The organism is Collinsella aerofaciens, assembly GCF_040926185.1.
Classification (GTDB): domain Bacteria; phylum Actinomycetota; class Coriobacteriia; order Coriobacteriales; family Coriobacteriaceae; genus Collinsella; species Collinsella aerofaciens_BC.
Map to the genome: position 1 here is coordinate 1 of NZ_JBCOIQ010000007.1, position 57,671 is coordinate 57,671.

General features: G+C 58.9%; 51 protein-coding genes and 1 riboswitch (1 of these 52 running past the window's edge). Of the genes, 21 read left to right on the top strand and 30 right to left on the bottom strand.

Annotated elements, in window-relative coordinates; all coding sequences use genetic code 11:
• The first annotated feature begins 347 nt into the window (after positions 1-347).
• On the top strand, positions 348-3,029 hold the full coding sequence (locus AB5750_RS04535; protein WP_368145603.1) for a DEAD/DEAH box helicase: 2,682 nt from the start codon (positions 348-350) through the stop codon (positions 3,027-3,029).
• A gap of 79 nt (positions 3,030-3,108) precedes the next feature.
• On the opposite strand, the gene AB5750_RS04540 is transcribed toward AB5750_RS04535, so the two are convergent.
• The 6 genes from AB5750_RS04540 to AB5750_RS04565 all read right to left on the bottom strand — a co-directional run bounded on the left by AB5750_RS04540 (position 3,109) and on the right by AB5750_RS04565 (position 9,018).
• The gene (locus tag AB5750_RS04540; RefSeq protein WP_368145602.1) at positions 3,109-4,866 is read right to left on the bottom strand and encodes a DUF2130 domain-containing protein; all 1,758 of its coding nucleotides are present in this window, start codon (positions 4,864-4,866) and stop codon (positions 3,109-3,111) included.
• A gap of 138 nt (positions 4,867-5,004) precedes the next feature.
• Positions 5,005-5,550 carry a metallophosphoesterase gene (locus AB5750_RS04545; RefSeq protein ID WP_368145601.1) on the bottom strand — a complete coding sequence of 182 codons (546 nt, stop codon included), beginning with the start codon at positions 5,548-5,550 and terminating at the stop codon, positions 5,005-5,007.
• Between the two features lie 66 nt (positions 5,551-5,616).
• A complete protein-coding gene (locus tag AB5750_RS04550; protein ID WP_368145600.1) occupies positions 5,617-5,796 on the bottom strand; it encodes a hypothetical protein in 180 nt (59 codons plus the stop codon).
• A gap of 18 nt (positions 5,797-5,814) precedes the next feature.
• Complete coding sequence (locus AB5750_RS04555) at positions 5,815-6,141, bottom strand: HIRAN domain-containing protein (protein WP_117655201.1); 327 nt, start codon at positions 6,139-6,141, stop codon at positions 5,815-5,817.
• A gap of 268 nt (positions 6,142-6,409) precedes the next feature.
• Entirely contained in the window at positions 6,410-7,789 is a 1,380-nt protein-coding gene (locus tag AB5750_RS04560; protein WP_368145599.1) for an aldehyde dehydrogenase, read from the bottom strand.
• A gap of 8 nt (positions 7,790-7,797) precedes the next feature.
• Positions 7,798-9,018: an iron-containing alcohol dehydrogenase gene (locus tag AB5750_RS04565; protein WP_368145598.1), complete on the bottom strand. Its 1,221-nt coding sequence runs from the start codon at positions 9,016-9,018 to the stop codon at positions 7,798-7,800.
• 256 nt (positions 9,019-9,274) lie between these two features.
• On the opposite strand from AB5750_RS04565, the gene AB5750_RS04570 reads away from it, so the two are divergent.
• Complete coding sequence (locus tag AB5750_RS04570) at positions 9,275-9,835, top strand: ferritin family protein (RefSeq protein WP_022094328.1); 561 nt, start codon at positions 9,275-9,277, stop codon at positions 9,833-9,835.
• A 241-nt stretch (positions 9,836-10,076) separates the two neighbouring features.
• Here the strand turns inward: AB5750_RS04570 and AB5750_RS04575 are convergent, their stop codons facing one another.
• Both AB5750_RS04575 and pdxR read right to left on the bottom strand, forming a co-directional pair.
• Positions 10,077-10,958, bottom strand: coding sequence for a hypothetical protein (locus AB5750_RS04575; protein ID WP_368145597.1), 882 nt, complete (start codon positions 10,956-10,958; stop codon positions 10,077-10,079).
• Between the two features lie 537 nt (positions 10,959-11,495).
• On the bottom strand, positions 11,496-12,935 hold the full coding sequence (gene pdxR, locus AB5750_RS04580; RefSeq protein ID WP_368145596.1) for a MocR-like pyridoxine biosynthesis transcription factor PdxR: 1,440 nt from the start codon (positions 12,933-12,935) through the stop codon (positions 11,496-11,498).
• A gap of 145 nt (positions 12,936-13,080) precedes the next feature.
• Between pdxR and pdxS the strand changes: the two genes are divergently transcribed.
• Both pdxS and pdxT read left to right on the top strand, forming a co-directional pair.
• Complete coding sequence (pdxS, locus tag AB5750_RS04585) at positions 13,081-13,971, top strand: pyridoxal 5'-phosphate synthase lyase subunit PdxS (protein WP_022094325.1); 891 nt, start codon at positions 13,081-13,083, stop codon at positions 13,969-13,971.
• A 20-nt stretch (positions 13,972-13,991) separates the two neighbouring features.
• Positions 13,992-14,579 (top strand): pyridoxal 5'-phosphate synthase glutaminase subunit PdxT, encoded by a 588-nt coding sequence (pdxT, locus tag AB5750_RS04590; protein ID WP_368145595.1) that lies wholly within the window; start codon positions 13,992-13,994, stop codon positions 14,577-14,579.
• Between the two features lie 373 nt (positions 14,580-14,952).
• Here the strand turns inward: pdxT and AB5750_RS04595 are convergent, their stop codons facing one another.
• Together AB5750_RS04595 and AB5750_RS04600 are read right to left on the bottom strand one after the other, a co-directional pair.
• Positions 14,953-15,864: a hypothetical protein gene (locus tag AB5750_RS04595; RefSeq protein ID WP_368145594.1), complete on the bottom strand. Its 912-nt coding sequence runs from the start codon at positions 15,862-15,864 to the stop codon at positions 14,953-14,955.
• A 152-nt stretch (positions 15,865-16,016) separates the two neighbouring features.
• On the bottom strand, positions 16,017-17,432 hold the full coding sequence (locus AB5750_RS04600) for an MFS transporter (RefSeq protein ID WP_368145593.1): 1,416 nt from the start codon (positions 17,430-17,432) through the stop codon (positions 16,017-16,019).
• Between the two features lie 205 nt (positions 17,433-17,637).
• On the opposite strand from AB5750_RS04600, the gene AB5750_RS04605 reads away from it, so the two are divergent.
• A complete protein-coding gene (locus AB5750_RS04605) occupies positions 17,638-18,048 on the top strand; it encodes a peptide deformylase (RefSeq protein WP_368145592.1) in 411 nt (136 codons plus the stop codon).
• Between the two features lie 75 nt (positions 18,049-18,123).
• Here AB5750_RS04605 and AB5750_RS04610 read toward each other — a convergent pair whose 3' ends face one another.
• Complete coding sequence (locus AB5750_RS04610) at positions 18,124-19,605, bottom strand: aminotransferase class I/II-fold pyridoxal phosphate-dependent enzyme (RefSeq protein ID WP_368145605.1); 1,482 nt, start codon at positions 19,603-19,605, stop codon at positions 18,124-18,126.
• 201 nt (positions 19,606-19,806) lie between these two features.
• The gene (locus tag AB5750_RS04615; protein WP_368145591.1) at positions 19,807-20,664 is read right to left on the bottom strand and encodes a LysR family transcriptional regulator; all 858 of its coding nucleotides are present in this window, start codon (positions 20,662-20,664) and stop codon (positions 19,807-19,809) included.
• Positions 20,665-20,782: 118 nt separating this feature from the next.
• Here AB5750_RS04615 and AB5750_RS04620 point away from each other — a divergent pair, with 118 nt between their 5' ends.
• Complete coding sequence (locus AB5750_RS04620) at positions 20,783-21,694, top strand: DMT family transporter (protein WP_368145590.1); 912 nt, start codon at positions 20,783-20,785, stop codon at positions 21,692-21,694.
• A gap of 140 nt (positions 21,695-21,834) precedes the next feature.
• Entirely contained in the window at positions 21,835-24,084 is a 2,250-nt protein-coding gene (locus AB5750_RS04625) for a KUP/HAK/KT family potassium transporter (protein ID WP_368145589.1), read from the top strand.
• Between the two features lie 79 nt (positions 24,085-24,163).
• On the opposite strand, the gene bsh is transcribed toward AB5750_RS04625, so the two are convergent.
• Both bsh and AB5750_RS04635 read right to left on the bottom strand, forming a co-directional pair.
• The gene (bsh, locus tag AB5750_RS04630) at positions 24,164-25,129 is read right to left on the bottom strand and encodes a choloylglycine hydrolase (protein ID WP_368145588.1); all 966 of its coding nucleotides are present in this window, start codon (positions 25,127-25,129) and stop codon (positions 24,164-24,166) included.
• 131 nt (positions 25,130-25,260) lie between these two features.
• A complete protein-coding gene (locus AB5750_RS04635; protein WP_117746174.1) occupies positions 25,261-25,680 on the bottom strand; it encodes a peptide deformylase in 420 nt (139 codons plus the stop codon).
• Between the two features lie 193 nt (positions 25,681-25,873).
• On the opposite strand from AB5750_RS04635, the gene AB5750_RS04640 reads away from it, so the two are divergent.
• Together AB5750_RS04640 and AB5750_RS04645 are read left to right on the top strand one after the other, a co-directional pair.
• The gene (locus AB5750_RS04640; protein WP_117769832.1) at positions 25,874-27,184 is read left to right on the top strand and encodes an NCS2 family permease; all 1,311 of its coding nucleotides are present in this window, start codon (positions 25,874-25,876) and stop codon (positions 27,182-27,184) included.
• A gap of 137 nt (positions 27,185-27,321) precedes the next feature.
• Positions 27,322-27,987, top strand: a complete 666-nt coding sequence (locus tag AB5750_RS04645) for an alpha/beta hydrolase (protein WP_368145587.1) — start codon at positions 27,322-27,324, stop codon at positions 27,985-27,987.
• A 60-nt stretch (positions 27,988-28,047) separates the two neighbouring features.
• Here the strand turns inward: AB5750_RS04645 and AB5750_RS04650 are convergent, their stop codons facing one another.
• From AB5750_RS04650 to AB5750_RS04665, 4 genes are all read right to left on the bottom strand, one after another.
• A complete protein-coding gene (locus tag AB5750_RS04650) occupies positions 28,048-29,382 on the bottom strand; it encodes a uracil-xanthine permease family protein (protein WP_368145586.1) in 1,335 nt (444 codons plus the stop codon).
• Positions 29,383-29,505: 123 nt separating this feature from the next.
• Complete coding sequence (locus tag AB5750_RS04655) at positions 29,506-30,639, bottom strand: 5-methyltetrahydropteroyltriglutamate--homocysteine S-methyltransferase (RefSeq protein ID WP_368145585.1); 1,134 nt, start codon at positions 30,637-30,639, stop codon at positions 29,506-29,508.
• A gap of 155 nt (positions 30,640-30,794) precedes the next feature.
• Positions 30,795-31,691: a LysR family transcriptional regulator gene (locus AB5750_RS04660; protein WP_055286633.1), complete on the bottom strand. Its 897-nt coding sequence runs from the start codon at positions 31,689-31,691 to the stop codon at positions 30,795-30,797.
• A gap of 10 nt (positions 31,692-31,701) precedes the next feature.
• Positions 31,702-32,610: an HAD-IIB family hydrolase gene (locus AB5750_RS04665; protein WP_040358674.1), complete on the bottom strand. Its 909-nt coding sequence runs from the start codon at positions 32,608-32,610 to the stop codon at positions 31,702-31,704.
• Positions 32,611-32,770: 160 nt separating this feature from the next.
• Positions 32,771-32,881, top strand: a riboswitch (TPP riboswitch).
• A gap of 51 nt (positions 32,882-32,932) precedes the next feature.
• Between AB5750_RS04665 and thiM the strand changes: the two genes are divergently transcribed.
• Genes thiM through AB5750_RS04680 form a run of 3 tightly spaced genes read left to right on the top strand, consistent with a single transcriptional unit; the run spans position 32,933 to position 34,809 of the window.
• Positions 32,933-33,772 carry a hydroxyethylthiazole kinase gene (gene thiM / locus AB5750_RS04670; RefSeq protein WP_368145584.1) on the top strand — a complete coding sequence of 280 codons (840 nt, stop codon included), beginning with the start codon at positions 32,933-32,935 and terminating at the stop codon, positions 33,770-33,772.
• A gap of 3 nt (positions 33,773-33,775) precedes the next feature.
• Entirely contained in the window at positions 33,776-34,117 is a 342-nt protein-coding gene (locus AB5750_RS04675; protein ID WP_368143411.1) for a thiamine-binding protein, read from the top strand.
• Positions 34,114-34,809, top strand: a complete 696-nt coding sequence (locus tag AB5750_RS04680) for a thiamine phosphate synthase (protein WP_006234517.1) — start codon at positions 34,114-34,116, stop codon at positions 34,807-34,809. The genes AB5750_RS04675 and AB5750_RS04680 overlap by 4 nt, the downstream gene beginning before the upstream one ends.
• Before the next feature lie 112 nt (positions 34,810-34,921).
• Here AB5750_RS04680 and AB5750_RS04685 read toward each other — a convergent pair whose 3' ends face one another.
• Positions 34,922-35,791: a patatin-like phospholipase family protein gene (locus AB5750_RS04685; RefSeq protein WP_368145583.1), complete on the bottom strand. Its 870-nt coding sequence runs from the start codon at positions 35,789-35,791 to the stop codon at positions 34,922-34,924.
• A gap of 324 nt (positions 35,792-36,115) precedes the next feature.
• Between AB5750_RS04685 and AB5750_RS04690 the strand changes: the two genes are divergently transcribed.
• The 6 genes from AB5750_RS04690 (at position 36,116) to AB5750_RS04715 (ending at position 43,453) form a co-directional block, all read left to right on the top strand.
• Positions 36,116-38,833: a bifunctional diguanylate cyclase/phosphodiesterase gene (locus AB5750_RS04690; protein WP_368145582.1), complete on the top strand. Its 2,718-nt coding sequence runs from the start codon at positions 36,116-36,118 to the stop codon at positions 38,831-38,833.
• A 127-nt stretch (positions 38,834-38,960) separates the two neighbouring features.
• The gene (locus AB5750_RS04695; protein WP_368145581.1) at positions 38,961-40,490 is read left to right on the top strand and encodes a diguanylate cyclase domain-containing protein; all 1,530 of its coding nucleotides are present in this window, start codon (positions 38,961-38,963) and stop codon (positions 40,488-40,490) included.
• 74 nt (positions 40,491-40,564) lie between these two features.
• The gene (locus tag AB5750_RS04700; protein WP_117820872.1) at positions 40,565-41,188 is read left to right on the top strand and encodes a flavodoxin family protein; all 624 of its coding nucleotides are present in this window, start codon (positions 40,565-40,567) and stop codon (positions 41,186-41,188) included.
• 11 nt (positions 41,189-41,199) lie between these two features.
• A complete protein-coding gene (locus AB5750_RS04705; protein WP_117769844.1) occupies positions 41,200-41,541 on the top strand; it encodes an arsenate reductase family protein in 342 nt (113 codons plus the stop codon).
• An 86-nt stretch (positions 41,542-41,627) separates the two neighbouring features.
• Positions 41,628-42,758, top strand: a complete 1,131-nt coding sequence (locus AB5750_RS04710; protein ID WP_117635529.1) for a GTP-binding protein — start codon at positions 41,628-41,630, stop codon at positions 42,756-42,758.
• Between the two features lie 95 nt (positions 42,759-42,853).
• The gene (locus AB5750_RS04715; protein WP_117820871.1) at positions 42,854-43,453 is read left to right on the top strand and encodes a tRNA (cytidine(34)-2'-O)-methyltransferase; all 600 of its coding nucleotides are present in this window, start codon (positions 42,854-42,856) and stop codon (positions 43,451-43,453) included.
• Between the two features lie 129 nt (positions 43,454-43,582).
• On the opposite strand, the gene AB5750_RS04720 is transcribed toward AB5750_RS04715, so the two are convergent.
• From AB5750_RS04720 to AB5750_RS04735, 4 genes are all read right to left on the bottom strand, one after another.
• Positions 43,583-44,644 carry a hypothetical protein gene (locus AB5750_RS04720; RefSeq protein ID WP_368145580.1) on the bottom strand — a complete coding sequence of 354 codons (1,062 nt, stop codon included), beginning with the start codon at positions 44,642-44,644 and terminating at the stop codon, positions 43,583-43,585.
• 9 nt (positions 44,645-44,653) lie between these two features.
• Positions 44,654-45,325, bottom strand: a complete 672-nt coding sequence (locus AB5750_RS04725; protein WP_368145579.1) for a DUF4230 domain-containing protein — start codon at positions 45,323-45,325, stop codon at positions 44,654-44,656.
• A 214-nt stretch (positions 45,326-45,539) separates the two neighbouring features.
• Positions 45,540-46,355 (bottom strand): FxLYD domain-containing protein, encoded by an 816-nt coding sequence (locus AB5750_RS04730; RefSeq protein WP_368145578.1) that lies wholly within the window; start codon positions 46,353-46,355, stop codon positions 45,540-45,542.
• Between the two features lie 161 nt (positions 46,356-46,516).
• Positions 46,517-47,152: a recombinase family protein gene (locus AB5750_RS04735; RefSeq protein ID WP_368145577.1), complete on the bottom strand. Its 636-nt coding sequence runs from the start codon at positions 47,150-47,152 to the stop codon at positions 46,517-46,519.
• 237 nt (positions 47,153-47,389) lie between these two features.
• Between AB5750_RS04735 and AB5750_RS04740 the strand changes: the two genes are divergently transcribed.
• A complete protein-coding gene (locus AB5750_RS04740) occupies positions 47,390-48,490 on the top strand; it encodes a DUF8462 domain-containing protein (RefSeq protein WP_368145576.1) in 1,101 nt (366 codons plus the stop codon).
• A 40-nt stretch (positions 48,491-48,530) separates the two neighbouring features.
• Here AB5750_RS04740 and AB5750_RS04745 read toward each other — a convergent pair whose 3' ends face one another.
• From AB5750_RS04745 to AB5750_RS04760, 4 genes are all read right to left on the bottom strand, one after another.
• Positions 48,531-51,044 (bottom strand): excinuclease ABC subunit UvrA, encoded by a 2,514-nt coding sequence (locus tag AB5750_RS04745; protein ID WP_438266014.1) that lies wholly within the window; start codon positions 51,042-51,044, stop codon positions 48,531-48,533.
• A complete protein-coding gene (locus AB5750_RS04750) occupies positions 51,037-52,155 on the bottom strand; it encodes a DUF8462 domain-containing protein (protein ID WP_368145574.1) in 1,119 nt (372 codons plus the stop codon). The genes AB5750_RS04745 and AB5750_RS04750 overlap by 8 nt, the downstream gene beginning before the upstream one ends.
• A gap of 93 nt (positions 52,156-52,248) precedes the next feature.
• Positions 52,249-54,252 carry a GTP-binding protein gene (locus AB5750_RS04755; protein WP_368145573.1) on the bottom strand — a complete coding sequence of 668 codons (2,004 nt, stop codon included), beginning with the start codon at positions 54,250-54,252 and terminating at the stop codon, positions 52,249-52,251.
• A gap of 253 nt (positions 54,253-54,505) precedes the next feature.
• Positions 54,506-54,994: a GNAT family N-acetyltransferase gene (locus tag AB5750_RS04760; protein ID WP_368145572.1), complete on the bottom strand. Its 489-nt coding sequence runs from the start codon at positions 54,992-54,994 to the stop codon at positions 54,506-54,508.
• A 77-nt stretch (positions 54,995-55,071) separates the two neighbouring features.
• Here AB5750_RS04760 and AB5750_RS04765 point away from each other — a divergent pair, with 77 nt between their 5' ends.
• Positions 55,072-55,368 (top strand): hypothetical protein, encoded by a 297-nt coding sequence (locus tag AB5750_RS04765; RefSeq protein WP_138341087.1) that lies wholly within the window; start codon positions 55,072-55,074, stop codon positions 55,366-55,368.
• 48 nt (positions 55,369-55,416) lie between these two features.
• On the opposite strand, the gene AB5750_RS04770 is transcribed toward AB5750_RS04765, so the two are convergent.
• The gene (locus tag AB5750_RS04770) at positions 55,417-56,121 is read right to left on the bottom strand and encodes a class I SAM-dependent methyltransferase (RefSeq protein WP_368145571.1); all 705 of its coding nucleotides are present in this window, start codon (positions 56,119-56,121) and stop codon (positions 55,417-55,419) included.
• 63 nt (positions 56,122-56,184) lie between these two features.
• Positions 56,185-56,328, bottom strand: coding sequence for a hypothetical protein (locus tag AB5750_RS04775; protein WP_368145570.1), 144 nt, complete (start codon positions 56,326-56,328; stop codon positions 56,185-56,187).
• A 232-nt stretch (positions 56,329-56,560) separates the two neighbouring features.
• Here AB5750_RS04775 and AB5750_RS04780 point away from each other — a divergent pair, with 232 nt between their 5' ends.
• Positions 56,561-56,962 carry a hypothetical protein gene (locus AB5750_RS04780; RefSeq protein WP_368145569.1) on the top strand — a complete coding sequence of 134 codons (402 nt, stop codon included), beginning with the start codon at positions 56,561-56,563 and terminating at the stop codon, positions 56,960-56,962.
• A 128-nt stretch (positions 56,963-57,090) separates the two neighbouring features.
• Here AB5750_RS04780 and AB5750_RS04785 read toward each other — a convergent pair whose 3' ends face one another.
• Positions 57,091-57,671 carry the 3' portion of a putative RNA methyltransferase gene (locus AB5750_RS04785; protein ID WP_368145568.1) on the bottom strand. Its footprint extends 235 nt past the window's final position, so 581 of the gene's 816 nt are visible here — the last part of the coding sequence; the start codon falls outside the window, past its right edge; the stop codon is at positions 57,091-57,093.

Below are 57,671 nucleotides of genomic sequence, written 5' to 3' on the forward strand. Positions count from 1 at the left end.
AGCCGGGGCGAGACAGGTCGGATTTGAGGACGGCCGAAGAGGCGTCAGCAGGTCGGTGGGTCATCGTCCCGGCGTTCGGCATCAGGGTAGCGCTGCGACGCGGAAATCGCGCGCTGTTGACGCGCCCCCGCAGTGCCCGCTTCCCCCAAGGACAATTATCAGTGCAGGTAGAGCCCTTGCGCAAAAGCCATGTGCTCGCGATATTGCAAAAAGTCTACTCACTTAGCTGGCAACTGCACCAAACGGCTGGGCAGAACGCCCATTTCCTGCATTTTCTTGCCTGCGAACGCATCGATGCGACGCTACGCCATAATAGTTGGCGGACAATCGCGAGAGAAAGCAAACACATGGCACAGACCACGACAGATACCGCCGTCAGCACCGTCTCCGGCGCCGGGGCCGCCAGCTCATTCTCGGGCGGCACGGGAACCGAAGCCGAGTTCGGCTCGCTCGGCGCGCTCTCCCCCACCTGGTGGGAGCCCGAGGACGGCAGCGAGCCCGAACCATGGCTCACGCCCGACCAGGCCTTCGAACGCTTCTTTGAATGGACGAGCGATCGCGGCATTGAGCTGTGGGATCACCAAGAAGAGGCCCTCATGGACCTGGCAGCCGGCGATCACGTCATTCTGGGCACTCCGACCGGATCGGGTAAATCGCTCGTCGCGCTGGGCATGCTCTTTATGGGCATGGCGCAGGGCAAGCGCTGTTATTACACGGCCCCCATCAAGGCTCTGGTCAGTGAAAAGTTTTTCGATCTGGTACAGGTGCTCGGCCGCGATAACGTCGGTATGATCACCGGCGACACGCATATCAACACCAAGGCACCCGTCATCTGCTGCACGGCAGAGATCCTTGCCAACGACGCGCTGCGCGAGGGCGAAGATGCCGATGTTGGCTGCGTCGCCATGGACGAGTTCCACTACTTTGCCGACCCCGATCGCGGCTGGGCCTGGCAGGTACCGCTGCTCACCCTGCCTCACACGCAATTCATGCTCATGAGCGCCACGCTCGGCGATGTCACTGCCATCGCCGCCTCACTCGAGGAACACACCGGCGCTACCTGCGACTTGGTCGTCGATGCCCCGCGCCCCGTGCCGCTGAGCTACGACTATGTGACGACCTCCCTCGAGGGCACGGTCGAGCTCGCCATGCGCCGCGGCGAGGCCCCGCTCTATATCGTGCACTTTAGCCAGGATGCCGCCCTTGCGACGGCGCAGTCGCTCGCCAATTTTGGCATCGCCAGCAAGGAGCAGCGCGAGGCCATTAAGGAAGCCGCCAAGGGCACGAGCTTCTCCACGGCCTTTGGCAAGATTCTCAAGCGCTTGCTCGGATGCGGCGTCGGCGTGCACCATGCTGGCATGTTGCCGCGCTATCGCCTGCTGGTCGAGCGTTTGGCGCAGCAGGGTCTGCTGCCCGTCATCTGCGGTACCGATACGCTCGGCGTCGGCATCAACGTACCCATCCACACCGTGGTGCTCACCGCGCTCACCAAGTTTGACGGCTACAAGATGCGTCGTCTGCGCGCCCGCGAGTTCCATCAGATTGCCGGTCGCGCCGGCCGCTCGGGCTTCGATACCGAGGGCATGGTGATTGCCGAGGCGCCCGAGCACGAGATCGAGAATGCCAAGCTTATGGCCAAGGCGGGCGACGACCCCAAAAAGCTCCGCAAGATTAAAAAGAAAAAGGCCCCCGAGGGCTTTGTCTCCTGGAACAAGCAGACCTTTGAGCGCCTGATCGAGACGCAGCCCGAGACACTCAAGCCGCGCCTGCGCATCACGCACTCCATGGTGATTAGCGTGGTCGAGCAGGGCGGCGATGCCCGTGCCCGCGTGCACGACCTCATCGAGACAAGCCTGCAAACGCCCGAGGAAAAGGCAAAGCTCGAGGTTCGTGCCGACGAGATCTTCGCCACGCTCATCGACTCCGGCGTCGTCGTGCGCACCGAGGTGCCGCCCGCACCCGATGCTCCGGCTGACACCGTGCCGGACATCGACTATGCGCTGACGGTCGACCTGCCCGAGGACTTTGCGCTCGACCAGCCGCTCTCGCCGTTTTTGCTTGCCGCGCTGGAGTTGCTCGATCCCGAGAGCGAGACCTATACCATGGACCTCATCTCGATGGTCGAGGCTACGCTCGAGGACCCCAAGCAGGTATTGCGCGCACAGGAGCGCGCCGCACGCGATCGCGCTATGGCCGAGATGAAGGCCGACGGCATCGAATATGAGGAGCGCTTGGAGCGCATTCAAGACGTCACGTACGAAAAGCCGCTCGAGGATTTGCTCGACGCCGCCTTTGACAAGTACTGCCAGGAAGTACCCTGGGCAAACGACTACCAGCTCTCTCCCAAGAGCGTCCTGCGCGATATGCTGGAAAGCGCGAGCGATTTTAAGGGCTACATTCAAAAGCTCGGCATCGCCCGCTCCGAGGGCATTTTGCTGCGCTACCTGGCAGAAGCCTATCGTTCACTCGACCGCACCGTGCCCATCGAGAAGCGCGACGAGCGCCTGCGCGACATTATCTCGTGGCTGGGCTTTGTGGTGCGCTCGGTCGACTCGAGTCTGGTGGACGAGTGGGAGAACGCCGGCAACCCGGCAGCCCTCGACGCCGCGCCGCCGCAGGGCATCGACGAGGTCGTGGCGGACCGCCGCGGCTGCACGCTGTTGGTGCGCAACGCGCTCTTCCGCCGCGTGACCCTTGCCGCCCGCGAGCACGTGCGCGACCTGGGCGAGCTCGACGACGACTGGGGCATGAGCGAGATCCGCTGGCAAAAGGCGCTCGATGCCTACCATGATCAGCACGAGGAAATCCTCACCGACGGAGACGCCCGCAGCGCCGCGATGTTTTCCATCGATGAGTCCGACGAGAAGACGCTGCACGTATGGCACGTGCACCAGATTTTTGCCGACGAGGACGGCGACCACGATTTTGGCATCATGGGCGATGTCGATCTGGACGCCACACAAGACGGCGGCGAGGTCATTTTCAAAAACTACCGCGTCGGCTTTATCGAGGACCTGCTCGAGGACTAGCCGAACAGAATGGGACGAAACGAAGCGGGGCCGCTGGCAACATCGCCAGCGGCCCCGCTTTTGCACTATCCGCTATACCCTATTCGGCATCCTCGACCTCATACGAATCCGCCTCGGCTGGCGCATCGCTTGTCTCCGGCGCAGCCTCGCGCGCCTCGTCAAACGCCGCCTTCATGGTCTTGTTGCCCCACGTGAGCTTGCGAATGGTAAGATCGTCGGCCTTCTTGTTGGCTAGGCGCAGATTGTTCTCGGAGGACAGCAACGCCTCCTTGGTTTTCTGCAGATGGCTAATCGTCTTGTCGATCTCATCGATTGCCGTTTGGAACTTGCGGCTCGCGATCTCGTAGTTGCGGCCGAAATCGTTCTTGAACTTCTCCATCTTGGCTTCGAAGTTCGTGACATCGATATTCTGCTGCTTGTACTCCGCCAGCTCCTGCTTATAGCGAAGCGAACCCATGGCGGCATTGCGCAGCAGCGTAATGATGGGAATGAAGAACTGCGGGCGGATCACATACATCTTCTCGAAGCGATAGCTCACGTCCACGATTCCCGCGTTGTAAAGCTCGCTCTCGGGCTCGAGCAGCGTGCAGAGCACCGCGTACTCACAGCCTTTCTGGCGACGATCGTGGTCGAGTTTCTTAAAGAAATCCTCGTTTTTATGCTTGGTCGCGGTTTCGTCGTTCTCGTTTTTCATCTCGAACATAATCGAAATGACCTCGTTGCCGCTCGCGTCGCACTCGCGGAAGATAAAGTCGCCCTTGGTACCCTCGGACGCATCGTTATCCTTCTCGAAGTACGCGTTGGGAAATGCCGTCATGCGCAAACGGTTAAACTCGGTCTCGCAGTGCTGCTCGAGCGACTCGCCCACCATCTTGGTGGACAGGCGAACCTTCATGTCCTTAAGACGCTCGATCTCTTCATCCTTGTAGCGAATCAGGTCATCGCTCGCGCGCTTGGCCTGCGCAAGCTCGAGCTCATGTGCCGCCTTGGCCTGCTCTTCGCGCGAATCGCGCACCGCCAGCTCGCTCGTCAGTCTGGCACGCGCCTCATCGCGCTCTCGCTCCGCCGCGGCGACTGCCTTCGACAGCTCCATTTTTGCAGAAAGTTCTTGCTCACGAAGCTGTGCACGAAGGCCCTCGGCCTCGCGCTCGGACTGAGTCTTAGCATTCGAGAACTTCTCACGCACTTCTGTCTGGTAATCGGAAAGCTTACGATTCGCTTCGTTTTGCGCAGCCTCGAGCTTACGCTGCGCCTCGGCCGCAGCAGTTGCGAGCGCCATTTCTTGAGCCTTATCTGCGGCGGCAAGCTTTGCCTGTAACTCCGCAATCTGAGCATCGCGCACGGCGAGGTCATTTTGAGTCGCATTGCGTACCGCGGCTTCGGCAAGCTTTGCTTCGTCATCTTTGCGCCCCAACTGCGCACGCAAATTGTCGATCTCGTGCTGAAGCTCGGCGTTCTCCTTTTGAGCGTCGGCACGGGCTTCAACCGCCGCGCGCTGGCTTGCGTTCTCGCGCTCTGCGGCAGCGCCCTCGAGCTTGGCGCGCAGTTCGGCAAGCTCAGCATCGCGCTTGGCGACCTCTTGTGCCAGCTGTTGAGCCGCAGCGTTCTTCTGCTCGACAAGCTGAGCGTTGCGCTGAGACTCCGCCTCCTGCAAAGCAGCCGTCGAACGCGAGCGCTCAAGCTCCAGCGCCTGCTCGCCCTCGCGCTGGACTGCCTTCACACGCTCATCCAGATCGCGCGAAAACTCGGCATCGCGCACTTGCTTGACGATGTCCGCATAGCCGGACGCATCGACCTTAAATACTTCGCCGCAATGCGGGCACTTAATCTCGTTCATAGCAGCTCCTCGATGGACGCAAATTTCGACCGCCTACACTCTACCGCGTCGCACGGACAAAAAAGGCGCCGCTGCCATAATGGCAACGGCGCCAGAACCACCACAAAGGTGCCTGTCCCCTTTGTGGTGGTTCGAGCATTACAGTCCAAAGAAGCCGAGAATCTCGTCGCGGCTTACGGGCTTGTAGTCATTGGCGTCGAGGCCCACATCGTAGCGGTAAATGGGGCGCTCGCGATCGCGGTTGCGTGCGTTGGTGCGGTCACCCCTGCTGTGGATATGCCCATGCAGCATAATGGCGCCACGCGCCTTACCATTCCAGCTGAGCATGGGGTAGTGGCTCATAACCAGACGATGGCCCTTGGCATAGCCGGGAGCAATCTCCAGGTAATCGCGCACGTCTTCCCAAATCTGCGGTACGTCGGAATCTTCCCAGTCGCCGTCATGGTTACCGCGGATGAGCGTCACGTTCTGGCATTCGATACGCTCGCGCAGGCGCACCGCCTCCGCCAGGGGCAAACGATAGGTAAAGTCACCCAGAATATAGAGGCGGTCATCCGCAGCCACGCACTCATTGATGGCATCGATGACCTTGCGGTTCATCTCCTCGACCGAGCCAAACGGTCGATCCATATCGTGCAGGATATTCGTATCGCCCAGGTGCAGGTCGGCGGTAAACCACATCATCGTCTATACCCTCATTTCGCAACGCGTTCAACTCGTGCTAAGTATACAGACGCAGCGATGCGACGGTTACCCAAAGAGACCGCTAAACAGTCCGCGGCGGCGTTTGTCTTGCTTTTTCGAAGCGTCACCCTGAGCGCTCTTGTCCTGCCGCTTCTTACGGTCCTGCTCAAGCTCATCATCGTCGAGCAGCATATCCCACTCAAACGGGTCATCCGTCAGATCGAACAGGTCGTCGTCATCAAACATGGCAGCCTCCATTGCCGACTAGCGAGCATCCACCACGTAGAGGCCAACGCGCACCTGATGCCACGGACTGCGCTCGGGAGCAACCTGTTGCACGCGAGCCTCAAAAACGTCCTCATGGCCGTAATACATCATCAAGGACAGCGGGCCGACCTCGTTTCCCGGAACATAGCCAAGCTTGGTGTTGCCGTAATAGATCGCAACCGCCTCGGGGTCATGGGGATTATCGCGCTCGGCACACAGCGTCAACTTATCGCCCGCTTTAAGATCGCCCAGAACCAAGGCACCGTCGGCATATTGAAATCCTGCGATGTGAAACGACAGAAGAACACGCGAAGGCTCGTACATGGCAACTCCCCTAACGGCCGGAATACCCGGCGTTTAACCTTACAGAGAAGTCTACGAACTCGTGCGGACGCAAATTCATCCTGCCTGCGTCTTTCAAGCGCTCTGTCTCGCAACGCTTGCGAGACAGAGCGCTTGCAGATAAGATAGGAGTACGGATGGCACCCGTTGCAGCGGGTCTTGCCAACTCCGATACACGTTTTCATCGTGAGAAGTGGCCGTCTTCGCTTACGCGGGGGCGGCCATTTTGTTTGCCCTATGCCATCTGATTCTAATGTACAAACATGCGCACGAACTTGTGCTTCCAGCTTGCGTAGGGCGCATACCGAAACGGCACGTCCAGCCACGTTGCCTTGTTCACGATGCTCTTCTTGTGGCTAAACGTATCGAAGCTCTCGCGGCCATGGTACTGCCCCATACCGCTTGCACCCATGCCGCCAAAGCCCATATGGCTCGTAGCCAGATGCATGATGGTGTCGTTAACACAGCCGCCGCCAAAGGGCACATAGCGCACAAAGCGCTGTTGCACCGCTCGGTCCTGGCTAAAGATATACAGGGCCAGCGGCGTCGGACGATCCGTGATAAACGTCTCGACCTCATCCAGACTCTCGAACGTCAGCACCGGCAAGATGGGACCGAAGATCTCCTCTTGCATTACGGCATCCTCGGGCGTCACGCCGTCCAAGATCGTCGGTTCAATCTTGAGCGAGGTCTCGCGCGCCGCACCTCCCAGCACAACCTTGTCGGAGTCGATCAACCCGCGCACGCGCGCGAAATGCTTGGCGTTGACGATATGGCCGTAGTCCTCGTTGTCGAGCGGGTGCTCGCCAAACATGCGGCGGGCTTCCTCCTTGATGAGGCCCAACAGCTCGTCGTGCACGCGCGCGTCAACCAGCAGATAGTCGGGCGCCACGCAGGTCTGCCCCACGTTGAGCCATTTGCCAAAGGCGATACGCCGTGCCGCCACCTTCAAGTTTGCCGTGGCATCCACGATGCAGGGACTCTTGCCGCCCAGCTCAAGCGTCACGGGTGTGAGGTTTTTGCTCGCGTGTTCCATGACAAGCTTGCCGACCGGAACGCTGCCGGTAAAGAAGATCTTGTCCCAGCACTCATCGAGCAGCGCCTCGTTCTCGGCACGTCCGCCCTCGACGACCGTCACCAGGCGCGGATCAAACGCTTCCTCGCAGATCTGTCTGAGCACCGCACTCGAAGCCGGCGCATAGGCACTCGGCTTGATAACAACGGTATTACCCGCAGCGAGCGCGCCGGCGAGCGGCTCGAGCGTCAACAAAAACGGGTAGTTCCAAGGCGCCATAATCAGCGTCACGCCATAGGGAACCGGCTGCGTTTTGCATACGCTAATAGCGTTGGCAAGGTCACACGGACGCAGGCGCGGACGGCTCCATCGGGCCACATGCGCAATCTGATGTCGAATCTCGGAAAGCGACGTGCCGATCTCGCACATATATGCCTCGTCATGCGACTTTCCCAAATCGGTCTTGAGCGCATGGGCGATATCGGCCTCGTGCGCCCGCACCGCATCGCGCAGGCGCACGAGGGCGCGACGTCGAGGATCGACATCAAACGTGGCGTGCGTCTTAAAATAGGCGCGCTGCTCGCCGACAATGCGCGCGATTTCCTCGGTATTCATGGGCCCTCCTAGTTCTCGCCCTCAAACATACCACCCGCAATGACCTCATACATACGCTCGAGTTCCAAACGGTCCATCAAAAGTGGAACAGGGTATAGCGGATTGGCCTCGGCATCGGCATGGGACGCCATTTGCGGAATATCGGAGCGGCGAATACCCGAGACATATTTGGGGATTCCCAGGGCCTCGTTCATGCGGTCGACCCAATCGATAAAGGCCTCGGACGCAAGACTGTCCTGCGCGGTAGCCGGCGCAATGCCCGCCATGCGAGCAAGATCGGCGAGCTTAGGAGCAGCAGTTTCGCCATAGGCGCGAAGCATATGCGGCAGGATGATGGCGTTGGCCAAACCGTGCGGAATTCCGTATCGGCCGCCCAGACTGTGCGCGATGGCATGAACATATCCGACATAGGAGCGGGTAAACGCAACGCCCGCCTTATACGCCGCCGAAAGCATATTGCGGCGCGCACGCATGTCGTCGCCATGCTCATAGGCCTCGAGCAAATTGTTGCGGATGAGCTGGACCGCCTGACGCGCCATCTTGCGCGTGTAGGGCGTGGTGCTACGGCCGATAAAGGCCTCGACAGCATGCGTCAGGGCGTCCATGCCCGTCTGCCCCGTAATGGAGGCAGGCAACCCGCGCGTAAACTCGGGGTCGTGCACCGCAAAACGCGGGATGAGCACAAAATCGTTAATGGGGTATTTATAGTGCGTCTCATCATCGGTGATAACCGCCGCAAGCGTGACCTCGCTTCCCGTACCGGCGGTAGTGGGAACCGCAATAAGCAGCGGCAGGAGACGGTGGACACGCAACAGGCCACGCATCTTGTTGATGGGCTTGTTTGGCTGCGCAATGCGCGCCCCCACACCCTTGGCGCAGTCCATGGCTGATCCTCCGCCAAAGCCGATAATGGCCTGGCAGGCGCTCTTTCGATACAGCGCCGCCGCTTCCTCCACGTTTGAGACCGTGGGGTTCGCACGCGTTTCGGCATAGACCGTAACGCCAATCCCCTGAGCCGTAAGCGCACGCTCGAGCGATGCCGTGAGCCCCAAACGTGCAATACCAGGGTCTGTCACGATAAGGACCTTCTGGATCGAGCGCTTTTGAAGCACCGCGGGCACATCCTCGGCATGCTCCAAAATGTGCGGCTCGGTATAGGGCAGGATCGGCAATGCAATGCGAAAAACCGTCTGATATGTTCGGCACCAGGCACGACGGGCTAGATGCATAAAGGAAACTCCTATATTTGTTGATAGGTCAACATTTGCTCGACCGATTGTACTCAGCGGCGGTCAAAGACGGCTTGCCAATCGTTAATCAATCAACATCTTCATATCTCAAAATTGTTTTATTAAAAATCATTCCTAATAGGCTTCACATTTGGTTGCATTTATGGATAATAGAACTCGTCAAGACGCACGTCCGGAGAGGGCCCCTACGGGACCGGACGAGCGCACAATCGCCATCGATCGAAAGGATCGAATCATGAAGTTTGTTTGCCCCGTTTGCGGTTATGTGGAAGAGTTCGACGGCGACCAGCTGCCCGAGGACTTCAAGTGCCCCCAGTGCGGCGTTCCCGGTTCTCGTTTCCTGAAGCAGGAGGAGGGCCAGCTCGAGTGGGCCGCCGAGCACGTCGTGGGCGTCGCCAAGATGGAAGGCGTCTCCGAGGACATCGTTGCCGACCTTCGCGCCAACTTTGAGGGCGAGTGCTCCGAGGTCGGTATGTACCTGGCCATGGCTCGCGTCGCTCATCGCGAGGGCTACCCCGAGATTGGCCTGTACTGGGAGAAGGCTGCCCACGAGGAGGCCGAGCACGCCGCTAAGTTCGCCGAGCTCCTGGGCGAGGTCGTGACCGACTCCACCAAGAAGAACCTCGAGATGCGCGTTGAGGCCGAGAACGGCGCCACCGCCGGCAAGACCGATCTTGCCAAGCGCGCCAAGGCCGCTGGCCTCGATGCCATCCACGATACCGTGCACGAGATGGCTCGCGACGAGGCCCGCCACGGCAAGGCTTTCGCCGGCCTGCTCAAGCGCTACTTTGGCTAAGACAGCCGCCTGAGAGACAATCTCTAGCTCGATGAGGCCCGGACCGCACGGTTCGGGCCTTTTTCGTGCCTCACGAACTTGTTAACTCCCTGAAATAAGACCACCTTAGGCATCGGTTTCTCGTCAAAAACTAAGTGAGTAGACTTTTTGGAACTTGCCGAGCACACCATCCATATTGCTTTATAAAGCCGCAGCTAAATGACTTGTTGCAAAACGGCCTGGTCGCCAAAGTGCCAAAAGTCTACTCACTTAGAACCGCAGCCGTCCACGATCGAGCTGTTTTGCGTCTAACGGTCATCTTTCCGTCGATTACTCCCAATTTTGTCCAGTCAACGAATAGTTCAGACCGGAGTAATGTCTCAGCCCTTTGCTCATCTGAGCTTTTATCACGATATTCAGCATCGAGCATCCTGCATACGGCCTTAACGATCGCGCGGAATCTATCCTCATCGGATATCTGTCTGTGTGTCAGGAGAAGTACATCGTAGCCCATGGCTTGAAGGGTTGTCATGCGGTCAGCGTCACGCAAGCCATCCCCTGCGCGTCCGTGCGAGGCCTTTCCCTGACATTCAATAGCCACCTGTCGCCTGCCGTCCGGCGAAGACAAAAGTAGATCGATATACACACGGGACTTTCCCACAATCACTCGAGCACTTGTGCTTAACGTCACTTCGACATTGAGCTCTATACCGCAAAACCCTTCGCCTCCCAAGGCTCGCGGCAGTCCAAGCAACAAATACGCCTCGACCTCAAAAGGCGACGCGGCACCCAATGGAACGAGTTGTGATACCGCCATAAATCTATTGCCGTAACGCATCCCGCAAACATCTGAACAAAAACGGTCAAGGTCTCCGCCCAAAACCAAAGCGTCTCGACGCCATAAATTTGAGGCAGTGCCGTCCTCGGACGGGCAGCGCACCCAACCGAACGTTGTCGAAATCGCACCTGAATCAATTGCACGCCTAAGCTCCGCCTCAAGTGCCGCCGGCAGAGCGCACACCGCAAACAAGCCACACATCTCCGCCAATACCAAAAGAAGCTGAAGATCCGTCAGATGCCGCGACATGATGAATGCCGTCAGCAGAGGAGACGTGATCAAAAATCCATGCTCCGTTTCCAGCACGGATTCCCTGGGGAGCTCACCAAGAAACAGCCGCTGCCTAATGCTGGCAGGGCAAGTCCGTTTGTTTCTCGTCCGAACCAATGTATACAACGGAAAGCCAAGTACAACCGCAGCCGTCGGGTTACGGACGAGGCCATATCGCTGCCGGTCTTCTTCCGGCCGTGGAAGCGGCGGACACAGAGCGCGGACCTGAGGGGGCAAACGCCAGTACCTAAAAGCCGATATGTCACAAAGTAGATCTTTCATAGGCACAGGAAAACACGAATTTCAACCCAGTCAGTCACGCAGTGGCGCGAACGCACCGAAAATGGCGCCGAACGGACTGTCAAGTTTTCAACAGCCCTCTCCAACTGGCCAAAAGCTTGCCAAAAGCTGGACGAAGCCCTGTTGAAAACCCCATTTTTTTACATGCAGAAGCTTTGCGCGGCAAGTGAGTAGACTTTTTTAAACATCCCGAGCAGGCCGGTCATTCTGCTTTTCAAAACCGCAGGTAGATAGCTTGTTACAAAACGGCCTGGTCACCAAAGTGCCAAAAGTCTACTCACTTAGATTGCAGAGTGCCCCCATGAGCTGCAATTCCAAGATATTTAGCACTTTTGGACTCAGATCGTCATACTGGACAAGAATTTGACTTGAGTTTTCAGGGGCAGATGCGCCATCGGCACACCAATAACAGTCGCTGATATCGACAAAAGGGATACTCGAGCGCGTGAGGGCCCGCACAAAAGAGCTTCCACCCGCTCCGCACTCCGCAACCACGGTGCAGTAAAGGCCCGCGTCCGCATGTTCGATTGAGACCTCCCCCGCCGGAAACGCCTTCCGCACAAGCGCCGTCAGGCCATCACGCGCCTCGCGAGCACGAACGCGTACGCGGTTCACATGCCGTTCGTAATCACCCGATTCCAGCAAACGCGCTAACGCTACCTGGTCAACAGAGCTCACCGACGAGGCGTAAAAACCAAGGTTGCGCCTAAACCGCTCCATTAGCCGGTCGGGCAACACCATGTACGCTAGACGCAACGCCGATGAAAGGCTCTTCGAAAACGTGTTGGTGTAGATAACCGACTGAGCAGCATCGATCGACGCGAGCGCGGGAATCGGCTTGCCGGCAAGGCGAAACTCACAATCAAAGTCATCTTCGATGAGATACCGACCTGGTCGCTCGGCGGCCCAGCTGAGCAGCGCGTAGCGACGCGCTATGCTCGTCACAAGGCCGGTCGGATACTGATGGGACGGCATCAGGTGAAGGACATCGGCCCCAGTTTTCTGCAGAGCGCCCAAGTCCACGCCCTCATCATCCAACGGGATATGTCGAACTTTGCAGCCCATAGCCTGATAGATGCGCGTCAGGCGCAAATAGCCCGGGTCCTCAACGGCATACACCTTGTCCGCGCCAAGCAACTGAACCAACATGGTATCGAGCAGCTGAGCGCCCGCACCGATAACGATGTTGTCGGGGTCGACATTCATGCCCCTTGTCCCGCGCAGATGGTGAGCAATTGCGCGTCGTAGCCGAGCGGTGCCCTGCGCCGGCGCGGTCGAAAAGATTTCTCGTTCGTCTTCGGATGCCAGCGTCGCCCGTAGCGCGCTTTGCCAAAGCCGCGCCGCCTCCAACGCGGAAGGAGAAAGTGCATCGAATCGCTCGGCCTGTCCATCGGCATCATGCGCGCTGGGGTCCACAGAGGCAGCATCGCGATCGATATCCCCCGTAACCAAAGGCAAAACCGGTGCATCCGGAAGCTCACAAGCGTAGTAGCCACGCCGCGGCATTGAGCAGATATAGCCCTCGGCAAGCAACTGGCTATATGCATTCTCGATAGTAATGACACTGATTCCCAGATGACTGGCAAAGGCGCGCTTGGACGGAAGATGCTCCCCCGCCGCAATACGTCCAGCAACGATATCATCTCGAATTTGCTGGTAAACATACTCATAAAGCGAGGCCTCGCCGCGTTTTTCAAAATTGTAGTCAAGCATGTGTTTGTCACCTGACCTTATCAAGTCATTCAATCTGGTATTAATCTGACCTTGTAATTATCTCGAAAACTGAGTATTTCGCCATACCCAGCTCCCCGATAGGATGTTCCGTCAAGCAATGCACATGCCAACCAAGGGAGCAACCATGGCAGAACAGACCAGCAAGGCCGATCGCGTCAAACTCAATCGCGAGCTCGCGCAGATGCTCAAGGGCGGCGTCATCATGGACGTCACCACGCCCGAGCAGGCACGCATCGCCGAAGAGGCAGGCGCCTGCGCCGTCATGGCACTCGAGCGCATCCCGGCCGATATTCGTGCCGCAGGCGGTGTGTCACGCATGAGCGACCCCAAGATGATCAAGGGCATCCAGGAGGCCGTCTCCATCCCCGTTATGGCCAAGTGCCGTATCGGCCACATCGTCGAGGCGCAGGTCCTGCAGGCCATCGAGATCGATTACATCGACGAGTCCGAGGTTCTCTCCCCTGCCGATGACGTCTATCACATCGACAAGACCCAGTTTGACGTGCCGTTTGTCTGCGGCGCCCGCGATCTGGGCGAGGCGTTGCGCCGTGTTGCCGAGGGCGCCACGATGATTCGCACCAAGGGCGAGCCGGGCACGGGCGACGTGGTCCAGGCCGTACGCCACATGCGCAAGATCCAAAAGCAGATCCGCGACGTTGTTGCCCTGCGCGACGACGAGCTCTTTGAGGCAGCCAAGCAACTGCAGGTTCCGGTCGAGCTGGTGCGCGAGGTCCACGCCACGGGCAAGCTTCCCGTCGTGAACTTTGCCGCCGGCGGTGTGGCAACCCCCGCCGACGCCGCGCTGATGATGCAGCTGGGCGCCGAGGGCGTCTTTGTGGGCTCGGGCATCTTTAAGAGCGGCGACCCGGCCAAGCGCGCCGCCGCCATCGTCAAGGCCGTGGCAAACTTCACCGATGCCAAGCTCATCGCCGAGCTTTCGGAGGACCTGGGCGAGGCCATGGTGGGCATCAACGCCGACGAGATCGAGATTATCATGGAAGAGCGCGGGCGCTAGTCCAGCAGAAAGGATCGCACATGAGCGATTATGCAGACCAGACGGTCGCCGTGCTGGCGGTCCAAGGCGCTTTTGCCGAGCACGAGGCAAGACTAGCTGAGCTTGGCGCACACTGTATTGAGCTGAGGCAGGCGGCTGATTTGAAGCAGGACTTTGACCGTCTGGTACTTCCCGGCGGCGAGTCCACCGTTCAGGGCAAGCTACTTGCCGAGCTCGGCATGCTCGATGAGCTTCGCACCCACATTGTTGAAGGCATGCCCGTCCTGGGCACCTGCGCCGGCCTGATTCTACTGGCTCACGACCTTGCCGCCCATGACGATAAGGGCACGCCGCGTTTGGCAACCATGGATGTACTTGTCGAGCGCAATGCCTACGGCAGGCAGCTCGGCAGCTTTCGAACCAAGGGGCAAATAGCCGGCATCGACGGTGAAGTGCCGCTGACGTTTATCCGCGCGCCCCGCATCGTCAAGGTCCACGGCGACGCCAAGGCCTTAGCGAAAGTCGACGGTCGTATTGTCGCCGCCCGTCAGGGCAACCAGCTCGGCGTAACCTTCCACCCCGAGCTCGACGACGATACCCGCCTCCACGAACTGTTCCTACAAATGTAGGCATCGAAATCAACAAACGAAACGAGAGTGGATGATCTCCCACTTTGAGCTTGAATGCAGGCTCAAACCGGGAGATTATCCACTCTCATGCTATGTAGTCGTTGGGGACGTTCTTAAACGACTAGTCAAACAAGAACGTCCCCAACGACTAGTCATTTAAGAACGTCCCCAATGACTACCTTTTGGCAAGTTTGAATCAAGGCAACGCTGATGTTTTGGTACCGACAGCGAGCGCCCGCCAGAGCGAATAAATTGGCATGAAAAGAGGACGGCATAGACCTTCTGGTCATGCCGTCCTCTTTGAATGACAAGTTGTCGCTCTGGTGGGCGCGCAGCGTCAACTAGTTACGCGGTTCGTAGAACCGCGTAACCCCTAGAAACGGTTGCCGCGGAAACCGCCACCGTTGCGGCCGCCACGGTCGCCACCGCGACCGCCACGGTCGTTACCACGGTTGCCGCCGAAGCCACCACGGTTGCCGCCGCGGTCGCCATAGCCACCACGGTTGCCACCAAAGCCGCCGCGACCGCCACGGTCACCGCCACGGTCACCAAAGCCGCCGCGGCCACCGCGATCGCCACCCCGACCGCCACGGTCACCGCCGCGAGGACCGCGGTCGCCAAAGCCACCGCGACCGCCACGATCGCCGCCACGGCTACCGCGATCGTCACGACCGCCGCGAGGACCGCGGTCCTCGTCCAGGCCCATGGCGACGAGCGGGGCGATAACCTTGTCGAGGGCAGCCATGAGCTCGGTGGCCTCCTCGTAAGAAAGCTCGGGCAGGAGCTTCTCCTTCTTGTTGGCAAGCTCGACCAGGCCCTCAGCGGCATCCTCGACAGCGAAGACGACGATCTTGCGCATATCGCCCTCGGCGTCGTCGATGCGGCCGACCAGATCGGCAGCCTCGGCCTCGGCCATCAGGCCATCGAGCTCACGAAGGCGCATGCCCAGCAGGTCGGACATTTCCTTCTGCTCCATCTTGGGCTTGAGGTCAAGAAGCTTGATGGCGCGCTCGATGTTCGCCATGCGCTCGGCCTTGGCCTCCTCCTCCTTGGAAATAGCAAAGCGACGGCTACGCAGCAGGCGGGCTGCCTTCTGCATCTTGTCCATCAGCTCTTCGTCATCGTAATCAACGGCGGCCTCGACAACCTCGGCCTCCTCCTCGGCGGAAACCTCGTCAGCAGCCTCAACCTCGGCAGCTTCGGTCTCCACGGTCTCGACTGCCTCAACCTCGGCAGCCATGGTCTCGTTCTCGGTCTCGTTCATGATCTCTTCGTTCTCAGACATGAGACTCCTTCTTGGCCCTCTCGGGCATCATCGCCCCATTCGCGGGGCCCGTCGCGCACTCTTTGCGCTTTAAACATTCATGCCTCTCGGCAAAACGTCCATTAGTTTATGGTGTCGTCCGTCAATCTAGCTGCAGAATCTATGTGCACACATTAATGCGACATGTGCGACTCGCGACGAGCGTACACCAGCGACACCGCGAACCCGACCACGGCAATTACAGCCGCCACACGCACGGCAGTTGCAAATCCAATCGCCTGGGCAACGTCCGTCGCAGCGCCAGCGGTGCCGGCAGTCGCCGCAGAACTCGAGAGCAGGCCGATAAACAGCGACGGGCCAAACGATGCGGCAATCATGTTCCACGTGTTGAGCAATGCCGTTCCGTGAGGATGCTCAGCGGCAGGAAGCGTCTCCAAGCCGGCCGTCTGCGAGGGGCTCAGCACCAGGCCGACTCCGGCATACACCACAACGGTCAGCGCCACGACGACGCCGATGTTCATGCTTGCCGCCGTCATCGAGATTGCAGTCTGCCCCACGGCAATCAGGGCAAAGCCGACCGGCAGCAGCGGCCATGCGCCACGGGCGTCCATCACGCGTCCGCCCACAATCGAGGTCACGGCGTTGCAGGCAATCGCCGGCAAAATGAGCAGGCCCGCAACAAGTGCGGTCATGCCGTAGGCACCTTCAAAATAGAGCGGCAACAAAACGCTCATCGAGAACGTCGTCATCATCGACACCACCACAAGCAGGCACGCAGGCCAAAAACGAACGCTCGCCATGGGACGCACGTTAAGCACCGGATGCTCGAGCTTGAGCTGACGGGCCGCAAACAGGCCGAGCAGCACAAGGGCGGCGAAGAGCGTCACGATGCCGGCAATCAGATTGGTCGAGAACTCGCCTACGGAATACACAAATGCCGTAATACCGGCAGCGAGCAAAACAACCGACAGAATATCAAGCGTGGCATTCGAACGCTCTCCGACATTCTGAACAAGCTTTACGCCCGCCGCAGCGACCACAATGCCGCCCACCAGCGGCACTACGAACACCGCCCTCCAGCCAAACAACGTGCGCATAAGACCGCTGATCACGGGTCCAAACGCCGGCCCCAGCGTAATGCAGGCACCGCCCAGGCTCAGATACAGACCGAGCTTCTCGCGCGGAGCGCAAGACAGCACCACGTTCATCATGAGCGGGAACAAGATGCCCGATCCCGCAGCCTGCAAAATACGGCTTGGCAGCAAAACGCTAAATGACGGAGCGAACAGGCACAGGACTTCGCCGGCGACCATGCATCCGCATGCGAAAAACAGCAGCTTGCGCGTCGAGAAACGGCCGGACAGGAAGGCCATGATGGCCGTAAAGATCGACGTCACGATCATGTAGCCCGAAACGAGCCACTGTGCCGTGGTGGCACTCACCGAAAAGGCTGCCATAATGTCGTGCAACGCCACGTTAATGATGTTCTCGTTAAACGCGGCAACAAAGGCTGCAATATACATTACGACGAGAATCGCCGCAGAGGCCGATGGCGTTACTTGAACTTGTTGCTGAGATTTGCTCCCCATGCATTTCCTTCCTCTTGGAACGACAGTCGCATCGCCCCAGAGGAACGGTCCAGGGCGAAAAATGAGCCCTAGACTTACGCCAGACGCCGTACACGACGAATCTGGCAACATGGTCCAACATCGAAAGATTGTAACGCGGACGCATGGCTTTCCTTCCGCGCTATTATTAAAAGTCCACGAAAGCATAAGACATGAGGAGCCCGCCATGATTAAACCCATCATGAAGTCCGAGTTCTTTTTACGCCTGCCCTCCGAAGACGCCGGCCTCGAAGACGCCGCGACCGGGCAGGATCTCCTAGATACACTCCACGAGCATGAGCGCGAGTGCGTGGGCCTCGCCGCCAACATGATCGGCGTGCGCAAACGCATCATCTGCGTAAAGGACGGCAACAGGACACTCCTGATGTACAACCCTCAAATTCTTGAGCAGGTCAATGCCTACCAGACGAGCGAAGGATGTCTTTCTCTCGTCGGCGAGCGTCCCTGCACCCGCTATCGCCGCATTAAGGTGGAGTATTTGGACGAGAACTTCGTCCACCGCATCAAAAACTTCTCGGGCTACACCGCCGAGATCATCCAACACGAAATCGACCACTGCCAAGGAATCGTTATATAGTTCCGACGATTCAAGAAAGCTCCCCGCAGCAAAACAACTGCAGGGAGCTTTTCATAGTGCGGAGCTTCTATCCCACTAGTTCTGGCGGTAGTGATCGAAGAAGTCGGCCAAATCTTCGAGGGACTCTTTGAGCACTTCCATGCGCGGCAGGTACACGATGCGGAAGTGGTCGGGCTCGGCCCAGTTAAAACCGCCGCCGCGCGTGATCAGGATCTTCTTCTCGTGCAGCAGGTCGAGGGCAAACTGCTCGTCATCGGTGATGTTGAACTTCTTAACATCCATCTTGGGGAAGATGTAGAACGCCGCACGCGGCTTAACCACCGAGATGCCGTCAATCTTGTTGAGCGCCTCATACACAAAGTTGCGCTGCTCGTAGACACGGCCGCCGGGACGGATGTAGTCGTTGACCGACTGATGTCCGCCGAGCGCCGTCTGGACGATCGACTGGGCCGGCACGTTGGAGCACAGGCGCATGTTAGAGAGCATGTTGACGCCCATGATGAAGTCGCTCATGCAGCGCTGGTTGCCCGAAAGCACCATCCAGCCAATGCGATAGCCCGCGATCATATGCGACTTGGAAAGGCCGCTAAAGGTGACGCAGGGCAGATCGGGAGCGAGCGAGGCAATCGAGACGTGCTCGTAGCCGTCCATGCACAGACGGTCGTAGATCTCATCGGCAAAGATCATGAGCTGGTGCCTGCGCGCAACCTCGACGATGCCCTCGAGCACCTCGCGCGGGTAAACGGAGCCCGTGGGGTTGTTGGGGTTGATGATGACGAGGGCCTTGGTCGCGCTCGTGATCTTGGACTCCATATCCTCCAGGTCGGGATACCAATCGGCCTGCTCGTCGCACAGATAGTGCACAGGATGGCCGCCGGCAAGGGTCGCGCACGCCGTCCAGAGCGGATAGTCGGGGCTGGGGATCAGAATCTCGTCGCCATTGTCGAGCAGCGCGTTCATCGAAAGCTGAATAAGTTCGGACACGCCGTTGCCCGTGTAGATGTGCTCCATCTGAACATTGGGCAGGCCCTTGATCTGCGAGTACTGCATAATCGCCTTGCGCGCAGAGAACAGGCCGCGCGAGTTGGAATAGCCTTCGCAGTCGGGCAGCTGCTGGCGCATGTCCTTGATGACCTCGTCGGGCGTGCGGAAACCGAAGGGCGCCGGATTGCCGATATTGAGCTTGAGGATGCGCTCACCCTCGTCCTCCATACGGGCAGCCTCGTCGACGACGGGACCGCGCACGTCATACAGGACGTTATCGAGCTTGGTGGATTTAGAAAAAGTACGCATGGTGGCGCTCCTTGGAATTTGAGCTGAGGGACTAGGTTCGGATTTGGCAACTTTACGGGACGGAGGGGTCTCACCTTGGTCGGCGTCACCGGCAAGCAGCCAGGTAACATCGACCTCCAAAATGCGGGCGAGCAGCTCTGCCACATCGCGCCGCGGAATCGTCTTGCCGCTCACATATTGGCTCATCTGACTCTTGCCGAGTTTTTTGCCGAGCATCTCCGATGCGCGGATTACGTCCGACTGGCGAACGTCGCGATCGGACATAGTCTGTCGCAGGCGATCGCTAAACGTCTCTTGGGCCACTAGAACCTCCTTGCTGGCAAAGTTCAATTTACTGAACACGAATTGAACCTGAGTTCAATTTAGGCAGCAGTATAGCGCGACGCATTATCCGAAAGTTCAATTTCATAAGAAAATGTACCGAGCCCCGAGAATTGTCCCAAAGTGGACAACAGGTACGCGCTTTTAGAGATATTCAAGGAAACGAGCCGCCGCAAGAGAAACGTCAGCCGTGCGATATATGGCATTAATCTGGCGATGAGGATGTCCCTCGAGCGGGCGCACGGCAATATCGAACTGGCAGCGGCGCAAGATGAGCGCCGGAAGAATGCTCACGCCCAGACCGTCCTCGACCATGGCCATAATCGCATAGTCATCCCAGGTCGACAGTTTTGAGCGCACCGTCAGGCCCGCGCGGCGAAACAGCGGCGTAATCTCGTCGTCGCCACCGCGTTCCAGCAGAATAAACTGCTCGTTGGCCAAATCGGCAAGGGAAACGACCTCCGCGGTGGCAAGCGAGGAGTCCGCTGGCACCACGGCCATCAGCTCGTCTTGCACCAACGGCCGCGACGCCATGCCGGCGCCGCGTGGCTCACGCGGAATAAAGCCCAGGTCGCAGCGGCCTTCCGCCACCCATTGCTCTATCTCGGAGTAATCACCCATCAACAGCTCGTAATCGACGTCCGGATGATCGGCGCGAAACCGCGCGATCACCGGCGGCAGCACATGGGTCGCCACACTCGAAAACGTACCGATACAGATCTTGCCTCGCATGAGCCCTCGCATCTCGTCCACGCGTCGCTGCAGGCGGCCAAACTCTTCGCATAACGCCTCGACCGCCGGCATGACCTGCCGCCCGTCGGCAGAAAGCACCACGCCCTCGCGGCTTCTATCGAGCACTTTAAAGCCCCAGTCGGCCTCGAGATCGGCCACCATACGGCTCACGCCCGACTGCGAATAGCTCAGCCGCTCGGCGGCGCGCGTAAAACTGCCGGCGCGTACCGTCTCGAGCAGCACTTGCATCTTTTGGATATTGGTCTCCACAGCACGTCCCCACCATTGCATGAGTATTTGTCATGTCATCCATGCATTATATTCGCTTTTCTTCTAAAGCCAGTTCACCCATAGTGAACATGCTCGGATATAGAGGAGATGTCAGCGCATGAACAACGGACTGTTTACGTACCTAGCAGCATTGCTATTGTTTGGCTCCAACGGCATCATCGCCGCTGCCATCGCGCTGCCGAGCTCCGAAATCGTGCTACTACGCACGTTTTTGGGCGCACTCTCGCTTGTCACCGTCCTCGCCATCACCCAACGCCATAAGTTGCAGGCGCCATCTCGCCCCCGCGAAGCCGCAGCCCTCCTCCTCTCGGGAGCCGCACTGGGCGCCAGCTGGATTTTTCTGTTCCGCGCCTACCAGACGATCGGCGTCGGCATATCCTCGCTGCTGTACTACTGCGGCCCTATCATTGTCATGGCGCTCTCCCCGCTCATCTTTGGCGAAAAGCTGACCGGTGGCAAAATCGCCGGGTTTATCGCCGTCGCCTGCGGCGCTTTTCTCATTGCAGCGCAAGGTTTAGGCGGCAACATGCCCATTGCGGGCATCGTCTGCGGCATCGCCTCGGCATTTTGCTATGCACTGATGGTCATCGCCAGCAAGGGTGCGCCGCACATCGAGGGTCTCGAGAACTCCGCGCTCCAGGTGAGCGCCGCCTTTGTAACCGCGTTGATCCTTACGCTCTTCACGCAGGGTGCCCCCTCGTTCCTCTCCCCCAGCATTGCCGCCGGCATCGATTGGCGCGCCGTTGCCATGCTCGGCATTGTCAACACCGGCATTGGCTGCCTGCTCTACTTTAGTGCTGTCGCCAAACTGCCCGTGCAGACCGTCGCCGTCGTCGGCTACCTCGAGCCGCTTTCGGCCGTCGTGTTCTCGGCCGTCCTTTTGGGCGAAACCATAACACCGGTCCGCCTGATGGGTGCCGCACTTATCATCGGCGGCGCGCTCTTTTGCGAACTCGCCGGCAAACGCGCAGACACCAAAGCAAGCATCGCCCAAGCGGCACGCGCTTAAAAGCCCCTGCTTTGAAATGCCACCTGCGTATATTAATAATCCCCAGCTGGGGATTATTGTCTAAAACACCCCGATGTGCCAAACTGCTCTTGTATGTATAAAGACGGCATAAAGATTGTCTGTCCTAGACAGATAACCGGATGTCCAAGGGAGTCCACGTGGCACACGACAAACTGGAGGCAAGCCCCCATGACCAGCGTGGTCAAGGCGGGCATGGAACCATTCCCCTCTCCGCTGGCATGCTGCTCGTAACGCTCGGCGTCGTCTATGGCGACATCGGCACGAGCCCCATGTATACCATGAAATCAATTGTCGCCAACAACGGCGGCATCGGTACCGTTAGCGAGGACATGATCTTGGGCGCGCTTTCGCTCGTTATCTGGACCATGACGCTCGTGACCACGGTCAAGTACGTGGTAATCGCCATGAAGGCCGACAACCACAACGAAGGCGGTATCTTCGCCCTGTTCAGCCTCGTACGCAAGGTGGCACCGTGGCTGATTCTGCCCGCCATGATCGGCGGTGCGGCACTGCTTGCCGACGGCATCCTCACCCCCGCCGTCACGGTCACCACAGCCATCGAGGGTCTGCGCACCATCGAATGGGGCCATGCGCTGCTGGGCGACGGCCAGACCAACGTCATCATCATTACCATCATCATTATCTGCGGTCTTTTTGCCATGCAGCGCGCCGGCACCTCGTCAATCGGCAAACTGTTCGGCCCGCTTATGACGCTATGGTTCCTGTTCCTGGCGGGCGCCGGCCTGTTCAACACGCTCGGCAACCTGTCCATCCTGCGCGCGCTCAACCCCATCCGCGGCATCATGTTCCTGTTCTCGCCCATCAACCATTCGGGCATCATGGTGCTCGGCTTTGTCTTCCTGTCGACGACCGGCGCCGAGGCGCTCTATTCGGACATGGGTCACGTGGGCAAGGCTAACATTTACGCATCCTGGCCGTTCGTAAAGGCAGCGCTCATCCTTAACTATCTGGGTCAGGGCGCTTGGCTGCTCGCCAACAACTCCAATCCCCAGATGCTCGCGATGGACATCGTCAACCCGTTCTACATGATGCTTCCCGAGCCCCTGCGCCCCTTTGCCATCGTGCTTTCGGCCGTGGCGGCCATCATCGCCTCGCAGGCGCTCATCACCGGCTCGTTCTCGCTGGTATCCGAGGCCACGCGCCTCAACCTCATGCCGCACCTGCGCATCCACTACCCCAGCGACACCAAGGGCCAGCTCTATATTCCGCTCGTCAACAACATCATGTGGGTCGGCTGTATCTTCATCGTGCTGCTGTTCCAAAACTCCGAGCGCATGGAGAGCGCCTACGGCCTCGCCATTACCGTGACCATGCTCATGACCACGACGCTTTTGACGAGCTACATCGCCGGCATCCTCAAGCACAAGCTGGGTGCCTGCGTCTTCGCCCTGCTCTTTGGTGCCATTGAGCTGTGCTTCTTCGCTTCGTGCCTCACCATGTTCTTTGACGGCGGCTACGTCATGATCTTCCTGGCCGCGCTGCTGTTCGGCCTTATGTACGTGTGGCGCCGCGGCACCGCCATCGAGCGCACGCAAACGATCCTGCTGCCCGTCTCCAAGTACATCGACCAGCTCAATCGCCTGCGCAATGACGAGACCTACCCCGTGCTCGCCGACAATCTGGTGTTCCTCACCAACAGCCCCGACCCGCTCACGCTCGACCGCGACGTGCTCTATTCCATCCTGGACAAGCACCCCAAGCGCGCCAAGGCATATTGGTTCATTAACGTGCATGTCACCGATGAGCCCTATACGCACGAGTATTCCGTCGAGACCTTTGGCACGGACTTTTTGTTCCGCGTGCGCCTGGACCTGGGCTTTAAGGTCAACCAGCGCGTTAATGCCTACCTGCGCCAGATCGTTGGCGACCTGATGGCATCGGGTGAGTTGCCGCCGCAGCATCACACCTACTCTATCTACGAGACACGCGGCAACGTGGGCGACTTCCGTTTTTGCATGCTGCGCAAGATGCTTGCCCCCGAAACGGACATCAACCGCAACGACCACCGTGTGATGGCCATCAAGTACGCCGTCCGCCGCGCCTGCGGAAGCCCGGCACGTTGGTATGGTCTCGAGAACTCGGCCATCATCATTGAGTACGTACCGCTCTTTGCCCGCATGCGTCCGGCAGTCAAGCTCGTACGCACCCAGGTGCCGCTCGAGATCCTGATCGAAGAGGCCGAGGAAATGGAAGTCGACATCTTCTCGGACGACCTGGTCAACGGCAACGAAGCCGGTAAGGACATGAACGTCGATCCCACCGAGTTGCTCGAGAGCGTCGCCGATATGCCCGAACAGCAACAGCTCGACGGCCTCGAGAGCGAACAGCTCAACGATGCCAACTTCTAGCGACGTCACAAATCAACGACAGCGGCCCTGCATCTCACGGGAGACGCAGGGCCGATTTGCATTGCAGTAAAGCTAACGGCTACGAACGACGCGGCTCGGGAACCACGAGCCTATCGGGGCTCGCGCCCTCGGCATCCATCAGGCTCACGTAGCGAATCGACGGATCCCCATACATCGCGTAGTAATAATTGCCCGTGCGCGCGCTAAAGCATCCGGTATAGATAGTCTTCTCGAACTTGCCATCGCCCATCCTGGACGCCCCCTCAATCATCACCACGCCCTCGAGTGAACGGAACATGCGGACGACGTTTTCGGTCTCGCTCTCCTTTTGCGGGTAATTGGCATTGAGGTACGCCGCCTTTACAAAACGGCTCGGCGAATAGCAGTCACCCGGAATACCGCGCATGCCGGCACCCGCGCCATAGGGCTTGAGCTCGGCGCCACGCCATGTCGCCGTCTGCGGAAAATCGCTTGTGGCCGTGATATAGGTGCGCAGGTTTTCCATGTGCCACGGGAAGGCGGGCTGATTGGCAAGGGTGTCGACCGGATCGTCGTATACATGCAGGCCGTCAGCCATCATCTCGACCACGATGCTACGCTGGCTGTCGCCGATAATCCAATGGAGCAGCGACACGCCCAGCCCCTCTCCGGCAGATTTGGCGACAATCACCGTATCGTGCAGCGCGGCCTCGACCTCATCGACCGTCGAGAACGTCGCTGCCACCCAGAGGGGAAACTCATAGGCCGCGATGTTGGTCTTTCCATCAACCGGGCCCTCGGCATACTCGGCATAGCCGGGAAAGTTGAGCCCCGCCACAGCCAGACCCGCATCGTTACCGCAATCGAAAAACATGGGATAGTTCTTGTAATCGATGCACATACCGATCACCGCGTGTGCCGCTGTCGCGTCGTCGATAAACGAATACGGAATGTGAAACCCGCGCGGCATCACGCGAACCTGTTGGCCGTAGTCAAAGCTCCAGTCGAGGTTGCGTCCCAGATACATGTGGCCGGAATCATCGGTAAATCGAATGCTCGTACACATGGCGCCTCCTAGCCTTACGTTCCTGCTAAGGTTATTGTCACCAAACAAAAAGGCGCTAAACACAAAAGCCCGGACATGACAACAATGTCACGTCCGGACCAAAAGAGACGAAGTGCGGTGCTTTGGTCCCCTTAGACCAACTTTCCTAGACAGTGGTCAATCATGTGTTGAATCATCTGCGCCTCGAAGCCCACAAAGTCCTGCTTGCGCTCGCGCATCTTGCCGTCGACGATCACGTCATAAGCGACCTTGCACTTGATATAGCGCGTGGACTTGGTGACCTCCTCGTGCGTCAGGCAGCTCTCCTCCATCTTGCTGGCGCCCAGGCCAAACACCAGACGGGGGTTGTAGAGCACGTGGGGCTCGCCGGCATCGTCCAGGTAGACGCAAACCTTCTTGGTAACGCCAATCTGGTTAGCGGCCAAGCAGCCGGCATCGTCGAGCGACTTGATGGTATCGATCAGGTCCTGAGCAACCGACTCGTCCTCGACGGTCGCAACCTCGCAACGCTGGGACAGGATAGCCTCGTCGTGGCAAAGCTCTTTAATCATACGTTCCTCCATAGGGGTCGTTGTAACCGCTTAAGTATACGGTACCCACACATTTTCATGCGAAAAATACCGTCCGTCTGCTACAAAGCGCCGGACATCAACATGCGAGGAACAACAGCGTCGTAAAGGGGCTATAGTGGGTGAGTTCGTGTCAATCGGCCTAAACTCGGGGCCGAGCAAGGAAAGGGTATGCATGGACGAACTATTTCACGTCAGCGAGCGCAAGTCCACAATCGGGACCGAACTCCGCGCTGGACTGACAACATTCCTGGCGATGGCCTACATCATCGCCGTCAACCCCGCGGTGCTCTCGGGCGCTGGCATCGATGCGGGAGCGCTCGCCTGCGCCACCTGCCTGGGCGCCGGCATCATGACCATCTGCATGGGCATCTTCGCCAACCGCCCGCTCGCCTGCGCGTCGGGCTTAGGCGTCAACGCGATGATCGCTGGAATCACCACCACCGTCTGCGGCGGTGACTGGCACGTGGCCATGAGCGTCATCTTCCTCGAGGGTATCGTCATCTTGCTGCTCGTGCTTTGTGGCCTGCGCGAGGCCATCATGGACGCCATCCCGGTTGTCCTGCGTCACGCCATCTCGGTGGGTCTGGGCCTGTTCATCGCCATGATTGGCCTGTGCGATGCCGGCATTATCACCGCTGGCGCCGGTACACTCGTCGGTCTGGGCGACATCACCTCCCCCACCTTCATCGTCGGCATCATCTCCATCCTGGTGACAGTCGCCCTCGCCTGCCGCAACGTCCCCGGCTCGCTGCTCATCGGCATCGTCGTCGCCGTCATCGCCGGTATCCCCCTAGGTGTGACCCATGCTCCGACCGGTATCATCGCCCCGCTCGACTTCTCGAGCATCGGTGGCCCCATCGCCGACGCCGGCGGCGTGCCCGCCATCGTCAAGGTCCTTACCGACCCCACGCTCCTCGTCATCTCGTTCTCGCTGCTCATGAGTGACTTCTTCGACACCATGGGCACCGCGATGGCCGTGGCCAAGCAGGGCGAGTTCCTCACCGACGACGGCAACGTCGAGAATATCAAGGAGATCCTGATCGTCGACTCCGCCGCCGCTGCTGTGGGCGGTTTCATGGGCGTCTCCTCCATCACCACCTTCGTCGAGTCCACTTCCGGCGCCGCCGACGGTGGCCGCACGGGCCTCACCTCCGTCACCACCGGCGTGCTGTTCATTCTCGCCGCGTTCTTCTCCCCCATCGTCACCATCGTTTCCAGCGCCGCCACCTGCGGTGCTCTGGTCTACGTCGGCTACCTCATGATGAGCGAAGCCTCCGAGATCGACTGGTCCGACGTGTCGCAGGGTTTCCCGGCGTTCATGATCGTCGCCGGCGTGCCCTTCACCTACTCCATCTCTGCCGGCATTGGCCTGGGCTTTATCGCCTACGTGATCGTCGCGCTCTTTAAGGGCGAGGCCTCCAAGATCAAGCCGCTCATGTGGATCGCAGCCCTTGCCTTCCTCGTCTACTTCTTCGTGGCGTAACGGCATAGTCTGCTAAAGCAGAACATCAAGGCGCGGAGTCGCATCGAGCGGCTCCGCGCCTTTCTTTTAGCGTCTGCCCCCGCGCCAGCGTGCGACAATTGAGGCTGTCAATATCACAACACCGAGAGAAGCCTGCCTTGGAAGCGCATCATAAGCAGATAACCGTTTACTCAGAGTGTGCGGAAGGCGCGCCCGTCATCTACCTCCCCGTGGTTATGGGCGACGGTAGTGAAGTCTACGAGCGATGCCGAGAGCTCGACTGCCCGCCATTCACCCTTGTCGCCATTGGAGGGCTCGATTGGAATCGCGAGCTTAGCCCCTGGGAATGTGAGGGAACTATACGAGATGCCGAGCCCTTTGGTGGACAGGCTGCTGGTTTTCTTGACGAGTTGTTGAAGCAGATAATCCCAGAGGCCGAATCATCACTTCCCTGCCCGCCCACCTGGCGCGGCATTGCCGGCTACTCGTTGGCGGGTCTTTTTTCACTGTGGGCACTTTGGCAAACAGATGTCTTTGAGCGCGCGGCAAGTGCATCGGGGTCGCTGTGGTTCCCCGGCTTTATCGACTACGCGCGCGAGCGCACGATGCCAGCCACGCCCGACGCCGCCTATCTGTCGCTCGGTAAAAAGGAAACCAAGACGCCCAACCGCATGATGCGGCACGTACTCGACGATACGCGTGCGATGGAAGAGCTGTTTATCGAGCGCGACATTCCAACAACACTGGGGCTCAACCCCGGCAATCACTTTGCCCAAACTGACCTGCGCATGGCGCGCGGCATCCACTGGATACTGACGCATTAAAAATGGCGTCCACGCGTACATACGCATGGACGCCATTTTTAATTTGGCTGAACGCAGCTACTATTCAGCAGTCTCCTCAAGCTCGGAAGTATCGAACTCAAAGTCATTACCGGGCAGGATGGCGTTGAGCACAATGCCCACCAGCGAGCCCACGGCAAGGCCCGAAAGCGAAATCGTCACGCCGCCCAGCTCCAGCACGATGGCACCGGCGGTACTGTAGGCAATGCCGAGCGAAAGCACGAGCACCAGAGCCGCCACCAGCACGTTGCGGTTGTTCTGGAAATCAACCTGATTCTCGATAAGGTTGCGAACGCCCACGGCACTGATCATGCCGTAGAGCACGAGCGACACGCCGCCGATAACGCACGCCGGCATAGCAGCGATTACAGCAGCGAACTTGGGGCAGAACGAAAGCACGATGGCGCAGCAGGCGGCAATGCGAATCACACGCGGGTCGAACACACGCGTAAGCGCAAGCACGCCGGTGTTCTCGCCATACGTGGTGTTGGCCGGAGCGCCAAAGAGCGACGCCAAGATGGTCGCCAGGCCATCGCCGAGCAGGGTACGGTGCAGACCGGGATCGGCAATGTAATTGCGTTCGCAGGTAGAGCCAATGGCGGAGATATCGCCAATGTGCTCAATCATGGTCGCAAAGGCCAGCGGCATGATGGTGATGATAGCCGTCGTGGCAAGACCGCTATCGAACTGCGGGCCAAAGAGCGCAAACACGGTGTTGTCCCACACGATGGGCAGACCGACCCACGGAGCGGCGGCAGCGCCCGAAAAATCAACCTCGCCCAGCACCGCCGCGACAGTATAGCTCACCACAACGCCCAGCAAAATCGGCACGATCTTGACCATGCCGCGGCCCCAGATGTTGCAGATGACGATCACGGCCACAGCGATGACGGCGACAAGCCAGTTGGTCTGGCAGTTGGCAATGGCAGAGCTCGCCAGGATCAGGCCGATGGAAATGACGATGGGACCGGTCACCACCGGCGGAAAGAAGCGCATGACACGCTTGGCGCCAAATGCGCGGAACAGCGCCGCCAGCACCGGATAGAGCAGGCCGGCGCAGGCAACGCCCAGGCAGGCGTAGGGCAAAAGCTCGGCCTCGCCGTTGGGTGCAATGGCGGCATAACCCGCGATAAAGGCAAACGACGAGCCCAGAAACGCGGGCACCTTACCGCGCGATAGAAAATGAAACAGCAGCGTGCCGATGCCGGCGAACAGAAGCGTCGCCGAAACGGAAAGGCCGGTGAGCACGGGCACGAGCACCGTGGCTCCGAACATCGCAAACATGTGTTGCAAACCCAACACGAACATGCGCGGGCGGCCGAGCGATGATGCATCGTAGATGGCATCGGTGACGGCGGGCGTCGAGGATTGGGACATGGAGGTCCTTTCATGATGGAAGGGCGATCAGGCATATCGGATAACCTGCCCGAACGATACGATCCGAACCATTGTACGTGATACGCCATGTCTCGCACGCGCCGTCACCTGCGAACGGTAACGTTACTTCCAAACGCGCTCGGCAATGCGCTTGACCAGCGCGATCTTTGCCCACTGTTCGTCCTCGGTCAGCTTGTTGCCAATCTCGCAGCTGGCAAAGCCGCACTGGGGCGACAGGCACAGGTTCTCGAGCGGCACGTACTTTGCGGCCTCATGGATACGTTCGACGATAACGTCTTCGTCCTCAAGCTCAGCCGCCTTGGTGGTCACCAGGCCCAGCACTACCTTCTTGCCGGGGGCAACGTACTTGAGCGGCTCAAAACCGCCGGCGCGGGGTGTGTCGAACTCCAGATAGAACGCATCGACGTTCTCATGTGCGAACAGATACGGAGCGATAGGGTCGTAGCCGCCTTCAAAAGCGTAGGTGGAGTGGTAGTTGCCGCGGCACACGTGCGTGTTGATAACCAGATCGTCGGGCTTGCCCTCGATGGCAGCGTTGTTGAGCGCCACGCCCAGCTCGCTTACCTTTTGCAGGTCGACCGGGCTCATGCCGGTTTTGGCGACAAAATCGATATCGCAGTAGATGCCCCAGGTGCAGTCATCAAACTGGATGTTGCGGCAGCCTGCTGCGTACAGGTCGGCGATCACCGTGCGATAAGCGTCCGCAATGGCGTCGGCAAGTTCCTCATCGGTCTTATAGACGGCACGCAGGCTCTCCTGCTGGCCGTCGCAGCGGTCGAGCGTGACTTCGGAGAACGTCTGAATCGGCGCCGGAATGGTTTGCCGTGCGACCTGGCCCTTGCCCTCGAGCGCCTTGACAAACTTGAAGTGCTCGACGAAGGGGTGGTTCTCGCCGCTGATAGGGCCGGTCACCACGGCGGTATCGGCCGTCGTCTCCTCGTCGTGGAACATATAGCCCGTACGCGAGGTACGGCGTTCAATGCCGTTGAGCCCCCACATAAAATCGAGATGCCAGTAGCTGCGGCGGAACTCGCCATCGGTGATCACCTGCAGGCCGGCGGCCTTCTGCTTGGCCACCAAATCGCGAATGGCATCGTCCTCGACGGCCTTAAGGCCGGAAGCGTCGAGTTTACCCGCGACATAGGCGGCACGGGCGTCCTTTACAGCCTGCGGACGAAGAAAGCTGCCGACGATATCGGCGCGAAACGGCGCATTCGGTTGAATCGAAGTGCTCATAGATATCTCCCTTTGCATTGGTTGCTTTACTGGGACAGAGTATGAGCGCTCATATGACCATCGTAAAATATACGTTTATAACAGTTTGATATAGATGTTTCCTATATCAGTCTGGACTGTCATAAAGAGACTTGAACCGTGCGGAGCACAGCAGCCTAGATATGCTGACGAATCGCGTCGATATAGGCCCGACCGTAGCGCGTAAGCGTCGTGTTCTTGCGCGTGATGATGCCAATCTCCATGTACTCGTCCACGTCGAGCGGAATCGAGATAATGCCGGGGCCGTTGAGCTCGTGGCTGATCACGCCCGAGCATACCGTGTAGCCGTTGAGGCCCATGGCCAAATTGAACAACGTCGCACGGTCGCGCACGCGGATATTTTTGCGACGCTCGAACGTCGAGGTCAGCTCCTCGGAATAGTAAAACGAGTTGTAGCTGCCCTGCTCGTAGGACAGGAACGGGTAGTCTTCCAGATCCTCGAGCGTCACGCTGGAGCGGTCCGCCAGCGGATGGTCGGCGCAGACGAAGACATGCGGCGTGGCGCAGAAGAGCCCTTCGAACACGAGCTCGTTGGCCACCAGCATGCGCTCGATGACCTCGCGGTTGTGCTCGGACAGATATAGGATGCCCAGCTCGCTTTTCATGTGCGCGACATCCTCGATAATCTCGTGGGTCTGTTCCTCGCGCAGGGTAAAGTCGTAGCGCGCGGCATCGAACTCGCGGATCACGTCGACAAACGCGTTGACGGCAAAGGAATAATGCTGGCAGCTCACACTAAAGTGCGGCACCTGCTCGGATGCGCCCTTGTACTTGCCCTCGAGTAGGTCGGCCTGGTCGAGTACCTGACGCGCGTAGCCCAAGAAGGTCTCGCCTTCCTCGGACACAATGACGCCCTTGTTGGTGCGCTCAAAGATGTGCACACCCATCTCGTTTTCGAGATCGCGGATCGACGCGGTAATCGAAGGCTGCGACACAAAGAGCCGGCGCGAGGCCTCGGTGATGCTGCCGCATTCGGCAACCTTAACAACATACCTAAGCTGCTGAAGCTTCATGACGTTCTCCCTAGACGTTCGTGGCGCCAAGACCCGCCGCGTCCACCTGGCGCATAAACGACGGCATCTCCCCCGTCGCGGCGCAGGCGGCAATCTGATGCAGAGCCCCGGCGACCGCATCATCTGCCGCAGCGCCGATATGCCAGCGCGCCGCCGCCGTGACGACCTCGTTGGCATTAGCGACTGCAACGGAGTTGGGAACGGCATCGATCATGGGCAAATCGTTATCGGAATCGCCAAATACGGCCACCTCGTCGGGCGTCATGCCCATAGCGCGCGCCAGCTCCAGCGCAGCGCAGCCCTTGTCCCAACCAGCCGGAAGGATGTCAAACAGGCGCACGCGGTTGTTGGGAAACACAAGCGAGATTTCCGGCACCTCAGCGGCAACGCGCTCGCGTAACTCCGCGAGCTCCTCACGCGAACGGGCACTCCAGATATTCGCCTTAAACACCGTCGCATCATCGACGACGGGACGGCACGGAGCCTCTTCGCCTTTGAGCCACGCATTGCCGCCCGACTCCATAGCGCGACACACACGCTCGGGATCGCTCGTCACGCAGTAGGCATCGTTGCCCCAAAAGTCATCGCCCAGGCTATAGACTTTTAGAAATGTATCGTCGGTCTCTTGCTCCAGATAGTCAGCCAAACGCATCAGGGCATCGTTGTCGATTGCGCGCGAGGCGACTACTTCGCCGTCGACAAACATCACCTGGCCGTTACAGAACGCGCCAGTCGAAAAGCACTCGGAACGATTTTTGAACATCCAGCCCATCGCGGACGGCTGACGACCCGAAACCGGACCAAAGTGCAGACCCGCCGCCTGCATGGCATGAATACCCTCAATGGCGTAGTCGCTGACACCGTCATGTCCAGCCGGAATCAGCGTATCGTCCATATCGGTCAGCACAAGTTTGATCATAGAGCCCCCCGTCATTTTCACCGTAACCATTGTAACGACCTGCCAATAAGGGACAGGTTTATTTTGCCAGGTTTTATCTGGGAAAATGCAACGCCCCTGTTGCCACCTACCAAAATAAACCTGTCCCTATTTGGCAGGTGCGCTAGTATAGGGAGCAACAGATTCGATGCGGGAGTGCCGGCGGTGCAAACCACAAGGCTGAGAGGGCATGGGGCCCAATCCTTTGAACCTGTCAGTTAATGCTGGCGTAGGGAGCATGCCGCCTTTACAGGGGCGCTGTCTATGCACAGCGCCCCTTTTCTATGCCAAGGAGGCATGTGCAGTGATTGATTCGGAACAGCTTAAACAACATATGGTCAAGGCCGTGGAGGAGATTCGCGCCACCAATCCGATGGCCGGCTCCATCACCAACACGGTGACGATCGACTTTGTCGCCAACGCGCAGCTCGCCGTGGGCGGATCGGCCGCCATGGTCTATCTGCCCGACGAGGGCGAGGCACTCGTTGCCGGCGGCGGCGCCATCTATCTCAATATGGGCACGCTCTTCCCCATCTACGAGCAGACAATTCCCCGCGCGGCCAAGGCGGCACACGACGCCGGCAAGCCCTGGGTGCTCGATCCAGTGGGCTTGGGCATCGGCAGCCTGCGCACCCAGTTGGTAAACGAGCTCAAGCAGTACAAGCCCGCTATCGTGCGCGGCAACGCCTCCGAGATCATCGCACTCGCCGGCCTGTGGGGTCTTGAGGGCGAGGCAGCTGATCTGAGCCGTGTACGCGGTGTCGATACCACCGACACGGTCGACGCCGCCCGTGGCGCCGCCGTGGCGCTCGCCCGCTACACCGGCGGCGCCGTAGTGGTCTCGGGCGAAGTCGACCTGATTACCGACGGCACGACCGTGGCCAAGTCCCACGGCGGCAGCCCGCTCATGTCCAAGATCACCGGCTGCGGTTGCTCGCAGGGCGGCGTGCTGGCCGTGTACGCCTGTGCCGCCGACCCGTTTACGGCAGCCATCTGCGGCACCGCGGTCTACAACGTTGCCGGCACGCGTGCCGCCGCCGTCGCCGATGCCCCGGCAAGCTTTAAGGTCGCCTTTATCGATGAGCTCTACCGCGCGACCGCCCAAGATATCGCTGATAACCAACTCGAGCTCGAGGAGGCATAAGCCATGTCCGAGCCCGCAACTGCTGCCGGAATGAACACACTCGTCGCCGTGGCCATCGCCCCGTGCGGCACCGGCGATGAGCTGTCCGCCGAGGTCGCCGAGGTCGTGCGCGTCATTCGCGAGAGCGGCCTTCCCAACCGCACCACCTCGATGTTCACCGAGATCGAGGGCGACTGGGACGAGGTCATGCAGGTCGTGCGCGACGCAACCTTTGTGTTGGCGAGCAAGGGCATCCGCACCGAAGTCGTGCTCAAAGCCGATATTCGACCCGGATTTACCGACACCATGACCGGCAAGCTCGAACGCATGGAAGCGCAGATCAAAAAGCAGGAGGAAGCACGATGAGCATCCGCGACAACCTTGATATCTCGGCCTATCTGGTACTCGGCCCCGAAAACACGCTCGGGCGTCCCGTGGGCGATGTGGTGGCCCAGGCGCTCGACGCCGGCTTTACCTGCATCCAGGTGCGCTCCAAGGTGGCAAGCGCCCGCGAGATCATTGCGCTGACGGGCGACGCCGCGCAGGCAATCGCACAGGCCGGCAAAACCGGTCAGGTTGCCCTGCTGATCGACGACCGCCTGGACTGCGTACTCGCCGCGCGCGAGCAGGGTATTGCTGTCGACGGCGTGCACGTGGGCCAGAGCGATATTCCCGTCGAGGTCTGCCGCAAGCTTCTGGGCCCCGATGCCATCGTGGGCCTTTCCGCCCGTTGCGAGGAGATGCTCGAGTACGTCAAGACCGCCGACATGAGCCTAGTCGACTACCTGGGCATCGGCCCACTCCACGAGACCGAAACCAAGCGCGACTGCGGACGCGCGGCCGACGGCTCTATCATCACCAAGAGCTTTGAGGACCTGGCCGCACTCCACGCGGCAAGCCCCGTGCCCATCGTGGTGGGCGGCGGCGTCAAGACGGCCGACCTGCCGCAGCTCAAGGCCACCGGCGTCGACGGCTTTTTCGTGGTGAGCGCCGTCTGCAGCGCCGATGACCCCTACGCCGCGGCCAAGGAGCTCGTCGACACCTGGCAGCAGGCGTAAGTCTAGGCCGAGCAGCTGATTCGCAGCCTCATATCTTCAGCAATGGAAAGCGCATCCCAGTTTGGACCTCCATTCCGGGATGCGCTTTTCGCCGAGTCCGCGGCAGTTTGCCCTACCCCGCTAGGTAGACCTCCAGCGCGGGCAAGGTCGCCTCCGCATCGTGGCGGCCGATCTGATAGATGCGCTCGAGCTCATCGGGCTCGCGGCACAGCGACGGCACCTTCACCGATTCGCTCGGCCGCACCACAAAGATTTCGCCGGCAGCCTCGCGACGCGCCAGGTCATCGAGCGTAGCATTGTAGACCTCATGCCGATGCTCAAGCGCCGCGACAAACTCCGGGTAGTGACGGAACACGCGCCGCAGCATGGGCATCACGCTGTTGGGCTGCTTCACAAAGCCCGCCGGCTGCGTGAGTACCACGATATTGCGGTCATACCCCTGCGCAAACAGCCATGCACTGGGAATAGAATCAGCCACGCCACCATCCAGATACTTATGCCCGTCAATAGCAACGGGACGCGTCGCCACGGGAATCGCCGACGATGCCCGGATCCACTCGATATCCCTCTCGTCGCCATAGGGCAGGTCGTGGTAGACGGCCTTGCCCGTCTCGATATCGGTGCACACGCACGTAAACCGCATAGGACAGGCGCGATACGCCTCCAAGTCAATGGGATCGCGCTCGATAGGCACCTCGTGATAGGCAAAATCGGCATTGAACATATCGCCGGTCCGCAGCCAGCTTGCTACACCCGCATAGCGCTTATCGGCACAATAGGCCTTGTTATAGCGAATGGCACGGCCGATCTGGCGCGATTTAAAATTGTAGCCAAACGCCGCGCCCGCCGAGACGCCCACCATATGGTCGCAGGTCAAACCGTGCTCCATCCAAACGTCGAGCACGCCCGCCGTATACATACCGCGGTAGCCGCCTCCCTCGAGCGCGAGCCCCACCGTGCGCGTCATAGTTGACTGTGCCATGCGACCATCTCCATCCCCACAAATTCAAACGGAACAAGTATACCCGTCAACATATACCGCCCCAGTCGCATTTTTATCGAACATCGCATCATCGCGCTGCCGTTTGTCGAATAATAGCCACCCACAGCATGTGCACCCCTATATAATTTTGCACTGTTGTTTATACTACTCAGCAGTTATCAACAGCGAACATTAGCCGGCAAAGTAACCCAACAACGCAGCAAGGCGGGGGCCTGGATACACGCAAAACGCTGAGCAACGATGCGTGTACACAACGAGCTCGCCCGACGCAATCCGCTCCGACTTCAGAAAGCCGCTTAGAACATGGATACTGTCAGCAATTACACCGAAACGCTCGAAAAGACCGTCCGTGACCTTCTCGAGCGTCAGGAGGATCTGATCAGGACCGCCTTTACCGACCAGCTTACCGGGCTTGGCAACCGTGGCGGCTTTGCCCGCTCCCTCGAGGAGCTCTGGGAGCAGGACACCCCCGTTACCATGGCGTTCATCGATATCGACAATCTCAAGCACTGCAACGACGTCTTTGGGCATGACGAGGGCAACCGCTATATCTTGCAGGTAAGCCTCTATCTCAAACTGTATATGAAAGTGGACGAGGCGGCGTTTCGCATAGGCGGCGACGAGTTTGCTATCCTATCTACGATTGCGACCGAGGACGACCTCGCCGAACGTCTGGAACACTGCCGAACGATCCTGCTCAAAAACAACGATTCCGAGATGCCCCACTCGTTTAGCTACGGAGTGGCACACGCCGACCCCGCCCTGGGCGAAGCCTCCAATCGCATGACACTCGACGCCGACCATCGCATGTACGACTACAAGCTACGTCATGCCATGCATCTCGATCGGCGCAATATCACGCAAGTCCACGCCGACGACTTCGAAATAAGCGATCGTATTTTTGACGCCTTTTCGATGCTCAACGAGGGCCGTTATTTCTTTATCGAGAACTTGGACAAGGACCGCACCCTTTGGTCGCAAGGTGCCTTGCGCGATCTCGGTCTTCCTTCGGAGCACATAGACAGCTGCCGCGATTTCTGGAAGACGCGCGTCCATCCCGATGACCTCGAGGCCTACGCCAACGACATCAACCAGATCTTTAACGGCTCCAAACACCGCCGCGTCATGCAGTACCGCATGCGCAATGCCGCGGGTGACTACGTTCTCTGCCGTGCTCGCGGGTTTCGCATCGACGGCGACGGAAATGTCCCCTCGCTCTATGTCGGCGAACTCGTCAACCACTCGCTTGCCGAAACCGTCGACGCCGCCACAGGCCTCGGAACGCAGCGCATGCTGGTCAACGCTATCGATGCCTGCCGTCGCGACCGCTGCGAGACGGGGCTTATAGCGGTGCGCATTCGTGGCACGGCGAATCTCAACGAGCTCTACGGGGCCGAGGCTGTCGACAACATGCTTGCCGAATACGCAGGCCGCATGCTGTCGATCACCCGCGGCAGAAGCCGGGTCTTCCGTTCACGAAGCGTCCAGTTCGTCGTGCTCAGCAACGATTTGGACCATGAGGCATTCGAGCAACTGACCCGCCACCTTAAAGAGGCTGTTTTCGCTCCTGTTCAAATCGCGGGCGACACCATTACTCCCGTCTGCCTTGTCGTCCCGGCCTTTTACGAGCAGTTAACCCATCAAGCGACCGCCGTTTTAGGCGAACTCGACCGTCGCCTTCGCACGGCCGGCGGGCTTGTTCCCAACGACAGCCTCCCCATACCCGAGGCGGAGCGCAAAAGCGCCATCGCCGAACGTATCGACTCGCTCACGGGCCTCTATCGACCCAGCGAGTTTATGCGGCGCGCCAACGCATTTCTCGAGGCAAGGCGCGACGACACCTGGTGCATCGCCACCGTCGACATGGGTCACATGCGCCTGTTTAATGAATGGCACGGCCAGGCCGAGGGCGACCGCGTACTCGCCGATGTGGACACGGTCCTCAAGGACATCGAGAATGCCGATATGGGCGTCGCAGGGTACTGGGGCCAAGATGACTTTTGCGTGCTCATCCCCTTTAAGCACATCACCGTCCATCAAATCTACAACCGCGTTCGCGAGGCAGTAGCCAGGCATGATGACGGCGTAGGTTTTTGGCCGTCCATGGGCATTTACCCCATCGACTCCAATGAGGAGATCACCATCGATGCGCAGGCAAAGGCCATGTTTACCAATCGACGCGCCAAAAACGACTTCAAGGAGCGCATTGCTATTTTCCGCCCCGAAGAATATGAACACGAGATTGCGTTCCACCGCACGCTGACCGAGTTCCAGTACGCGCTCTCAAATGGCCGCATCACGTACTACCTGCAGCCCCAGGTCGATATGGAAACCGGCGAGATCATTGGCGCCGAGGCACTTACGCGCTGGATTGACAAGGACGGCTCTCTCATTTCGCCCGCAACGTTTATTCCCGCACTCGAGGAAAGCGGCTTTGTGGTGACGCTCGACAAGTACATTTGGCAGGGTGTCGCCATATGGCTTCGCGAGTGTCTCGATCGCAGTCTTCGCGTGGTTCCGGTCTCGCTTAATGTGTCTCGCGTGGACATTCTTGCCTGCGACGTTGCCGAGCATATGGGATCGCTCGCCGCCCAATACAACCTGCCGCCCGAGCTCATGCGCATCGAGATCACCGAGACGGCTTATACGGGAGAGTCCGAAGCCGTGGACAAACTGACAGCCGACTTGCACACCCGCGGCTTCTCGACCTATATGGACGATTTTGGCACCGGTCAGTCCACGCTCGCGATGCTCAAGAACGTCAACGTCGACGTCATCAAGCTCGACCGCACCTTTGTGCCCACCGACCGCGATCAAGGCCGCAGCGCGCAGATCGTGTCATCGATGCTCGAGATGGCGCAGTCGCTCCATCTGCCCATTGTAATCGAAGGCGTCGAGACAGATGAGCAGGCGAACATGCTACGCCACATGGGCGCCCGCTACGCTCAGGGTTTCCTCTACTACCGCCCCATGCCGGCGAAGGATTTTGAGGCATTGCTCGATGGTGGCAATAACAACTGATACGCTCGTGCGCAAAACGCCACCGTCGAAGGGGGTATTTGTCTCCATTAGCTAACTTATATCCCCAATTCAAACCAAATTGGGGATATGATACAAACCGTTGTTCCGCCCAAGGAGGTTATCCATCATGAACGAGTCATACCGCATGGGCGAGCAATCGATTATTGCCTATCTTCAGCGACTTGCGAATGGCATCTCGACCGCCGAACTCGATGTTGCCGCGCTGCCTGCTGAGTTGCGCGCCGTTGGCGAGCAACTGCAAAAGACGCATGCCATCCTGCAACAAGAGCGCCGGCTGCTTGAGAGCAACGCCTATATCGACCCGCTCACCAACTTGGGCAACCGCGGCGGACTCGACCGTCACGTCGAGCAACTCTGGCACAAAGGTGACCCCTTCACCTGCGCCTATATTGACATCGACCATCTCAAACATTGCAATGATAGGTTTGGCCACGCCGAAGGCAATCGCTATATTCTGAGCATCTGCCGCACGCTCTCCGAAACCATGGAGCACGATGAGATGCTGTTCCGCATCGGTGGAGACGAGTTTGTGCTCATCTCGCTCTCCGCAAACGAGACCGAACTCGAGCAGCGCTTGGAGCGGGTACGTGCCGGGCTGATCGAGGCGAGCTCAAGTGGCAAGGCGCCCATGATCGCCAGCTTTAGCTTTGGCTGCTCGCGCGTCGATCCACTTGCCGGCGACACGCGTCGCCAGATGACGATGGATGCCGATCGCAAGATGTATCGCTATAAGCTTATGCATCGTGTGCAGCAACCGAAAGACAATGACGCGCCGCAACGCCCAATCGTCGATCAGCTTCCCTGCAACGACCGGGTGTTCCAAGCGATCTCCATGAGCTCCGAGACGCGCTATCCGTTCATCCTTAACCTCGATACGGGAGAATCGCAATGGTCGGTTAACGCCGTGCGCGATTTTGACCTGCCCTCCCAGCACCCTTTTAACTCACTCGACATGTGGCTCGCCCGCGTTCATCCCGAGGACCGCGACAACGTACGCGCCGAGCTCGACATGGTGATAAACGGCACGTGGCACTTCCACTACATGCAGTATCGCGTAATGGATGCCACCGGAAAATACGTGCTTTGCGACTGCACAGGTTACCGCTTGGACGGCACCGATACCGAGCCCAGCATGTATGTGGGCACTATCATCAACCGAAGCTTGGCAGATACGACCGACTCGGTAACGGGCCTGGGCGATGTCCACGCGCTGGTCAACGCTATTGGAGAGATGCGCCGCGTGGCGCGCGAGGCAGGCTTTATTGCCATTAAGGTCGACGATATCGCCGAAGTCAATGCCCGCTTTGGATTCGATGCAGGCGACCGCGTGCTCGCCGAAAGTGCCGCCTGCCTCATGGATTGTTCGCGCGGCAAGGGTCGCCTGTTCCGCTCGACGGGACCAATGTTCGTGGCGCTTTTCGATGAGCTCGGCCCCGAGGCAATCGACGAGCTCGCAAACGAAATCGAACGATTCCTGGGTTCTCCCGTGCTCATCGGCTCGCTTGAATATCAGCCGCCCATTCGCGTGGCCACGCTCCATCTGAACAGCGTTGGCCGACAGCCCGTTTCCATTTTGAACGAGCTCAAAGCGTTGCTCGGTAAAGCCGTGCAGGTTCCAGGTACCAAACTGGATTAGCACCGCGCCCGCACCGCCTCCCCCATCGTGCGATAATCCTCTGCAGAAGTCACCAACAGCAGAGGGAGTTTGTGATGAAGGTTCTTTTGGTCAATGGCAGTCCCAAGGCAAACGGCAACACCGCCCGCGCACTCGCCGAAGTCGCCGAGCAACTCAACGCCGAGGGTATCGATACCGAGGTGTTCCAGCTGGGCGCCAAGCCCATTCGCGACTGCATTGGCTGTGGCCAGTGCGGCAAGCTCGATTGCCGCTGCACCTTTGACGACGACGTGGTGAACGAGCTGATCGCTGCCGCCGAGCAGGCAGATGGCTTTGTCTTTGGCTCCCCCGTCTACTATGCGCATCCCAGCGGACGCATCCTCTCGGCTCTCGACCGCGCATTCTATGCTGGCAGCAAGGCCTTTGCGCACAAGCCGGGTGCCGCGGTCGCCGTCGCCCGCCGTGGCGGCACGTCGACCACCTTCGATGTACTCAACAAGTACTTCACTATCAACCAGATGCCCGTGGTGGCCTCCACGTACTGGAACAACGTCTTTGGTGCCATGCCGGGCGAGGCCACCCAGGACGCCGAGGGCCTGGCCACCATGCGAAACATCGGCAAAAACATGGCCTGGCTCCTGCGCTGTATCGAGGCAGGACAGGCCGCCGGTATCAACGCACCCGAGGCAGATCGAGCAACGACCAACTTCATTCGATAGAGCGGCGGAGCATGAATATCCAGATTTTTGGAACCAAAAAGTCTTTCGATACCAAGAAGGCCCAGCGCTATTTTAAGGAGCGCCGCATTAAGGTGCAGTTTATTGACCTTAGGGAAAAGGAGATGAGCAAGGGCGAGCTCACGAGCGTGATGCAGGCGGTCGGCGGCATCGACAAGCTGCTCAACCCCAAGGCCAAGGACGAGGAGACGCTCGCGCTCATCCAGCACCTTACCCCTAGCCAGCGCTTCGACAAACTGCTCGAAAACCAGCAGGTTCTAGCCGAACCCATCGTGCGCAACGGCAAAAAGGCCACCGTCGGTTATTGCCCCGATGTATGGGGAGCCTGGGAGTAGCCTGTGTTATTTGCCGGCGCGTGGGTATAAGAGCAGGCGTTTGGCATAAGATTCAACTGTAAGCCATGTCTAACAAAGGAGGGCACATGCCCAACAAACCCGTGAAGATCATCATGCTTACCGGATACCTCGGTGCCGGCAAGACCACGCTGCTCAACCACATCCTCGCTAACGACGGCGGCATCCGCGCCGCCGTGATCGTCAACGATATCGGCGAGATCAATGTCGACGCCAGTCTTATCGCCGACGGCGGCCTTTCCGAGACCGACGACCTCATCCCGCTCACCAACGGCTGCATCTGCTGCACGCTTTCGGACGACCTGGCCAACCAGCTGCAGGGCATTGCCGATTCGGGCAAGTTCGACTACATCATCATCGAGGCATCGGGTATTTGCGAGCCTATCCCCATCGCCTACACCATCTCGAGCTTCTGCGACGAGGCCAAGGTGGGCGGCGAGCCCAAGCTCGCGCTCGACAACATCGTGGCCGTGGTCGACTGCGCCCGCATGTACGACGAGTTCAACGGCGGTCGCGACCTGCTGGCTGAGGATATCGACGAGGACGACATCGAAAGCCTGCTCATCCAGCAAATCGAGTTCTGCTCCACGCTGATCCTTAACAAGACCGATACCGTGACGCCCGAGCAGATCGCCGAGCTCAAGGCCATCGTGCGCAGCCTGCAGAAGGACGCCGTGATCGTCGAGGCCCAAAACGGCGAGGTCCCCATGGAGGAGCTGCTCGATACCGACCGCTTCGACTTTATGCGCGCCTACAACTCCGCCGCCTGGATCGAGGCCATGGAGCATCCCGAGGAGCACGACGACCCCGAAGTGCTCGAGTACGACATCGAGACCTTTGTGTACTCGCGCCGCAAGCCGTTTGACCTGCAGAAGTTCACTGATTTTGTTGAGCAGGAGTGGCCCGACGAGGTCATCCGCGTCAAGGGTCCGCTGTGGCAGACCGGTGATCCGGACATGTGCTACATGTTTGAGCAGGCCGGCCACCAGATGCGCCTGATGGAGAACGGCCTGTTCGTTGACTCCGCGCCCGAGGGCGAGAAGCAGAAGATCATCGACGAGAACCCCGAGATCATGCAAATTTGGGACGACGAGACGGGCGACCGCATGACGAGCCTGTGCATCATCGGCCGTCACATGGACAAGGACGCGCTCATCGCCTCCCTCGATGCCTGCCTGACCGACTGGCACCGCGCCTAGGTTTATCCAAGCGGGCATTTTTCCGCCTATGTAACTGCCAAACCACCACGAAGGTGCCCTTCGTGGTGGTTTTTCGTTCTGAGCCAAGGAGATTCATGTTCAACATTGTGCTGTATGCGCCCGAGATTCCGGCCAATACGGGCAATATCGGCCGCACCTGCGTGGTTACCGGCACCCGCCTGCATCTGGTGGAGCCGCTGGGGTTTTCGCTCGACGACAAGACGGTACGTCGCGCCGGCCTGGGCTACTGGCAAAACTTGGACGTGACGACCTATGCCGGCTGGGAGGACTTCCTTGCGCGCAATGACCTCTCCCCTGCCGACGAACGCCTGCATCTGCTGACCAAAAAGGCACGCCGCACCTATGCGCAGAGTACCTACCGCGATGGCGACTACTTGGTCTTTGGCAGCGAGAGCTCGGGCATTCCCGAGGAGCTACTCGCTGCAGCGCCCACGTGCTGCGAGCGCATCCCGATGCTGCGCGATTGCGATTCGCTTGACAACGCCGAGGCCTGGGAAACCCACGAGGAATCGCTGGGGCATACCGAGGACAGCCACGAGGCCATCCTTCAACAGGACATCTGCGGCAACTTCGTCAATCCGAACGACTACCGCATCAGCGCACTCAACCTCTCCAACAGCGCCGCCATCGTCCTCTACGAAGCCCTGCGCCAAACAGGCTTTCCGGGAATGTAAAACCTGCCATTAGGGGACGGGGTAGAAATGGCAGATTTTTAAACCCTCTAGCTCTTGACAAACTGGTTTTGACATCAAATGCGGCAAAGGGACAGCCCTTTTGCCGCATTTGGCTGCTGGCAATTCACGTCAGAATTCAACTTCAAATACAAACGACTGCCGAAGTTCTCGCTTAGCTTGGCTTGTCAGGCTCGAATTCGCCCTTATGTTCAGCTTGCTGCATGCCTCATCGATAGCCATAGCAAGCGATACGGACATGGTCATGGTCGTTTCGCTTTTCAATTCAACCCGATAACTCTTCGCCTTGTTTTTATCCTCTCCACCGCATCTCGTTTCGATTAACAAGAGAATGTCAGAGTCATGGGCATACCAATGGAGTTCAGGGCGCTGTGGAACCATGTCTCCCTCGAATTCCTGTGTAAACAGGATTTTCTTCTCATTTCTCGTTAAATCGCTCAAAGAGCCGTTGATTCGAGCCGAGCCCTTCTTTCCCGCTTTGGCATTTCCCTTAACCTGGTGGCCTCTCCGAGTTTCCTCGTACTCCGTCACCTCCAACTTGCAGCGCTTCGCGCCAAGCATGAACGCAATCCGTCTCAACTCGGCCATCTTGTCTTGTTGCATGGTTGCGAAATAAGAGTCAAGATCAACAAAGCGAGACCGATCAAAAGCATCTATGTAATATGTGGAATAAAGAGATGGTTTAGGGTAGAAAGACAGCTCGCTATCCCCAATTGCTTCGCGGTACAAATTGAAAATCTGCGTGCCCTTAACAGTATCCAACCAACCAATAGCATCCCTACAGATATCGATGCCCCGACGCTCATTTCCGTCAACAATTCGAATCATGTTCGGCAAATGGAATGAAGGGCTCTGATAGACCTCTTTGGTTACCGGCCTGTATCTATTAAGCTGCTGCTGGTATGCCCAATCGTTGACGGCGTCACCGATATCCGCAGCAGCACCTGCCGCACCATCGGCCGCATCAGCAATAGCTGCCAAGGCGTCATCGACCATCGGAGTTGCAGCACGCATTGCACCATCGGCAACTTTCTGTACGGTTGCAACCGCGCCCGCCATCGCGCTTCCGGCGCCATCAACCAACCCGGCAGCGGCCTTACAGATATCAAAACTCTGCTTATGTCGCGGTAGCTCCTCTCTTTCGACAACAGCTAGATCGTCTTTATCCTCCATAGTGACCTCCTATTTCCGATAGTCGAAATCAACCGTATATTCATCGCCAAATGCCGAGTTGAACATCGCGCGGATATTTGCTTCGGCGTTCACCCGAGCCTCTTCGAGCAGGTCGCCATCCTTGATGGCCTCGCTTTCACTCCGCTCCTTGCACTGCGCTTCAAACGCCGTGACGTCTTTGACCTCAATGGGATTGAGGATGTTGTTGCGTTCCTCGAGAGCGCCCGATTTCTTCATATCCGGCGTGTTTGAGATTACATAAGGCTCATCCATCGTAATGGTCAGCTTCTTCTTGTTTGTATGTATCTCTGCCGTCTCGAGATTCACGCCCGCCTTAATGGTTCCAACATAGCGATACCAAAAACTGTTTTCTGTAAACGGGATATCAAACCAATCGAAAAACCTCTTGGTATCTGTCACCTTATCGACAATCGTATAGTTCTGCGATGCAGAAACCATCTCATTCTGGGAAGCGATACGTTCAAACACGACCGACGGGGAGAGCGTATTGGGGGTCGCTTCTTTTGCACCCGCAGCTTTGCCGTTATTAAAGATGCTAATAAAAAGTACAGCTACAATCAGCCCGCCAAGCGCCAAGCCCGCGATGAATACCTTGGGTTTCGTCAGAATTCTCCCGAGTTTCGCTTTCAGCGCCCCCATGCCTTCCTCCATCTCATCCATCCCCTATTCCTTTCAAAATCCCTGTTATTTAAGAAACTGCCGTGGGTTATACCTCATGCCTTAATTGTCGTTTTCAGCATGTCTTTAGACGAGGGCAGTTGTTTGCAATCCGAAATAATACACATTCGTTCGCAGCACTTGTTGTTCAATAATTGGCATAAAACGGGCAGGTCAACCATTCATTGCCGATTAACCCGCCCCTTCCGTGCAGAACTTATTTATTTACATCGTAGCTGGAAACAGATGCGACAACGCGCGCAGCGTCAACATCGGACATTGCCTCGAACTTGACTTTTTCACCCGGCGCCCACGAAGAAGTGTCCGCATAGGTCTCCTCCGCTTTGATGTCATCTGCATCATAGAGAGCAAGTGTCAGGCTGACGTTAGAGAACGATATACCAGAAGTGTTCTCAACTACCGCCGTATACGTATACAGACCGTAACCGTCATCCGATTTTTCGAAATTTGCTCCCTGAATCAAACTGTTGATGGCATCCTCATAGCGGGTCTTCTCTGCTACGGACTTTCCATTCTTAATTAAGTCGTTGAAATCATCCTTATATTTTTCCCCTACTTCCAGCCCGTAATTATCAACAAGCTTCTTGAGCTGCGCAGACCGCTTATCGTAGACTTTATTCCACTCTTCGTAATAATCCGCAGACGATTGCGAGTAGTCCTCGGTCACCTTAAGCTGGTCATCAAGCAGATTCAGATACGTGATTACGTCCTGTTGCATCTTGGAATCCTTAAACCTAGCGTTCTTGAGTTCCTTGTCGTTCTTGATTTCGGCCTCAATAGCTTCCTGGATATTCTCGGTTGAATGAGGATCATCATCGTTTGCATTAGATTCAATGACGTCGGACCTTCTCTCAAACCCGGCGGCGATAACATTCATCGCCTTATCGTCGACATATTTCGACTTTGCAGTGTTTGCATCATTCTGTGAACAGGCCGAAATGAACCCCAGAGAACAGATGAGCAGAACAAGCAAACCCATCATGGGCATCTTTTTAGTAATATTTCGTTTCATGACTATTTCCCTTCGATTGACGTTGCAACTTATAGCCCCTCGTCAAAAAGCAGACGAATTGACAACGCGGTGGCACTATTTGGCTTAAGGGCGTGAACTGGATAAATGCTGAGGGAAGGAGCGGGCCCGCGTAAGAATACTACCCTCATCAAATTGTCTAGTTAAAGCGAACGATTAAACGGCGGGCGGTCAACAATAGTTGAATCCGCCCGTCTCCAACGATCAAACGTCGACGGACTAACGCCCAATAGTGCGGCAGCATCCCGCCTTGTCACCCCACCTCCTTTAAATGATTGGACAACTGAGCAATAGTTTTCTGGACGCTCGATCATTGGGCGTCCAAATCGAATGCCGCGTGATCGCGCCGAAGCAATACCTTCAGCTTGTCTTTGCTTTATGTTTTCGCGCTCCACCTGAGCCACGTAGCTCAAAACCTGAAGCACTAGATCGGCAATAAAAGTCCCCGTAATTCCATTGGGTTGTTCGCGTGTATCAAGCAATGGCATATCGAGCACCACGATGGCAACGTGTTTGTCCGTCGTTAGGCGACGCCATTCATCGAGAACCTCCCGGTAGTCGCGACCTAATCGGTCGATACTCTTAATCACCAGAACGTCCCCTTCGCGCAGACGACGAAGAAGGCGCTGATACTGAGGGCGCCTGAAGTCCTTTCCGCTCGCTTTGTCAGCGTAGATCAAATTCGTTTGAACCGGAAACCGCTCCAGCGCATCCAGCTGGCGATCCAGGTTCTGATCTGCTGACGAAACTCGAGCATACCCATAGATTCTGTTTTTCATGATTGCCCCTATCAGCCGCACGATGGCAGCATCAGCTCATTTGAGAGCCCACTCACAATAGGGCGTGCATATTTCGCGAATGGGTTGAACCCATTTTCGAGCTCCAACGTAAGTTATTCAAGCATCACTTCGATAACGTGCGATGCCAACCAGATGCTTTGAACTGAAAATAATCACTTTTAACTGAAATTAACTAAAATAAAATGAAGTTAAACGGCGGTGTGAAAGGAGAGCCTTGTGGAATATCTCGAAAACCCGTTTACCCCCAGTTTTGGTGAGGTTCCTGCCCATCTCGCTGGCAGACAACAGATTATTCGGGATTTGGACCGTGCCTTCTTGAGTCAGCGCAGGCGCCCAGAATTGACCTCGATCTTCTCAGGCGCGCGTGGAACCGGTAAAACCGCTCTCATGTCGTCGCTCGCGACAAGGGCGGAATCCCACGGCTGGATAGCCGTAAAGGCGACCGCGCTCCCGGGAATGCTTGAGGAAATCGAGTTCGGGGCGAAACGTGCTGCCGGCCATCTTATCGACCCGTCTAAGAACTTCGAAGTCACCGGTCTCGGAATTGCACCGCTCGGCAGCGTCGAGGTCAATCGCGTTCACGATGCTTCAACCTGGCGTTATCGCATGAGCGACATCATCGACCAGCTCAACGAGGCGGGCACCGGTCTGCTCGTCACGGTTGACGAGGTGGACCCGACACTCGACGAGATGATCCAACTCGCAGCCACGTATCAGCACTTTGTGACCGATGGGAAACGCGTCGCCTTGCTTATGGCGGGACTTCCCAACAACGTCTCGACATTGCTGAACCACAAGACGGTCTCGTTCCTTCGCCGCGCCCAACAATATCATCTGGGTCGCATTGCCGACTATGACGTACGCGAGGCCTTGATTCGCACAATCCAGGAAAACGATCGCCTGGCAGATGCTGAGGGAATCGATAGAGCCGTTCGCTCGATCTCTGGTTTTCCCTTCCTATTGCAACTCGTAGGCTACCGTGCCTGGGATCTCACAAGCGATTCGAAGGAAATCTCGTCACGCGACTTTGACCTGGGAATCAAAATCGCGCGCGACGAGATGGATGACCGAATCCTCGCGGCAACCTATCGGGAACTCACTGCAGAGGACAAGCGATTCCTCATCGCCATGCTCGATGACGAGGAAGAGTCCACCACCGCTGACCTTGTCGAGCGCCTTAAGCGTTCGCCGCAGCAGGTCTCCCGCTACCGACGCCGCATGATAGATGCCGGCATCATCGGAGAACGAGGACGAGGGCTCGTCGCATTTGAATTGCCATTCTTCCGCGACTATCTCGCGGCTCAATGCGTGAAATAGAAATCAATGTGACAAAGAGGCAGCCCCTTTGTCACATTGCCTATAGGTAGCGACCGGTAATGCTCTTGGAGCAGGCCACGATGTCTCCCGGCGTACCGGCGCAGACGATTTGCCCGCCCGCATCGCCACCGCCCGGGCCCATGTCGATCACGTAATCGGCGTTGCGGATAAGGTCGAGGTCATGCTCGATCACGACAACTGTGGCGCCCTTGACAACGAGTCCGTCGAACACACTCAGCAACACCTGAACATCGAGCGGATGTAGTCCGATCGTGGGCTCGTCAAATACGAATACGGCATCATCCTGCACGCGGTCCATCTCACTCGCGAGCTTAAGGCGCTGTGCCTCACCGCCCGAAAGCGCCGGTGTGGGCTCGCCAAGCGTGAGATAACCCAGGCCCAGGTCGTGCAAGGTCTGCAAGCGCACCTGAACTTTCTTGAGTCCCACCGTAGCGTCGAGTGCCTCGTCCACGCTCATATCCATAAGCTGCGGCAACGTAAGCAGACTGCCATCCTTGCCTTCGCGATGGATATGCGAGGCGGCCTCGGCGTAGCGCGAGCCACGGCATGCCGGGCAGACGATCTCGACGTCGGGCAAAAACTGCACGTCGAGTGATATCGAGCCCGTGCCATCGCACGTAGGGCAGCGCAAGGCGCCGGTGTTGTAGCTAAAGGCACCCGCCTTGTAGCCGGCTGCCTTGGCCTCGGACGTACGGGCGAAGGCGCGACGCAGCTCGTCATGAATGTCGGCATAAGTCGCCACTGTCGAGCGCACGTTGGCGCCGATGGGAGTGGCGTCAATCAGGTTTGCGCGGGCAATGCCTTCGGCATCGACCCAGCGCACATGTTTTGGCAGGCGCTCGCCGGCTGCCTGCGCCTTAAGCGCCGGGATGAGCGTCTCGAGCACCAACGTCGTCTTGCCCGAACCCGAAACGCCCGTAACCGCAACAAGGCGGCCGCGCGGGATATCAACTTCGAGCGGCTTAACGGTATGGATGGCATCGGTTGCCATGCGAATATGCCCCTGGTCGAACATTTCCTCGTCAGTCACCTGCGGACGCGAGCGCTTGGGCTCTGCGCGCAGAAACGGAGCGATGCGGCTGCCCTGCGATTGTTCGACCTCGTCCACCGTACCTGCAGCGATCACGTTACCGCCGCCCGCTCCGGCAACGGGGCCCATCTCGACCAGATAGTCGGCTTCCGCCAGTACGCGCGTGTCGTGGTCGACAACAACCACGGTGTTGCCGTCATCCACCAGATCGCGCATCACGCCCACCAAGCCGTCGACATTGGCAGGATGCAAGCCGATCGAAGGCTCGTCCAGCACATAAAGCACACCCGTCGATCGGTTGCGCACCACGCGGGCGAGCTGCACACGCTGGCGCTCACCCGTGGAGAGCGTGGCGCCGGCGCGATCGAGCGAAAGGTAATCGAGACCCAGGTCGACCAGACGACGGGCCGCACTCAAAAACGAATCGCAGATATCCGTCGCCATGGGCCGCATCTCGGCCGGCAAGGACGTAGGCACCCCGCGCACCCACTCAATCGCCTCACCCAGCGTCATGGCCGCTGCTTGCGCCAGATTGATACCGCGCACCTGGGGCTGGCGCGCAGCCTCGGAGAGACGCGTGCCGCCGCAATCGCGGCATGCTCCCTCGCGCAAAAAGCGCGCAACGCGTTTTAAGCCCTTATCGTCCTTGACCTTGGCGAGCGCATTCTCGACGGTATAGACGGCGTTGTAATAGGTAAAGTCGAGCGGCGTGGCGCCCTCGCCGTTTTTGGGAACGTAGAGAATATGCTTCTTAACCGCCGGGCCGTGAAACACGATGTCGCGCTCTTGAGGCGTGAGTTGGCTAAACGGCACGTCGGTGCGTACGCCCATCTCGCCTGCCACCTGCTTCATCAGATCCCACATGAGCGTGCCCCAGGGAAGGACTGCGCCCTCGTTGATGGTCTTTGACTCATCTGGCACCAGGCTCGCCTCGTCCACCTCGCGCACGACACCGGTGCCGCCACAGGTGGGGCATGCGCCGCCGCTATTGAAAGCCAAATCCTCGGCACTCGGCGCGTAGAACTCGCGGCCGCATGTCGGACACGTGAGCGACAGGCCCGCAGCTACGTTAAGGCTCGGCTCCACACGCGCCCCGCAATGCGGGCACACGTGATGGGCGCAACGGCTAAAGAGCAGACGCAGGCTGTTGTTGAGCTCGGTCATGGTACCAAAGGTCGAGCGCACGCCCGGCACGCTGGGGCGTTGATGCAATGCGAGCGCCGCCGGCACGTGCAGAACCTCGTCCACCTGAGCGTGTTCGGCCTGCGTCAGACGACGGCGGGTATAGGTGCTGAGCGCCTCAAGATAGCGACGCGAGCCCTCGGCATAAAGAACCCCCAGCGCCAGCGAACTCTTGCCCGAGCCCGACACGCCGGCAATGCCCACAAGCCTTCCCAGTGGAATATCGATATCGATGTCTTTGAGGTTGTGCACGCGCGCGCCACGCACCTCGATAGCCTGCGGGCTCATCTTCTGTTCCGTCACCTTTATCACCCTACTCATGCCATAAAACTCGATCGCGAACGTACGCGCCCAGCATGGGCACGGTAAATCGGACGAGGCCGTATCCGGCAGCCTCGATGACACGCTCGCGAATCAGGCTTGCGCGATATTTGCTCGCCCAGCTCTGGGTGCGATCGCAGCGCTCAATGATATCCGCCATGCGAGTCGGTTTGCCCTCGTCAACCGCCATGGCCTCGATAAAAAGGCGCTGTGGACTGCGCAGCCCGTAATATAGAGGCGCGTCAACCGCTTCGTAGAACTCGGAGACGGCATCCGCATGGCCATCCTCGACATCGCGCCTTTCGATGACCTGCGAGCCACGCCGGACAGCAGACCGCCACATGTAATATCCCACCAGCTGAACCATATAGGGATGCCCCATGCTCTTGCGTGCCGCAAGGTCCGCCGTCTCCGCGTCAACGTAAAGACCAGCGTCTTTGACCGTCTGGATATATGAATCGCGCACCTTGGGCAAAGATATCGCCCCCAGCGTACGCTGCTGGGCGCGGCGCAAAAACGTCACGCTCGGCTCTTCGAGCAGATCGTCAACCATACTGGGCAAGCCGGCAAAAACCAGCGCAAGACCGCGCTGGTCGCTATCGGGTAATCCCGTGGCATCCTGGTCTCCGAGCACCTGCTGATAGAGAACGGCAAGAGCCGCCAGTTCCTCGATAGACGCCGATTGCGCCTCGTCAATCGCAAACAGTATGCCCTTGCCTGGACCGAGCTTCTTAAGGCGCTCGTTGACCAGCCCTCGCAACGTCTCGCCCTTTGCTCGCGCCGCCTCGACCGACATCCGGCCAAACGAAGGACCGAACTCCATTGACGTCACAACGGGTTTATTCGAGCGAAGCGCGTCGGCCAAGCGGTCGCATAAGCCAAGCGAAGCGGAATCGGAGACAACCGCCCATCCGCGCTCGCTGGCCAGACGTTGCAGCTCCCGCAGGAGAACTGTCTTGCCGCAGCCGCGGTTTCCCGTAATGAGCATGAGCCTGCCCGGCGCTCCGGCGCCGTTATCGAGCCCTTCCTCGAAATCTTCGATGACCGACTCGCGACCAATGAGCATCGGAGGCCGCTTGCCTGCCGTTGGCTTAAAGGGATTTGGATTCATGTCGGCCTCCTCGGATTGGCAAACCCTGGTAATAGTTATACCAACTTATACCGAGTTATACCAACTGAATCTGCCAAAGGGGCTGCCCCTCTGTCACATGTGGCCGAAAAACTCGGCGTCTGCTGCTCGCCAGGGGCGGAAGGTGGAGGGATCGACCTTTACGTGGGCTGCCTCGGGGACGTCGTACCATTTGACCGTGTAACCGGCGCCGTGGGAGCAAAAGACCGAATCGGGCGTGTTGGGCAGATCGGCCTCGGGCTCATAGGCGGCCGTCTCGATGACGCGCTCGGCATCATGGCAAGCCGCATAGCCGGCGAACTCTAGGTACAGATGCCCACGACCACTCGTATAGGCGGCCACCTCCAGCGCGTAATCCTGCACCTCAGATGCCGGCACGCGACCCACAAGCTTCGCCCGGTCTCCCGCCATCGTCGGCGGCTCGTACTCGGCACCCATGCGCGTGGCATCCGAGAGTGCCCGGCCCACGCACTGCCCCGGCACCTCGAGCTCAAAGCGATACCACGGCTCCAACAGCACCGCCGCGCCAGCCTCACGCGCCTGCATGAGCCCCTGGCGAATCGCGCGGTACGTGGCCTGGCGAAAATCGCCGCCCTCGGTGTGCTTGACATGCGCACGGCCGCCCGTGAGCGTAATGCGCACATCGGTGATGGGCGAGCCGGTCAGCACGCCCAGGTGATCGCGCTCCATGGCGTTGGTGAGCGCCAGACGCTGCCAGTTAAGATCGAGCTCGTCGGTCGAGGTCACGGTGCCAAACTGTACGCCCGAGCCCGCCGGCAACGGCTCCAGGCGCAGATGCACCTCGGCATAGTGGCGCAGTGGCTCAAAGTGGCCCACGCCCTCGACCGGCTGCGAAATAGTCTCCTTATAGAGAATGCCGCCAGACTCAAACGCAACCGAAAGGCCAAAGCGATCGGCCAGCACCCGCTGCACGACCTCGAGTTGCACGGCGCCCATCAACTGCAAATGAATCTGCTCTAGATGCGTATTCCAGCTTACGCCGAGCATGGGATCTTCGTCCGCCAGCTCAGTCAGCGCTTTGAACGCCGCGTGGACATCGTGTTCGCCCGGAAGCACCGTATAGGTGAGGACTGGAGCAATGACGGGCGCATCGCCCGCAGGCTCCGCGCCCAGGGCGTCCCCTGGGCGAACGTGCGCAAGACCCGTCACGGCACAAATACCGCCAGCAGCAACTTCTTGGGCAAGCTCATACTTCTCGCCGTTATAGATGCGTACCTGATCGACCTTCTGCTCCCATGCCTCGGCGCCGGAGCGTCCGTCAATCATCTGCTTGGCATGCAGCGTGCCGCCGGTCACTTTAACCCAAGCCAAGCGCTCGCCACGATCCCCGCGGCTGACACGATAGACGCGCGCGGCAAACTCCGGGCGCCATGCCTGTTCGCGCATCAGCGCGCATATGCCGTCCAGCAGCTCGTCCACGCCTTGGTCTTTGAGCGCCGAGCCGGCAAAGCAGGGGAACAGCTTGCGCTCCGCGACGAGCCGCGACAACGTTTCGGCAGACAACTCGCCTGCTTCAAGAAACTCATCGAGCGCCACCTCGTCCAACGCCGCAGCATCCTCTTGCACAGCGCCGCCCGCCAGCAAATCTTCGGCATCCAGACAGCCCTCGGAAAGACGCTGGCCGAGCTGCGTCAGCAGCGCATCGCGACCAGGGTTCTCAAGATCGATCTTATTGATAAAGATGAACGTCGGGATGTCATAGCGCGCAAGCAGGCGCCACAGGGTTTCGGTATGCCCCTGCACGCCGTCGTTGGCGCCCACAACCAAAATCGCGTAGTCGAGTGCGCGCAGCGTGCGCTCCGCCTCGGCAGAAAAATCGACATGTCCCGGCGCATCCACGAGCATGACGTGAGTATCGCCATGGTCGAGCACAGCCTGCGACGAGAAGATCGTAATACCGCGCTCGCGCTCAATCTCGTTCGTATCCAGATGCGAATCGCCATTGTCCACGCGGCCGCGTTTGCGAATGCGGCCCGCGTTGAATAGCATGGCCTCGGCCAACGTGGTCTTGCCGGCATCGACATGCGCCAAGATTCCAACGACCGCTTGCTTCGACATGGCTCTCCTCTTATTGCAAGCCCATCGCACGCGGTAACGGGCGTCCTCGTTCTACACTGGATGATACAATTTACGGGCCGGCGGGCGAAGCGGGCCCTATCCCCCGACCGAGCTCATCGCCCTGCGTTGCCGCGCGGCGATTTTCGTAGGTTCGCGCCTTGCGAAAGCCGGCTTGCAAAACAGCCAGCGAACGAAAATGGCCCCACCCGGGGCCATTTTCGTTCGTGCAAATTGTTGACACGCGCCCCTGCTCTTACGCCTCGCGCAGCCAGTCAAACGCCACGCGCGGGGTACCGTCGGACACATACACGATGCCGGCGCGCTCAAACCCCGCCTTAATACTCGCACCCTGCATGGGCAGGTTATCCTGATGCGTGTCGATACGCAGGTGATCGGCACGCTCTTTGGCAAAGGCAAACATCGCAGCCGCGATACCGTGCGCGGTGCCGTCGGATGCCACACGGTGCAGCACGGCGTACGGAGTGTCGCTACGCCATTGACCGTCCTCAATTACGTCATAGCACTCGTCCGGGCCCGGTAAAAAGGCAAACGTCGCCACCACGCGGCCGTCGACTTCACACACATAGCTGCCACCAGCAGCGATATCGGCAGCCAGCTGCTCGGCAGAAGGCGTGCCCTCGGGCCACTGCGTGGCGTTGCCATGCGCGCGCATAAAGGCGCGGGCCGCGTCATAGATAGCCATGACGGCGGGAATGTCGGTATCGAGGGTTTTTCTGATCATCACGCGGCGACCTCACGTTTATTGGTATCACTTTGATTGGGCAATGATACCAGCGTTTGGAGAGGGGCACGAAGCAGATGGGAAGCAAAAAGCGAGCCGCCTGGTCAAAAGCTAAAAGCGAGTTTTTGAGCACTGCCACCGGCGGCGATATGAGCGACCTGTTTGCACGCGAGGACGAGCGCCGCGACGCCCTGGACGCCGAGCGCGATGAGGCCTGGCGCTACAAATCGTGCGAGCGCAAAAACCGTTACGACACGCGCGCCGAGGCCGAGGCAGTTATGGCCGACTGCGAAAGCCGCGGGCGGCGCGGTTTGGCCTGCTACAAATGCGAATACTGCGGCGGCTGGCACCTGACATCGCACCCTTGGAAATAGGCACCGCATCGGCACGGCACCGACGGAGCGCCAACCATCGCACGCAAGCTACGGGCGCGGCGGCACCAAGACATCGTAACGAACGGCCTTGCCCGCAAGTTGATAGCTCGGCTTAACACCGGCAAGCAGTGGCCCCTTCACCGGCCGCTTGATAACCAACTTGCGCGGGTGCACCGCAAGCGCAGCCTCAACCAGCGTCTCCTCATCGGCGCACGGCTGCTCCAAATGATGCAAGAGTTGGAACTTCTTTTTGACCGCTGCACTCTTGGTGCGCTCGGGAAACATGGGGTCCAGGTACACCACGTCGGGTGCTGCGAGCTCGCCCTGCTCGAGCAGCTCGACGGTTTGACGAAGGCCTGCAATGCTGTCCTCGCCCGCATGCAGGCGCATGCGCGCCACGGAAGTCGCAAGCGCCGGATCATCCGCTGCGCGCTCCAAAGCATCCTGAAGAAGCGCCGCAATCACGCAGTCCTGCTCATACAGATCGACCGTAAAGCCCGCGGCCGCCAACAGCAGCGAATCCTCGCCAAAGCCTGCCGTTGCATCAATCGCCCATGGGCGCTCGATGCCTTTTGTGCGCGCAGCCTTTACCAGCAACTCTTGCTGCAGACGGCCCTGTTTAAGCCGCGGAAGCATGCGGGTAAAATCGGCACGCAGCTCCATCGTGCCGTCGGTGAGCGTGAGGCCCTCGGACTTCCCGATCAGCTCAAGCCCCGCGGCCCGAGCAACAGAAAAGGGATCGACGACGCCCATGGGTACTCCTTAATAAGCAAAACGAATACGTGAGCGCCGTTTGTGTCGGCACCCCACCGCCCGCTATTGTCCCACATGCGTCATGGCCCACAGCATCCCAATGCAAAGCACCGCCATCAATCCCGTGCACACAGCAGCGATCACGGAATCACTCATGCGCCTTCCCAACGACCGCGCCTCACGTACCTGCTCTGCTCCGTACATCATGGCTCCTCCTTCGGTCCAACTCTTACCATGGCCCCATCATCGCAGCGCCGCGCATACGCTGCCATCGATTTGACTTACGCCCAGCTTTCCTTTTTGAAAGGTTGGGTTTGGCTGCGCGGGCTCAAAGCGCTTTCAGGCGCACGCATCGCCGCGTTGAACTACAATGTGCTTCACCATATGTGCAGCACATTGGGTGCGCCAAGTTGGCGTACTCGTATCGAAAGGACCAGCCATGAGCTTCACTCGCAAGACACTCAAAATCCTTGCCCTCATCTATTTTGTTTTGGGCATCGCCAGCCTGGTTATCGGAATCGCCGGCATCGCGACCGGCAAGCTCGAGTCCACCTACGGACCGAACGCCATGCTCGCCGCGGTCGTGCTTATCGCCAAGGGTCTCATCGACCTCGCCGCGGGCGTTGCGGGCATCAAGGGCGCCAACAAGCCTTCGCAGGTGGATGGCGCGTTTAAGCTCGGCATCATCGCCGCGGTCGCCACGATTGCGCAGGCCGTGCTCACGCTCCCCGCGTTCGGCGGCGACGCCATCAACTATGGTGCCTTTGTCATCGTGGTGTACGACCTGTTCTTTGTTCAGCAGGCACACGACGTCAAGGCCGAGAACAAGGATCGTCTGTAGGCGCTCGCTTCTCATAACCTCTACAGCCAAGCAACTAAAAAGGGCCGATCGCGCATCTCCGCGGTCGGCCCTTTGCGTTTGCCCAGATAAAACCTACCAAAATAAACCTGTCCCTTTTTGGCAGGTTGTTAGCTGCGACGGTACTCGGCGATGATGAAGTCGATGTCGGTTTGAAGGGTATCCAAGTTTGCCAGGCGCTCTTTATCGGCGGGTCGTGTGCGGTAGTAGTACGGCGTCATCTGGAACACCGCTTCGATGTCGGCTTGGGTCTGAAGCGTAATATTCGCAGACACCCGCTGCGTTCCGACTAACTCGAGCTCGGTGGTCTTCGGCAGCTTCTCATCGTTAAGGTACGGCGTGTCGTAGAGTACCTCTTTGAGCCCAAAGAGGTGACGAGCACCCGGCACCACGGTGTAGAGCGAGCCCTCCGGCGCCAGCACGCGGGCAAACTCACGCTCGTTAAAGGGGGCAAAGAGCTCGGTCACCATATCGAAGGCGCCATCGGCCACGGGGATGTCCTTCATGTTGGCCACGAAGTAGGTCGCATCGCCGCGCTTGGCGGCCAGGCGCACCATCTCTTTGCCCAGGTCAAAGCCGTAAGCATCCACCCCCGGCACCGCGCCCATGGCGCTGGTGTAGTAACCCTCGCCGCAGCAAATATCGAGCAGCGTCATGGGGCCATTCGTAGACGCAGCACACCCAGACACCT

Bases quoted from the DNA above. Each gene is read 5' to 3' on its own strand.
- AB5750_RS04535 (WP_368145603.1), top strand. From the start codon at position 348: ATGGCACAGACCACGACAGATACCGCCGTCAGCACCGTCTCCGGCGCC.
- AB5750_RS04540 (WP_368145602.1), bottom strand. From the start codon at position 4,866: ATGAACGAGATTAAGTGCCCGCATTGCGGCGAAGTATTTAAGGTCGAT.
- AB5750_RS04545 (WP_368145601.1), bottom strand. From the start codon at position 5,550: ATGATGTGGTTTACCGCCGACCTGCACCTGGGCGATACGAATATCCTG.
- AB5750_RS04550 (WP_368145600.1), bottom strand. From the start codon at position 5,796: ATGTTTGATGACGACGACCTGTTCGATCTGACGGATGACCCGTTTGAG.
- AB5750_RS04555 (WP_117655201.1), bottom strand. From the start codon at position 6,141: ATGTACGAGCCTTCGCGTGTTCTTCTGTCGTTTCACATCGCAGGATTT.
- AB5750_RS04560 (WP_368145599.1), bottom strand. From the start codon at position 7,789: ATGAATACCGAGGAAATCGCGCGCATTGTCGGCGAGCAGCGCGCCTAT.
- AB5750_RS04565 (WP_368145598.1), bottom strand. From the start codon at position 9,018: ATGCATCTAGCCCGTCGTGCCTGGTGCCGAACATATCAGACGGTTTTT.
- AB5750_RS04570 (WP_022094328.1), top strand. From the start codon at position 9,275: ATGAAGTTTGTTTGCCCCGTTTGCGGTTATGTGGAAGAGTTCGACGGC.
- pdxR (WP_368145596.1), bottom strand. From the start codon at position 12,935: ATGCTTGACTACAATTTTGAAAAACGCGGCGAGGCCTCGCTTTATGAG.
- pdxS (WP_022094325.1), top strand. From the start codon at position 13,081: ATGGCAGAACAGACCAGCAAGGCCGATCGCGTCAAACTCAATCGCGAG.
- pdxT (WP_368145595.1), top strand. From the start codon at position 13,992: ATGAGCGATTATGCAGACCAGACGGTCGCCGTGCTGGCGGTCCAAGGC.
- AB5750_RS04595 (WP_368145594.1), bottom strand. From the start codon at position 15,864: ATGTCTGAGAACGAAGAGATCATGAACGAGACCGAGAACGAGACCATG.
- AB5750_RS04600 (WP_368145593.1), bottom strand. From the start codon at position 17,432: ATGGGGAGCAAATCTCAGCAACAAGTTCAAGTAACGCCATCGGCCTCT.
- AB5750_RS04605 (WP_368145592.1), top strand. From the start codon at position 17,638: ATGATTAAACCCATCATGAAGTCCGAGTTCTTTTTACGCCTGCCCTCC.
- AB5750_RS04610 (WP_368145605.1), bottom strand. From the start codon at position 19,605: ATGTCCGATCGCGACGTTCGCCAGTCGGACGTAATCCGCGCATCGGAG.
- AB5750_RS04620 (WP_368145590.1), top strand. From the start codon at position 20,783: ATGAACAACGGACTGTTTACGTACCTAGCAGCATTGCTATTGTTTGGC.
- AB5750_RS04625 (WP_368145589.1), top strand. From the start codon at position 21,835: ATGTCCAAGGGAGTCCACGTGGCACACGACAAACTGGAGGCAAGCCCC.
- bsh (WP_368145588.1), bottom strand. From the start codon at position 25,129: ATGTGTACGAGCATTCGATTTACCGATGATTCCGGCCACATGTATCTG.
- AB5750_RS04635 (WP_117746174.1), bottom strand. From the start codon at position 25,680: ATGATTAAAGAGCTTTGCCACGACGAGGCTATCCTGTCCCAGCGTTGC.
- AB5750_RS04640 (WP_117769832.1), top strand. From the start codon at position 25,874: ATGGACGAACTATTTCACGTCAGCGAGCGCAAGTCCACAATCGGGACC.
- AB5750_RS04650 (WP_368145586.1), bottom strand. From the start codon at position 29,382: ATGTCCCAATCCTCGACGCCCGCCGTCACCGATGCCATCTACGATGCA.
- AB5750_RS04655 (WP_368145585.1), bottom strand. From the start codon at position 30,639: ATGAGCACTTCGATTCAACCGAATGCGCCGTTTCGCGCCGATATCGTC.
- AB5750_RS04660 (WP_055286633.1), bottom strand. From the start codon at position 31,691: ATGAAGCTTCAGCAGCTTAGGTATGTTGTTAAGGTTGCCGAATGCGGC.
- AB5750_RS04665 (WP_040358674.1), bottom strand. From the start codon at position 32,610: ATGATCAAACTTGTGCTGACCGATATGGACGATACGCTGATTCCGGCT.
- AB5750_RS04675 (WP_368143411.1), top strand. From the start codon at position 33,776: ATGTCCGAGCCCGCAACTGCTGCCGGAATGAACACACTCGTCGCCGTG.
- AB5750_RS04680 (WP_006234517.1), top strand. From the start codon at position 34,114: ATGAGCATCCGCGACAACCTTGATATCTCGGCCTATCTGGTACTCGGC.
- AB5750_RS04685 (WP_368145583.1), bottom strand. From the start codon at position 35,791: ATGGCACAGTCAACTATGACGCGCACGGTGGGGCTCGCGCTCGAGGGA.
- AB5750_RS04690 (WP_368145582.1), top strand. From the start codon at position 36,116: ATGGATACTGTCAGCAATTACACCGAAACGCTCGAAAAGACCGTCCGT.
- AB5750_RS04695 (WP_368145581.1), top strand. From the start codon at position 38,961: ATGAACGAGTCATACCGCATGGGCGAGCAATCGATTATTGCCTATCTT.
- AB5750_RS04700 (WP_117820872.1), top strand. From the start codon at position 40,565: ATGAAGGTTCTTTTGGTCAATGGCAGTCCCAAGGCAAACGGCAACACC.
- AB5750_RS04705 (WP_117769844.1), top strand. From the start codon at position 41,200: ATGAATATCCAGATTTTTGGAACCAAAAAGTCTTTCGATACCAAGAAG.
- AB5750_RS04710 (WP_117635529.1), top strand. From the start codon at position 41,628: ATGCCCAACAAACCCGTGAAGATCATCATGCTTACCGGATACCTCGGT.
- AB5750_RS04715 (WP_117820871.1), top strand. From the start codon at position 42,854: ATGTTCAACATTGTGCTGTATGCGCCCGAGATTCCGGCCAATACGGGC.
- AB5750_RS04720 (WP_368145580.1), bottom strand. From the start codon at position 44,644: ATGGAGGATAAAGACGATCTAGCTGTTGTCGAAAGAGAGGAGCTACCG.
- AB5750_RS04725 (WP_368145579.1), bottom strand. From the start codon at position 45,325: ATGGATGAGATGGAGGAAGGCATGGGGGCGCTGAAAGCGAAACTCGGG.
- AB5750_RS04730 (WP_368145578.1), bottom strand. From the start codon at position 46,355: ATGAAACGAAATATTACTAAAAAGATGCCCATGATGGGTTTGCTTGTT.
- AB5750_RS04735 (WP_368145577.1), bottom strand. From the start codon at position 47,152: ATGAAAAACAGAATCTATGGGTATGCTCGAGTTTCGTCAGCAGATCAG.
- AB5750_RS04745 (WP_438266014.1), bottom strand. From the start codon at position 51,044: ATGAGTAGGGTGATAAAGGTGACGGAACAGAAGATGAGCCCGCAGGCT.
- AB5750_RS04750 (WP_368145574.1), bottom strand. From the start codon at position 52,155: ATGAATCCAAATCCCTTTAAGCCAACGGCAGGCAAGCGGCCTCCGATG.
- AB5750_RS04755 (WP_368145573.1), bottom strand. From the start codon at position 54,252: ATGTCGAAGCAAGCGGTCGTTGGAATCTTGGCGCATGTCGATGCCGGC.
- AB5750_RS04760 (WP_368145572.1), bottom strand. From the start codon at position 54,994: ATGATCAGAAAAACCCTCGATACCGACATTCCCGCCGTCATGGCTATC.
- AB5750_RS04765 (WP_138341087.1), top strand. From the start codon at position 55,072: ATGGGAAGCAAAAAGCGAGCCGCCTGGTCAAAAGCTAAAAGCGAGTTT.
- AB5750_RS04770 (WP_368145571.1), bottom strand. From the start codon at position 56,121: ATGGGCGTCGTCGATCCCTTTTCTGTTGCTCGGGCCGCGGGGCTTGAG.
- AB5750_RS04775 (WP_368145570.1), bottom strand. From the start codon at position 56,328: ATGATGTACGGAGCAGAGCAGGTACGTGAGGCGCGGTCGTTGGGAAGG.
- AB5750_RS04780 (WP_368145569.1), top strand. From the start codon at position 56,561: ATGAGCTTCACTCGCAAGACACTCAAAATCCTTGCCCTCATCTATTTT.